The 56819-nt window shown below is 67.9% G+C and carries 54 protein-coding genes (1 of these 54 running past the window's edge); 7 read left to right on the plus strand and 47 right to left on the minus strand.

All coding sequences use genetic code 11. From position 1 onward, the window contains the following. Positions 1-544: electron transfer flavoprotein subunit beta/FixA family protein (locus tag QC821_RS09045; RefSeq protein ID WP_309719947.1), on the minus strand; the 544-nt coding region annotated here is incomplete at its 3' end. 234 nt (positions 545-778) lie between these two features. On the opposite strand from QC821_RS09045, the gene QC821_RS09050 reads away from it, so the two are divergent. Continuing rightward, positions 779-2443, plus strand: coding sequence for an electron transfer flavoprotein-ubiquinone oxidoreductase (locus QC821_RS09050; RefSeq protein ID WP_309719950.1), 1665 nt, complete (start codon positions 779-781; stop codon positions 2441-2443). A 76-nt stretch (positions 2444-2519) separates the two neighbouring features. On the opposite strand, the gene QC821_RS09055 is transcribed toward QC821_RS09050, so the two are convergent. From QC821_RS09055 to QC821_RS09140, 18 genes are all read right to left on the minus strand, one after another. Further along, complete coding sequence (locus QC821_RS09055; RefSeq protein ID WP_309719953.1) at positions 2520-3617, minus strand: DegT/DnrJ/EryC1/StrS family aminotransferase; 1098 nt, start codon at positions 3615-3617, stop codon at positions 2520-2522. A 2-nt stretch (positions 3618-3619) separates the two neighbouring features. Continuing rightward, the gene (locus tag QC821_RS09060; protein ID WP_309719956.1) at positions 3620-4588 is read right to left on the minus strand and encodes a Gfo/Idh/MocA family oxidoreductase; all 969 of its coding nucleotides are present in this window, start codon (positions 4586-4588) and stop codon (positions 3620-3622) included. A 50-nt stretch (positions 4589-4638) separates the two neighbouring features. Further along, complete coding sequence (locus QC821_RS09065) at positions 4639-5460, minus strand: sulfurtransferase (protein WP_309719959.1); 822 nt, start codon at positions 5458-5460, stop codon at positions 4639-4641. Then, a complete protein-coding gene (locus QC821_RS09070) occupies positions 5457-7676 on the minus strand; it encodes an ATP-dependent helicase (protein ID WP_309719961.1) in 2220 nt (739 codons plus the stop codon). Before QC821_RS09070 ends, QC821_RS09065 begins: the two co-directional genes overlap by 4 nt. Beyond that, positions 7673-8215, minus strand: a complete 543-nt coding sequence (locus QC821_RS09075; protein WP_309719964.1) for a DUF1285 domain-containing protein — start codon at positions 8213-8215, stop codon at positions 7673-7675. Before QC821_RS09075 ends, QC821_RS09070 begins: the two co-directional genes overlap by 4 nt. A 26-nt stretch (positions 8216-8241) precedes the next feature. Next, positions 8242-9087 carry a TatD family hydrolase gene (locus QC821_RS09080; protein WP_309719966.1) on the minus strand — a complete coding sequence of 282 codons (846 nt, stop codon included), beginning with the start codon at positions 9085-9087 and terminating at the stop codon, positions 8242-8244. Between the two features lie 39 nt (positions 9088-9126). Next, a complete protein-coding gene (locus QC821_RS09085; protein WP_309719969.1) occupies positions 9127-9462 on the minus strand; it encodes a PilZ domain-containing protein in 336 nt (111 codons plus the stop codon). Positions 9463-9491: 29 nt separating this feature from the next. Next, positions 9492-10478 (minus strand): DNA polymerase III subunit delta', encoded by a 987-nt coding sequence (locus QC821_RS09090; RefSeq protein ID WP_309719972.1) that lies wholly within the window; start codon positions 10476-10478, stop codon positions 9492-9494. Next, on the minus strand, positions 10475-11200 hold the full coding sequence (gene tmk / locus QC821_RS09095; RefSeq protein ID WP_309719974.1) for a dTMP kinase: 726 nt from the start codon (positions 11198-11200) through the stop codon (positions 10475-10477). The genes QC821_RS09090 and tmk overlap by 4 nt, the downstream gene beginning before the upstream one ends. Positions 11201-11280: 80 nt before the next feature. Then, entirely contained in the window at positions 11281-12282 is a 1002-nt protein-coding gene (gene mltG / locus QC821_RS09100; protein WP_309719976.1) for an endolytic transglycosylase MltG, read from the minus strand. A gap of 24 nt (positions 12283-12306) precedes the next feature. After that, entirely contained in the window at positions 12307-13104 is a 798-nt protein-coding gene (gene pabC, locus QC821_RS09105) for an aminodeoxychorismate lyase (protein ID WP_309719980.1), read from the minus strand. A 9-nt stretch (positions 13105-13113) separates the two neighbouring features. Continuing rightward, a complete protein-coding gene (gene fabF, locus QC821_RS09110) occupies positions 13114-14352 on the minus strand; it encodes a beta-ketoacyl-ACP synthase II (protein WP_309719982.1) in 1239 nt (412 codons plus the stop codon). A 245-nt stretch (positions 14353-14597) separates the two neighbouring features. Then, positions 14598-14831 carry an acyl carrier protein gene (gene acpP / locus QC821_RS09115; protein ID WP_016414620.1) on the minus strand — a complete coding sequence of 78 codons (234 nt, stop codon included), beginning with the start codon at positions 14829-14831 and terminating at the stop codon, positions 14598-14600. A 139-nt stretch (positions 14832-14970) separates the two neighbouring features. After that, entirely contained in the window at positions 14971-15711 is a 741-nt protein-coding gene (gene fabG / locus QC821_RS09120; RefSeq protein WP_309719990.1) for a 3-oxoacyl-ACP reductase FabG, read from the minus strand. Positions 15712-15757: 46 nt separating this feature from the next. After that, a complete protein-coding gene (fabD, locus tag QC821_RS09125; RefSeq protein ID WP_095622125.1) occupies positions 15758-16714 on the minus strand; it encodes an ACP S-malonyltransferase in 957 nt (318 codons plus the stop codon). 5 nt (positions 16715-16719) lie between these two features. Then, positions 16720-17814 (minus strand): phosphate acyltransferase PlsX, encoded by a 1095-nt coding sequence (gene plsX / locus QC821_RS09130; RefSeq protein WP_309719999.1) that lies wholly within the window; start codon positions 17812-17814, stop codon positions 16720-16722. A 36-nt stretch (positions 17815-17850) separates the two neighbouring features. Beyond that, positions 17851-18021, minus strand: coding sequence for a 50S ribosomal protein L32 (gene rpmF, locus QC821_RS09135; protein WP_010627954.1), 171 nt, complete (start codon positions 18019-18021; stop codon positions 17851-17853). A 32-nt stretch (positions 18022-18053) separates the two neighbouring features. Beyond that, entirely contained in the window at positions 18054-18581 is a 528-nt protein-coding gene (locus QC821_RS09140) for a YceD family protein (protein WP_095622123.1), read from the minus strand. A gap of 149 nt (positions 18582-18730) precedes the next feature. Between QC821_RS09140 and QC821_RS09145 the strand changes: the two genes are divergently transcribed. Continuing rightward, complete coding sequence (locus tag QC821_RS09145) at positions 18731-19327, plus strand: Maf family protein (protein WP_309720011.1); 597 nt, start codon at positions 18731-18733, stop codon at positions 19325-19327. A gap of 235 nt (positions 19328-19562) precedes the next feature. On the opposite strand, the gene sppA is transcribed toward QC821_RS09145, so the two are convergent. From sppA to rluC, 3 genes are read right to left on the minus strand one after another with little or no spacing between them, the layout of a single operon-like run. After that, positions 19563-20660: a signal peptide peptidase SppA gene (gene sppA, locus QC821_RS09150; RefSeq protein WP_309720014.1), complete on the minus strand. Its 1098-nt coding sequence runs from the start codon at positions 20658-20660 to the stop codon at positions 19563-19565. Between the two features lie 42 nt (positions 20661-20702). After that, positions 20703-21353, minus strand: a complete 651-nt coding sequence (locus QC821_RS09155; RefSeq protein ID WP_309720016.1) for an HAD-IA family hydrolase — start codon at positions 21351-21353, stop codon at positions 20703-20705. 41 nt (positions 21354-21394) lie between these two features. Further along, positions 21395-22354: a 23S rRNA pseudouridine(955/2504/2580) synthase RluC gene (gene rluC, locus QC821_RS09160; protein ID WP_095622119.1), complete on the minus strand. Its 960-nt coding sequence runs from the start codon at positions 22352-22354 to the stop codon at positions 21395-21397. A 625-nt stretch (positions 22355-22979) separates the two neighbouring features. Here rluC and rne point away from each other — a divergent pair. Continuing rightward, positions 22980-26213, plus strand: coding sequence for a ribonuclease E (gene rne / locus QC821_RS09165; protein WP_309720022.1), 3234 nt, complete (start codon positions 22980-22982; stop codon positions 26211-26213). 104 nt (positions 26214-26317) lie between these two features. Here rne and murB read toward each other — a convergent pair whose 3' ends face one another. From murB to QC821_RS09210, 9 genes are read right to left on the minus strand one after another with little or no spacing between them, the layout of a single operon-like run. Continuing rightward, complete coding sequence (gene murB / locus QC821_RS09170; RefSeq protein ID WP_422720100.1) at positions 26318-27331, minus strand: UDP-N-acetylmuramate dehydrogenase; 1014 nt, start codon at positions 27329-27331, stop codon at positions 26318-26320. Then, positions 27328-27804, minus strand: a complete 477-nt coding sequence (locus tag QC821_RS09175; protein ID WP_309720027.1) for a low molecular weight protein-tyrosine-phosphatase — start codon at positions 27802-27804, stop codon at positions 27328-27330. The genes murB and QC821_RS09175 overlap by 4 nt, the downstream gene beginning before the upstream one ends. A gap of 14 nt (positions 27805-27818) precedes the next feature. After that, positions 27819-28586 carry a 3-deoxy-manno-octulosonate cytidylyltransferase gene (gene kdsB / locus QC821_RS09180; RefSeq protein WP_095622115.1) on the minus strand — a complete coding sequence of 256 codons (768 nt, stop codon included), beginning with the start codon at positions 28584-28586 and terminating at the stop codon, positions 27819-27821. Continuing rightward, a complete protein-coding gene (locus tag QC821_RS09185) occupies positions 28583-28798 on the minus strand; it encodes a Trm112 family protein (protein WP_309720031.1) in 216 nt (71 codons plus the stop codon). The genes kdsB and QC821_RS09185 overlap by 4 nt, the downstream gene beginning before the upstream one ends. Further along, a complete protein-coding gene (gene lpxK, locus QC821_RS09190) occupies positions 28795-29829 on the minus strand; it encodes a tetraacyldisaccharide 4'-kinase (protein WP_309720034.1) in 1035 nt (344 codons plus the stop codon). Before lpxK ends, QC821_RS09185 begins: the two co-directional genes overlap by 4 nt. Next, the gene (gene msbA, locus QC821_RS09195; protein ID WP_309720037.1) at positions 29826-31571 is read right to left on the minus strand and encodes a lipid A export permease/ATP-binding protein MsbA; all 1746 of its coding nucleotides are present in this window, start codon (positions 31569-31571) and stop codon (positions 29826-29828) included. Before msbA ends, lpxK begins: the two co-directional genes overlap by 4 nt. Further along, positions 31568-31996 carry an ExbD/TolR family protein gene (locus QC821_RS09200; protein WP_309720040.1) on the minus strand — a complete coding sequence of 143 codons (429 nt, stop codon included), beginning with the start codon at positions 31994-31996 and terminating at the stop codon, positions 31568-31570. The genes msbA and QC821_RS09200 overlap by 4 nt, the downstream gene beginning before the upstream one ends. Then, positions 31993-32661: a MotA/TolQ/ExbB proton channel family protein gene (locus QC821_RS09205; RefSeq protein WP_309720042.1), complete on the minus strand. Its 669-nt coding sequence runs from the start codon at positions 32659-32661 to the stop codon at positions 31993-31995. The genes QC821_RS09200 and QC821_RS09205 overlap by 4 nt, the downstream gene beginning before the upstream one ends. 10 nt (positions 32662-32671) lie before the next feature. Further along, on the minus strand, positions 32672-34975 hold the full coding sequence (locus QC821_RS09210; RefSeq protein WP_309720045.1) for a DNA internalization-related competence protein ComEC/Rec2: 2304 nt from the start codon (positions 34973-34975) through the stop codon (positions 32672-32674). Positions 34976-35103: 128 nt separating this feature from the next. Between QC821_RS09210 and QC821_RS09215 the strand changes: the two genes are divergently transcribed. Next, on the plus strand, positions 35104-35646 hold the full coding sequence (locus tag QC821_RS09215) for a DUF2062 domain-containing protein (protein ID WP_309720048.1): 543 nt from the start codon (positions 35104-35106) through the stop codon (positions 35644-35646). On the opposite strand, the gene QC821_RS09220 is transcribed toward QC821_RS09215, so the two are convergent. Both QC821_RS09220 and QC821_RS09225 read right to left on the minus strand, forming a co-directional pair. Next, the gene (locus tag QC821_RS09220) at positions 35647-36363 is read right to left on the minus strand and encodes an ABC transporter ATP-binding protein (protein ID WP_309720050.1); all 717 of its coding nucleotides are present in this window, start codon (positions 36361-36363) and stop codon (positions 35647-35649) included. Beyond that, positions 36356-37597, minus strand: coding sequence for a lipoprotein-releasing ABC transporter permease subunit (locus QC821_RS09225; protein WP_309720053.1), 1242 nt, complete (start codon positions 37595-37597; stop codon positions 36356-36358). Before QC821_RS09225 ends, QC821_RS09220 begins: the two co-directional genes overlap by 8 nt. A 190-nt stretch (positions 37598-37787) precedes the next feature. Here QC821_RS09225 and QC821_RS09230 point away from each other — a divergent pair, with 190 nt between their 5' ends. Beyond that, a complete protein-coding gene (locus QC821_RS09230; protein WP_309720055.1) occupies positions 37788-38852 on the plus strand; it encodes an agmatine deiminase family protein in 1065 nt (354 codons plus the stop codon). Further along, positions 38849-39745, plus strand: a complete 897-nt coding sequence (locus QC821_RS09235; RefSeq protein WP_309720058.1) for a carbon-nitrogen hydrolase — start codon at positions 38849-38851, stop codon at positions 39743-39745. Before QC821_RS09230 ends, QC821_RS09235 begins: the two co-directional genes overlap by 4 nt. Before the next feature lie 229 nt (positions 39746-39974). Here the strand turns inward: QC821_RS09235 and QC821_RS09240 are convergent, their stop codons facing one another. From QC821_RS09240 to QC821_RS09255, 4 genes are all read right to left on the minus strand, one after another. Next, positions 39975-40922 carry a Nudix family hydrolase gene (locus QC821_RS09240; RefSeq protein WP_309720061.1) on the minus strand — a complete coding sequence of 316 codons (948 nt, stop codon included), beginning with the start codon at positions 40920-40922 and terminating at the stop codon, positions 39975-39977. 58 nt (positions 40923-40980) lie between these two features. After that, positions 40981-42189: a bifunctional glutamate N-acetyltransferase/amino-acid acetyltransferase ArgJ gene (argJ, locus tag QC821_RS09245; protein WP_309720064.1), complete on the minus strand. Its 1209-nt coding sequence runs from the start codon at positions 42187-42189 to the stop codon at positions 40981-40983. Positions 42190-42206: 17 nt separating this feature from the next. Next, entirely contained in the window at positions 42207-44939 is a 2733-nt protein-coding gene (secA, locus tag QC821_RS09250) for a preprotein translocase subunit SecA (protein WP_309720067.1), read from the minus strand. 84 nt (positions 44940-45023) lie between these two features. Further along, positions 45024-45410, minus strand: a complete 387-nt coding sequence (locus tag QC821_RS09255) for a hypothetical protein (RefSeq protein ID WP_309720070.1) — start codon at positions 45408-45410, stop codon at positions 45024-45026. A gap of 65 nt (positions 45411-45475) precedes the next feature. On the opposite strand from QC821_RS09255, the gene QC821_RS09260 reads away from it, so the two are divergent. Further along, positions 45476-45943: a DUF721 domain-containing protein gene (locus QC821_RS09260; RefSeq protein ID WP_309720072.1), complete on the plus strand. Its 468-nt coding sequence runs from the start codon at positions 45476-45478 to the stop codon at positions 45941-45943. 110 nt (positions 45944-46053) lie between these two features. Here the strand turns inward: QC821_RS09260 and lpxC are convergent, their stop codons facing one another. The 10 genes from lpxC to mraY form a co-directional block, all read right to left on the minus strand. Continuing rightward, positions 46054-46965 carry a UDP-3-O-acyl-N-acetylglucosamine deacetylase gene (lpxC, locus tag QC821_RS09265; protein ID WP_095622101.1) on the minus strand — a complete coding sequence of 304 codons (912 nt, stop codon included), beginning with the start codon at positions 46963-46965 and terminating at the stop codon, positions 46054-46056. 111 nt (positions 46966-47076) lie between these two features. Continuing rightward, positions 47077-48246 carry a cell division protein FtsZ gene (gene ftsZ / locus QC821_RS09270; protein WP_309720076.1) on the minus strand — a complete coding sequence of 390 codons (1170 nt, stop codon included), beginning with the start codon at positions 48244-48246 and terminating at the stop codon, positions 47077-47079. A gap of 33 nt (positions 48247-48279) precedes the next feature. After that, the gene (ftsA, locus tag QC821_RS09275) at positions 48280-49569 is read right to left on the minus strand and encodes a cell division protein FtsA (protein ID WP_095622099.1); all 1290 of its coding nucleotides are present in this window, start codon (positions 49567-49569) and stop codon (positions 48280-48282) included. Positions 49570-49768: 199 nt separating this feature from the next. Continuing rightward, on the minus strand, positions 49769-50497 hold the full coding sequence (locus tag QC821_RS09280; RefSeq protein WP_309720083.1) for a cell division protein FtsQ/DivIB: 729 nt from the start codon (positions 50495-50497) through the stop codon (positions 49769-49771). A 6-nt stretch (positions 50498-50503) separates the two neighbouring features. After that, complete coding sequence (locus QC821_RS09285; protein ID WP_309720086.1) at positions 50504-51445, minus strand: D-alanine--D-alanine ligase; 942 nt, start codon at positions 51443-51445, stop codon at positions 50504-50506. Continuing rightward, positions 51442-52854, minus strand: coding sequence for a UDP-N-acetylmuramate--L-alanine ligase (murC, locus tag QC821_RS09290; protein ID WP_309720764.1), 1413 nt, complete (start codon positions 52852-52854; stop codon positions 51442-51444). Before murC ends, QC821_RS09285 begins: the two co-directional genes overlap by 4 nt. A gap of 37 nt (positions 52855-52891) precedes the next feature. Then, on the minus strand, positions 52892-53944 hold the full coding sequence (murG, locus tag QC821_RS09295) for an undecaprenyldiphospho-muramoylpentapeptide beta-N-acetylglucosaminyltransferase (protein WP_309720766.1): 1053 nt from the start codon (positions 53942-53944) through the stop codon (positions 52892-52894). A 29-nt stretch (positions 53945-53973) separates the two neighbouring features. Beyond that, positions 53974-55197 carry a putative lipid II flippase FtsW gene (gene ftsW, locus QC821_RS09300; protein ID WP_309720088.1) on the minus strand — a complete coding sequence of 408 codons (1224 nt, stop codon included), beginning with the start codon at positions 55195-55197 and terminating at the stop codon, positions 53974-53976. Continuing rightward, on the minus strand, positions 55194-56567 hold the full coding sequence (murD, locus tag QC821_RS09305; RefSeq protein WP_309720768.1) for a UDP-N-acetylmuramoyl-L-alanine--D-glutamate ligase: 1374 nt from the start codon (positions 56565-56567) through the stop codon (positions 55194-55196). The genes ftsW and murD overlap by 4 nt, the downstream gene beginning before the upstream one ends. A 40-nt stretch (positions 56568-56607) precedes the next feature. Further along, positions 56608-56819: the 3' end of a phospho-N-acetylmuramoyl-pentapeptide-transferase gene (gene mraY / locus QC821_RS09310; protein WP_309720093.1), read on the minus strand. Its footprint extends 871 nt past the window's final position; the window shows 212 of its 1083 coding nt (coding positions 872-1083); its start codon lies off the right edge, out of view; the stop codon is at positions 56608-56610.

Genomic DNA, 56819 nt, shown 5'->3' on the forward strand with positions numbered 1-56819 from the left:
CGTTCAAGCGCAGGTCGGTGGTGACGATGGCCGGCAGCGTGAGCTCGACGGTCTGCAGGCCGCCGTCGATCTCGCGGGTCACCGCGACCTTGTCGCCGTCGACCGCCACCTCGGAGGCGAAGGTGCCCTGGGGCAGGCCGCTAAGCGCGGCGAGCATCTGGCCGGTCTGGTTGTTGTCGGTGTCGATGGCCTGCTTGCCGAGGATGACCAGCCCCGGCTGCTCGTCTTCCACCACCTTGGCCAGCAGCTTGGCCACCGCCAGCGACTCGACCCGTTCGTCGGTCTCGAGGTGAATGGCGCGGTCGGCGCCCAGCGCCAGCGCGGTGCGCAGCTGCTCCTGGGCGGCCTTGGGGCCGACGGTCACCGCGACCACCTCGGTGGCCACGCCCTTCTCCTTGAGCCGTACGGCTTCTTCCACGGCGATCTCGCAGAAGGGGTTCATGGCCATCTTGACGTTGGTGAGGTCGACGTCGGAGTGATCCGGCTTGACGCGGATCTTGACGTTGTAGTCGATGACGCGTTTGACCGCGACCAGTACCTTCATAGTGTCCTCGCTTGGTTCACTCGCTGAAGTCGTGGATCGGCAGCGACTGGCATGCACCTGGCCGAGCGTCGCTTACCGCCCTAAGTAGGGGTGTTGCAGTGCGTCTATTATGCATATCATGGCCAACAACTAGAAGCAAACGACCGTTTTAATCGGAAACCGATATAACCTGTTATGCAGACAGCGATTCAAGCACAATGGCAGGTAGCGACCAGACCGTGAAGGAGACAGCAGGTGGAACACGTAGAACGCGATTCGATGGAGGTCGACGTAGTCATCGTCGGCGCCGGGCCCGCGGGGCTGTCGGCGGCCTGCCGCCTGATGCAGCAGGCCAATGAGGCCGGCCAGGAACTCACCGTGTGCGTGGTGGAGAAAGGCTCCGAGGTGGGCGCGCATATTCTCTCCGGCGCAGTCTTCGAGCCCCGCGCCCTGGCAGAGCTGTTCCCCGACTGGGAGGAGCGCGGTGCCCCGCTGACCACACCGGCGATTCGCGACGAGCTGTATCTGCTCAAGGACGCCGACAAGGCCCAGAAGCTGCCCAATGCGCTGGTGCCCAAGAGCATGCACAACACCGGCGGCGACATCCAGCGCTACGTGATCAGCGCCGGCAACCTGTGCCGTTGGCTGGCCGAACAGGCCGAGAGCCTCGGCGTGGAGATCTTTCCCGGCTTCGCCGCCCAGGAGACCATCGTCGAGGATGGCGCGGTCAAGGGCATCCTGATCGGCGACATGGGCGTGGCCGCCGACGGCCAGCCCAAGGACGGCCATATGCCCGGCATGGAGCTGCGCGCCAAGTACACCCTGTTCGCCGAAGGCGCCCGCGGCCATCTCGGCAAGCGGCTGATCGAGCAGTACGACCTCGCCGCGGGCCGCGACCCCCAGCACTACGGCATCGGCCTCAAGGAGCTGTGGGACGTGTCCGCCGACAAGCACGAGCCGGGCCTGGTGCTGCACGGTTCCGGCTGGCCACTGGCCAAGGATACCCACGGCGGCTGGTTCCTCTACCACGCCGAGAACAGCCAGGTAGTGGTGGGCCTGATCATGGATCTCTCCTACCAGAATCCCTGGCTGTCGCCGTTCGACGAATTCCAGCGCATGAAGCACCACCCGCAGCTCAAGCAGTACCTGGACGGCGGCTCGCGAGTCGCCTACGGCGCCCGGGCGATCACCAAGGGCGGGCTCAACTGCCTACCCAAGATGACTTTCCCCGGCGGGCTGCTGATCGGCTGCGACGCCGGCACCCTCAACTTCGCCAAGATCAAGGGCCTGCACACCGCCATGAAGTCGGGCCTGGTGGCCGCCGAGAGCGTTTACGAGGCGCTTGCCGCGGGCGACGAAGGCGGCCAGGAGCTGACCGCCTTCACCACCAAATGGGAAGCCAGCTGGGCCTACGCCGAACTCAAGGAGAGCGCCAGCTTCGGCCCGGCGATCCACAAGTACGGCACCGTTGGCGGCGGCGCCTACAACTTCCTCGACCAGCTGCTGGGCGGCAAGCTGCCGACTGTCCACGACACTACCCCGGACCATGCGGCGCTCAAGCCGGCCAGCGAGTTCGAGAAGATCGACTACCCCAAGCCCGACGGCAAGCTCTCCTTCGACAAGGCCTCCTCGGTGTTCCTCTCCAACACCAACCACGAGGAGGACCAGCCCTGTCATCTCAAGCTCGCCGACCCGGAACTGCCGATCCGCGACAACCTGCCCAAGTACGCCGAGCCGGCCAGCCGCTACTGCCCGGCGGGGGTCTACGAGGTCGTCGAGGACGACGCCGGCCAGCCGCGCTTCCAGATCAACTTCCAGAACTGCGTGCACTGCAAGACCTGCGACATCAAGGACCCGGCCCAGAACATCACCTGGGTGGCGCCGGAGGGCGGCGGCGGGCCCAACTATCCGAATATGTAACCCGCCGCTGGCCGGGTGTTCGAAGCGCTAAGAAGACCAATGCCACTGGCCCCAGGCCGGTGGCATTTTTTTCGGCTTACGCTCCGCGCAGGGCGTCGCCCAGGGCCTCGACTACCCTCTCCTGCTGCCCCTGTTCCAGGTAGGGGTGCATCGGCAGGCTGAGCACCCGCTCGCAGGCCGCTTCGCAGACGCTCAGCCGGCACGCCGGGTCGGCCACCGCCGGCTGGCGGTAGAGCGGCCGGGGATAGTGAATCGCCGTGGGAATCCCGGCATCATTCAGCCGCGCCGCCACCGCGTCGCGCCCCTCCAGCTGCAGGGTGTACTGGGCGTGGACGCTGACATTGCCGGGCAGCAACCGCGGGCGATCGAGCGGCAGCGCTGCCAGCAGCCGGTCATAGCGATCCGCCACCGCCTGGCGCTGCGCCACCTCCGCATCGAAGTCGTCGAGCTTGACCAGCAGGATCGCCGCCTGCAGCGTATCCAGACGACTGTTCATGCCCAGCTGCAGATGCCGGTAGCGCCCCGCGTCGCCGTGGTTGATCAGGCGCCGCAGGCACGTCGCCAGCGCCTCGTCGTCGGTGAACAGGGCGCCCCCGTCGCCGTAGCAGCCCAGCGGCTTGCTGGGAAAGAAGCTGGTGCAGGCCACCCGGCTAAGGCTGCAGGAGGCACGGCCATGGCGGCGGGCGCCAAAGCTCTGGGCGGCATCCTCTATCACCGCCAGCCCGTGGTGCTCGGCCAGCTTGGTGATCGCCTGCATATCGGCGCACTGGCCGAACAGCGAGACCGGCATGATCGCCCGGGTACGCGGGGTGATCAGCGCCTCCAACGCCAGGGGCTCGAGCAGCAGAGTGTCGGGGTCGATCTCGGCGTAGACGGGTTTCGCCCCGCACAGCGCCACGCTTTCGGCGCTGGCCACGAAACCGAATCCCGGCACGATGACCTCGTCGCCGGGGCCGATGCCGAGCCCCATCTGCGCCAGCTGAAGGGCCGCGGTGCCGCTGCCGCAGGCGATGCAGTGGGCTACCCCGACCCGCGCCGCGAGACGCTCCTCGAGCTCGGCCACCTCCGGACCCTGCACATAGCGTCCGTGGGCCAGCACGCCCTGGATGGCGGCGTCGAGGCGCGGCTTGAGACGCGCCTGCTGGGCGGCCAGGTCGACGAAGGCCATCGCCATGATCAGCCCCTACCGCGACCGGCATGCCGCGCCAAGCCCAGCGCACGCAGCCGCGGGTGCAGCTCGTCGTCCAGCGCCGGCGCCGGCGCTGCCTCGCGAATCGCCTGCACCGCCGCCAGACACGGGCGCACCGCCTCGATGCCAAAGCCGCGCCCGGCGAGGATCTCGCGATAGCTGACGGTATGCAGATCGGTGAACCCGGCGGAAAACTCGAACGCCTCGCCGTCGCAGGTCACCGAGCGGTAGGTAGGTTGCCGCCCGCGCACCTCCTCGGGGAGGTCCTCGGCATCGATGGACAGGAACCAGCGCACCCGTGCCCGGCGGTACTCCAGATAGCCGCTGGCCTTGTGCTCGTCGCGGTGGTGCAACACCAGTCGCCGCAAGTCGCCGAACACCATCTGCAGCATGTCGAAGAAATGGATGCCGATATCGGCCACCACCCCGAAGGAGCGCCGCGGATCGCCCTTCCAGCTCTCCAGGTACCACGGCCCGCGGGAGGTGATATAGGTGAGCTCCACCTGGTGGCAGTCGCGCCCGTCACGCTCGACCCGGTCGCGCAGTTCGTGGATCACCGGGTGGTGGCGCAGCTGCATGATCGAGTACACCCGCCTGCCACTGTCCACCTCTACCCGGCGCAGCTCGTCGAGTTGCTCGACACTGGCCGCCAGTGGCTTTTCGCAGATCACCTCGCAGCCAAGGTAGAGCCCGGCGGTGACGTGTGCGCTATGCAGATGATTGGGCGAGCAGACCACCAGATAGTCGAGGGCCTGCCCCTCGCGCTTGCGCCACCAGGCGTGCTCGAGAAAGCGCTCGAACTCGGTGAAGAAGGCGCAGTCGGTGGAGATCGAGTCGATCACGCCCACCGAATCGTTGATATCGTAGGCGGCCACCAGCCGATGGCCGGTCGCCTGGATCGCCTGCATATGGCGGGGGGCGATGTAGCCCGCCGCGCCGATCAGCGCAAAGTTCATCGCTGCCTCCCTGGCGTCCGGTGGGACGTCACAGGAGTAAAGGTAGCGGATCAGTCGCCGCGTGCCACCGGACGCGCCGGGTCTTCGATCCATCCGCTCCAGGAGCCGGCATATAGCCGCGGCAGCGGCAGGCCGGCCACCGCGTAGGCAAGGATAGTGTGGCAGGCGGTCACCCCGGAGCCGCAGTAGCTGACCAGCGCCTCGGCGCGTGGCAGCTCCGCTACCAGCTGCTCGGCGGGCTTGAAGCGGCCGCTTTCATCCAGGTTGGCAGCGCTCGGCCGGCAGCGGGCGCCGGGGATGTGCCCGGCCACCGGGTCGATGGGCTCCTCCTCGCCGCGAAAGCGCGCCAGGCTGCGCGCATCGAGCTTGAGCGCCCGCCCAGAGAACACCTCATCGGCATCGACCCAGGCCGCCTCATCGAATGCCGGCCGCCAGTCGCTGGCCCCGCGGGCGGCAGCACCTGGCACCAGCGCTCCGCCGACGGACTGCCAGGCTGCCAGGCCGCCGTCGAGCACGTAGACCTCCGGATGGCCGGCCCAGCAGGCCAGCATCCACCAGGCCCGCGCCGCGGCCAGCTGGCCGCCCATGTCGTCGAACACCACCAGCGGCCGGGACGGCGAGACGCCCAGGCGCTGCAGGGTGGCAGTGAAATCCTCGCGGCTCGGCAGTGGATGACGGCCGCCCTGCCCCGGCGCTGCCGCCAGGTCGCGATCGAGGTCAAGGTGCAGGCTGCCGGGTAGGCTCGCCTGCTGCCATAGCGCCGCGCCGGCGTCTGGCTGCTTGAGGCGTGCGCGGCAGTCGAACAGCTGCGGCGCGGAGCTGGATGCCAGGCGACATTGCAGCGTGGCGGCGTCAATCAGCGGTGATCTCATGCGGATTCTCCAAGCGGCTCCAGGGGCGCGCGCAGGGCGATCAGGCGGCGCTTGCCGGCGTGGGTGAAGCGTACTTCGATGACCGGATTGGCCGGGTCGCCCTCGACCACCTGAATCTCGCCCTCGCCGAACACCGCATGGCGTACGCGCTGGCCGACATCGAAGGCCGCCGCCGCGTAGTGGCCCGGCGGGCTGGCGACGCCGCTGGCGGCAGCGGTGACGTCCAGCGTTCGGCCGCTGGCCGTCAGGTAGCGCTCCACCAGCGCCGGCGAGACGACCGCCAACGGCGCCTGGGGCGGGTCGGCGGTGCCCAGCGCATCCGCTACCCGCTGGCAGTCATCCCAGGCACTCTCGGCAATGAAGCGGCTGGGCCGGTGCTCGCCGCCGTCGTGGACCATCAGCAGCTGCTCCCGGCCGCGCGTCATGGCGACGTAGAACAGCCGGCGCTCCTCCTCCAGGCGCTCCGGCGTCAGCGGATTGTCACGGCTATAATGGGGAAAGTCCTCCTCGTTGACGCCCCACAGTGCCACCAGCGGCCACTCCAGGCCCTTGGCGCCGTGCACGGTGGAGATCAGGATGCCGTCGGCATCGCCGGCGCTCGCCGCGGGATCGCGATCGGGCCGCTCGAGCAGCGCAATGAAGGCCTCCGGGTCATGGTCGAGCTCGGCGGCCTGCTCGATCAGCACGTCGAGCAGGCGCACATCCTCCTCGCCCTTCTCGCGCCGCGCCGCGGCGCGCTTGAGCACCTTCTCGGCATCGAGGCGTTCGACCACCTCGGCCAGCAGCCGCGACGGCGGCCAGGCAGCCAGCTTGGGCAGGTCGCAGAGCAGCGCCCAGCGGCGCTTGAGGTTGCGCCGCTGGATCGGCTTGAGGCTGGCCAGCAGCGGATCATCTCGGCTCGGCCACTGCTGCGACTCGGCGAGCCGCGTGGCCAGCGCCTGCAGCCGCTCGCGGGCCACGAAGGGCGTCGGTTGGGCGAGCAGCAGCAGCAGGTGCGCCGGGTCCTGGAGCAGCCGCGGCTGACGCGCCAGGCGCAGGTAGCCGGCCAGCGCCTGGACCAGCGGCAGCCGGAACACGAAACGGTCCTCGCGGGCCAGGCGGAAAGGCAGCCCGGCGCGCAGCAGCTGCAGCTGCACCGAGACCGACAGCGCCCAGCTGCGCACCAGGATACAGCCCTCGGCGAGACGCCGGCCGTCACGCTGCCAGGCGCCTAGCGCCTCGACCAATGCGCCGCCCCCCTGGGCCACGCTCAAGCGGGTATGCGGGTTGCCCGCCGCCGCCAGGCACAGCTGGTCGGGACGCCGCCGATTGGCGGCGATGGCATGGTTGGCCGACAGCGCCAGCGCATCACCGTGACGGAAGGTGGTCGACAGCGGGTAGTCGTGGGCGGCGCCGAAGGTGCGGGTGAAGTCCTCGAGCATGGTGTCGGGGCGCGCGCCGCGCCACTCGTAGATGCACTGGTTGGCATCGCCCACCGCCATCACCGCCGCACGCTCGCCGGCCAGCAGTGCCAGCAGCCGCTGCTGGGCTTCATTGATGTCCTGATACTCGTCGATGATGACATGGTCGAGAAAGCCCTCGACCCGCTGGCGTAGCGCGGCGTCTGCCTCCAGTGCCCGTAGCGGTCGATACAGCAGATCGGCATAAGTCATCAGGCGGTGCTGCTCGAGCAGCGCCTCGGCGGCGTCGAAGGCATCGACGAAGTGGCCGGTGTCGTCGCCAAAGTCGAGGCGCTCGTAGAGCGCCTGGGGCGCCTCCATCTCGGCCTTGACCAGCTCGCAGAAGTGGCCGAAGGCCTCGAGCCGGTCACCGTCCAGCGCCGACTCCAGCATTGCCTCGTCGCCGTGCAGACTCTGCTGCACGGCCTGGCGCAGCAGCCGCTCGCGCTGCCACTCCTGGGCCAGCAGCTCACGCGGCGCCAGCACCCCCCAGCGAGTCAGGGTGCCGGTCAGGCGATGGCCAATGGAGTGGAAGGTGCGCACGTCGGGCAGCGCCTGGCCGGCAGGCGCCCAGCGCGCCAGCTTGGCGGTGAAATCCTCCCGCGCGGCGCGGTTGAACATCAGCACCAGCAGCCGCGACGGCGCGGCCCCCTGGGCCAGCAGGTGCAGCACCCGCGCCACCATGGTGGTGGTCTTGCCGGCGCCGGCCACCGCCGCGACCCGGGCGTGGCCGCCGGTATGGCCGACCACCGCACGCTGCTCGTCGGTCAGCTTCACATTGCCTCCAGTTCGCCGAGCGGCTGCCAGTGGCCGGCACTGACCAGGCCAAGTTGCTCGCGGCCATCGATGACGCGGCTCTCGCCCTCCTCCACCAGGCGGTAGAAGACGTTGCGCCCCAGCCGTGCGGCCAGGCCAAAGCGCACCGTGACCTGCGGCACCGGCGTGCCATCCGGCGTGGCGGTGACCGTCAGCCGCTGCTGCTTACCCAGCGCCACGCGGTCGCCGACGTTGGTGGTCAGCCACCAGCTGTCGCCATCGCGCTCGGCATCGACGACCACGAAGGCGCAGTCCTCGACCGCGATTTGCCACTTCTCGGCCGGGCTGACCAGGTAGTGCTCGCCGTCCGCCTCGCGGCGCAGCAGCGTCGAGAGCAGCCTCACCAGCGCAGCGCGGCGCATCGGCGTGCCGTCATGGATCCAGTGTCCGTCGGCGCGGATGATCAGGTCCATGCGTCCGCTCAGCGCCGGGTGCCAGCGCTCGAGGGGCGGTATCGCCCCAGTGGCTTGGGTGGCGCTCAGCAGCGGCTCGAAGGACATGGCGCTCTCCCGGTGGTGCGACGCGCTCAGACCAGCCCGGCGGCGGCCAGGCTATCGCGCATCTCGGCCGGCGCATGGGGCGCCGCCTGGCGAAACAGCCGATAGAAGTTGGCGGTGGTCTGCATCGCCACTTCATCGACGCTGATGCCGCGCTCGGCGGCGATGCACTCGGCCACCTCGACCACCCAGGCCGGCTGGTTGGACGCACCGCGATGCGGCACCGGTGCCAGGTAGGGGCTGTCGGTCTCGATCAGCAGGCGATCGAGGGGGATCTGGCGCGCCAGTTCGCGCAGCGCGCCGGCATTGCGGAAGGTGATGATCCCCGACAGCGAGATATAGAAGCCGTGGCGCACCGCCTCCCGCGCCATGCCGAGGTCCTCGGTAAAGCAGTGCAGCACGCCGCCGACAGCCGGGTCGGTGTGCGCCTTGATCAGTTCCAGCGTCTCGTCCCGGGCATCGCGGGTGTGGATGATCACCGGCAGCTCGAGCTCGCTGGCGGCGATCAGCTGGCGGCGAAAGCGCTCGCGCTGGACCTCACGGCTGGGTACCGTCTCGGGCGAGCGCTGCAGGTAGTGATAGTCGAGGCCGCATTCGCCGATGGCTACCGCCGTGAAGCGCTCGGCCACCTCCTTGATGGCCTCGACGCTAGGCTCCTCATCCACCCGGTGCAGCGGGTGCACGCCGGCAGAGATCACCACGTCGTGGTGGTCACGGGCAATGGCGGCGACCGCGGGGACCTCCTCGAGGGTCACGCCGATAGCCAGAAACTGTCTTACCCCACGTTCTCGGGCAGCGTCCAGCGCGGCGCCGAGGTCGCCGTCGAAGGCGCTGAGGTCGAGTCGGTCGAGATGGCAGTGCGAGTCTACGAACATGCGCTGAGATACCAGATCGATGAGTGAAGAGCGGCGGCGCTAGAGGGTATAGGTCCCGGCACCCTTGTCCAGCTGCCCCGCCAGATGCGTTTCGATGCGATCGCGAACGGCCTTGTCGTCGGCGCTGAAGTGCACGCCGATCCCCGGCCGACGGCGCCCCGAGACCCCCGGCGGCGAGATCCACACCACCTGTCCGGTGACCGGCAGGCGATCGCTCTCGCCGGGCAGCGTGAGCAGCAGGAAGACCTCCTGGCCGAGCTCATAGCGGGCCTCGGTGGGCACGAAGATGCCGCCGCGTTCCAGCGACGGCATATAGGCCTGCAGCAGCGTCGGCACGTCGGGAATCGGCAGTGACAGGGCTTTCTGAGCGGCCATGGGCGATGCCTCTTGGGTATCCGGGGGAGTCACGAACGCAGCAGCGCCGACCAGCGCACCAGCCAGGCTTCCAGCACCAGCTGAGGATTGGGATTACCGCCCACCGCCAGCAGGTGGCGCTGCTCCTGAGCATAGTCGAGCAGCCGGAACCAGTCGTGGATGCGCGCGTTCTTGACCGCCTGGCGATAGAGCGGCAGCAGGTCGGGATTGCGCAGCTCGCGGCGGTCTCCCGACAGCCCCAGCCGAATCAGGTCCTCGAGCCAGGCGATACCGTACCACAGGATGCGCTCCACCGATTGCCCCGAGAGCCGCGAGGCCTCGGCCACCGGTTCGGCACCGCGCACCAGCGCATCGAACAGCTCGTGCAGGGTCTGGCGCAGCGCCCGCGCCTCGGGTTCGGCCATCTCGCGGGCCAGCAGCGGCAGCCCGCCCGCGGCCGTGAGCCAGAACGGCGCTTCATCGGCATCGCCGAGTTCCGCGCCGAGCCACTCCAGGCACGCCGCCGCCGGCGGTATCGCCAAGTTCCACTGCTGGCAGCGCGAGCGAATGGTGGGCAGCATGCGCGAGGGGATATCGGCCAGCAGCAGGAACAGGGTGCGCTCGCCGGGCTCCTCGAGGCTCTTGAGCAGGGCATTGGCCGCCGCCACGTTCATCGCTTCGGCCGGCTGCAGCACGATGACGCGATAGCCGCCCTGTTGGGCGGTCTGGTTGACGAAGCCGTTGACCTCGCGGATCGGGTCGATGCGGATCTGGCGACTCTTCTCCACCGGCGACACTCGCAGCAGGTCGGGGTGGTAACCCGAGGCCAGCATTGCGCAGCTGTGACAGCGGCCGCAGGCCAGCGCGCCGGGCGCCTGACACAGGCTGCGCGCCACCAGCGCCTCGGCCAGCTCCTGCTTGCCGACGCCGTGGGCACCGCTGAGCAGCAGCGCATGGGGCAGGCGCCCGGCGTCCTGCTGGGCGGTGAGTCGCTCCCACAGCGCCTGCTGCCAGGGATAAGGCGCGGGGACGCTCATGGCGAGGCCTCCAGCAGTGCTGCCAGGCGCTCACCGAGCTGGGCCTGAACGGCGTCGAGCGACCCGCCGGCATCGATCACCGCGATGCGCTCGGGCGCCTGGGCGGCGCGCGCCAGGTAGGCCTCTCGTACGCGGCTGAAGAACGCTTCGCGCTCCTGCTCGAAGCGGTCCGGCTGCGAGCCGCGCGTGGCCAGGCGCTGGCGGGCCGCGGCAACCGGCATATCCAGCAGCAGGGTCAGGTCGGGGCGCAGCTGGCCCTGCACGAAGTCTTCCAGGGCCGCGATGCGCGCCGCCGGCAGGCCGCGCCCGCCGCCCTGGTAGGCGAAGGTGGCATCGGTGAAGCGGTCGCACACCACCCAGGCGCCTCGCGACAGCGCCGGGCGGATCACCCGCGCCAGATGCTGGGCGCGGGCGGCGAACACCAGCAGCAGCTCGGCATCGTCGTCCAGCGGCTCGTCGCTGGCAGGGTCGAGCAGCAGTTCGCGGATCGCTTCGGCGCGCGGCGTGCCGCCCGGCTCGCGGCTGCGTACCACCTCGATGCCGCGGGCGCTGAGCCAGTCGCAGACCCAGGCCATGTTGGTGGTCTTGCCGACCCCTTCGCCGCCTTCGAGGGTGATAAAACGGCCTTTCTCTTGAGATCGACTCCGCTCCAGACTTTCTTGGGGACAAGCCTCCGAGGAGGCGCTATGAATACCTCCCTGTACGCTACCTACGCCATCCATGGCGTAGGACCTCCTTTCCGGCTTGTCCCCAGCGTCTGTCGCTAACCGATTTGAGTCGTTATGACGCATGCCCACTCCAATCAGCGATTCCGTATATACCGATTGACCGCGTTATTGTGCTCGCGCAGCGTACGGGAGAAGTGATGGGTGCCGTCGCCCCGGGAGACGAAATAGAGCGTCTCGCCGGGCAGCGGGTTGACCGCGGCCTCGAGCGAGGCTCGCCCGGGCATGGCGATGGGCGTCGGCGGCATGCCGTCGATCACATAGGTATTGTAGGGCGTGGCTTCCTGCAGGTCGGCGCGGGTGATGCGCCCATCATAGCGCTCGCCCATGCCGTAGATCACCGTGGGGTCGGTCTGCAGCCGCATGCCGGTCTGCATGCGTCGCTTGAACACCCCGGCGATCTCGCGGCGCTCTTCCGGCGCGCCGGTTTCGCGCTCGATCAGCGAGGCCATGATCAGCGCCTCATAGGGCGAGTCGATGGTCAGGTCGTCGTCGCGCGCCTCCCACACCTCTTCCAGCACCCGCTCCATACGGCTCAGTGCCTGCTGAAGGATCTCCAGGTCGCTGACGCCCTTGTGGTAGCGATAGGTATCGGGGAAGAACCAGCCCTCGGGATGCACGCCCTCGCGGTCGAGCAGCGCCATCACCTCGTCGTCGGAGAGGCCTTGGGTGCGATTGTCGAGCTTGGGGGCGTTGTCGAGCAGCTGGCGCATCTGGCGGAAGGTCCAGCCCTCGGGAATCGTCAGCGGATAGGTGACCACCCGGTCACTGCCCAGCAGCTCGATCAACTCGCGGCCGCTCATGTCCGGCTCGAGCATGTACTCACCGGCGCGCAGGCGCGGCACCGACTCGGGTTCGATCCGCGTCAGCAGGCGAAACGCCCAGTCGTCGGCAATGATCCCACGCGCCGCCAGGTCGGCCACCACGCGATTGTAGCCGGCACCGCGCGGCACCTCGTAGAGGGTGTTCTCGGCCACCGCCAGGGGCGCCTCGAGTCGCGATTCCCAATAACGATAGCCCCCATAGACGGCGGCTGCCGCCACCACGACCAGCAACAGCAGGCCCTTGACCACTCGCATCTCGTGTCCTCGATCAATTGCGTCTCAGCGTATCGCCGGATAGCCCAGCAGCGCGTGCCCGGCATCCTGCAATAGGCGGTGATGTGCGTCCAGCGTCCAGCGACGCAGGCAGGCTCCTTCGGCGTCGTCGAGCTGCACCAGCGGCCATACGCCCTGCAGCGAGTTGCCCAGCCATACCGCCTCGGCGTCGAGCAGCGCTTCCGGGTCGGCCTCGACCTCGCTGATGGCCAGTGTCGACAGCAGCGCATCACGCAGGGTCCCGGCCACACCGCAGTGCGCCAGCCGCGGGCTCTCGAGGCGTCCCTGGCGCGACCAGAACAGGTTCATGCAGGTCGCCTCGACCAGTTGCCCGTGGCTGTCGCTGAGCAGCCCCTCGGCGATGGCGTCGTCCTGCCACTCGCCTCGTGCCAGCACGTTCTCCAGGCGGTTGAGGTGCTTGATCCCGGCCAGTGCCGGCTGGCGCCCCAGGCGCAGCCGGCAGTGGCGCACCCGCACGCCGTCACGCCAGCGCTCGGGCTGCGGGGCAAAGGCGGCAAGCTGCCAGCGTAGCCGCGGTGACGGCGCAGCCGGCGGCCGGTACCCTCGCCCGCCGCTGCCACGGGTGACGATCAGCTTGAGCACGGCGAGCCCGGCTGGCGCTTCGGCACAGCAGGCGCGCAGGGTTTCGGCGTCGGGCGCGGTGAATCCCAAACGCTCGGCGCCTCGCTGCAGACGCGCCAGGTGCTCGCGCCACAGCAGCGGCTGGCCGTCACGCAGTAGCACGGTCTCGAACAGGCCGTCGCCATAGGCCAGGCCGCGATCGTCCAGGGGCAGCGGCTCCACGCGGCTGCCTCAGGCCCGGGTGAAGATCAGCGAGCCGTTGGTACCGCCAAATCCGAACGAGTTGGACAGCGCCACGTCGATCTTCATCTCGCGGGCGGTGTGCGGTACGTAGTCGAGGTCGCAGCCCTCCTGGGGGTTGTCCAGGTTGATGGTCGGTGGCGCGACCTGATCGCGGATCGCCAGCACGCTGAACACCGCCTCAACCGCCCCGGCGGCTCCCAGCAGATGACCGATCATCGACTTGGTGGAGCTTACCGCCACCGATTCGGCGCCACTGCCCATGACCTTTCTGACCGCGCGGCTTTCGGCGAGATCGCCGGCGGGCGTGGAGGTACCGTGGGCGTTGATGTAGTCGATGTTGGCGGCGTCGATGCCGGCGTCGCGCACCGCATTCTGCATCGCCAGCGCCGCACCGCGGCCATCTTCCGGCGGCGCGGTCATGTGGTAGGCGTCATCGCTCATGCCGAAGCCCTTGAGTTCGGCGTAGATGGTCGCCCCGCGCGCCTTGGCGTGCTCGTACTCTTCGAGCACCATCACACCGGCGCCGTCGGAGAGCACGAAACCGTCGCGGTCGCGATCCCAGGGGCGGCTGGCCGCGGCAGGATCGTCGTTGCGCGTCGACAGCGCACGCGCTGCCGAGAAACCGCCCAGACCGAGCGGCGTGGTGGCCATCTCGGCGCCGCCGCAGATCATCACGTCGGCATCGCCGTAGGCGATGGTGCGGGCGCTATAGCCGATATTGTGGGTGCCAGTGGTACAGGCAGTGGTAATCGCGATATTGGGGCCGCGAAAACCGTGCTGGATCGCCAGGTTGCCGGAGATCATGTTGATGATCGATCCGGGCACGAAGAATGGTGAGATGCGCCGTGCACCGCCCTTGTTGAGGGCGTTATGGTTGTGTTCGATCATCGGCAGCCCGCCGATCCCCGAACCGATTGCCACGCCGATGCGATCGGCGTTTTCCTCGGTGCACTCGAGGCCGGCGTCGCTGATAGCCTGCGCTCCAGCGGCCACGCCATACTGGATGAACAGGTCCATCTTGCGCGCGTCCTTGGGGTTCAGATAAGGACTGATATCGAAGTCCTTCACCGAGCCGCCGAAGCGCGTGTTGAAGCCGCTGACATCGAAATGCTCGATGGCGGCAATGCCGCTCTTGCCGGCCACAATATTCGCCCAACTCGCGTCGACGGTGTTACCCACCGGCGTTACCAGACCGAGCCCGGTCACCACGACCCTTTTCCGAGACATCAGCTCTCCTCCAAACACCCTTGATGGCACGGCCACGCCAAGCAGGCTGCGTGCCGTTTTGCGCGCATTATACCTGAACCTGAGCGGCCTGTGGCCGTCGCTGGAACATCCCCGCAACGGTCACGTCGAACCGGCTGTCAGCGGGCGTCAGCGCCATACGAAAACGGGAGCCGTCCTGCTGGCAGGACGGCTCCCGTAACGGCCACTGGCCGCGATCCGACAGCGCAATACGCTGACGTCACACCTTACTGGTGAGCGTTGACGTAGTCGATCGCTTCCTGAACGGTGGTGATCTTTTCGGCTTCTTCGTCGGGAATTTCAGTATCGAATTCCTCTTCGAGCGCCATCACCAGCTCGACGGTATCCAGCGAATCGGCGCCGAGATCTTCGGTGAAGGAGGAGGTGTTCTGGATGTCCTCTTCCTTGACGTTCAGGCGCTCGGCCACAACCTTCTTCACGCGCTCTTCGATAGTGCTCATTATGTGGTCACTCCAGTCGTTCAAAATAGCCGTTGAAAATCCAGCCGTTCGAAATCCGCTAGCCCAAAAAGCTGCGGGGTAGTGTATAGACCGCCCCAAGGCGACGCAACACGCGCGCCCCAAGGCGATCCGCGCGCAATCAGCGCATGTTCATGCCACCGTTGACGTGAAGCGTCTCGCCGGTGATGTAACCCGCTGTCTCGCCGGTCAGGAAACCCACCGCAGCGGCGATCTCCTCCGGCTGGCCGAGCCGCGACAGCGGGATCTGGCCAAGCAGCATCTCGTGCTGCGCCTCGGGCAAGGCATCGGTCATGTCGGTGGCGATAAAGCCCGGCGCCACATTGTTGACGGTAATGTTACGCGACGCCACCTCGCGCGCCAACGCGCGGGAAAAACCTTCCATGCCGGCCTTGGCCGCAGCATAGTTGCTCTGGCCAAGATTGCCCATGGTCGCCACCACCGAGCTGATGCTGACGATACGCCCGAAGCGTGCCTTGGTCATGCCGCGCAGGCAAGCCTTGCTGACGCGATAGACAGACTTGAGGTTGGTGTCCAGCACCGAGTCCCACTCGTCGTCCTTCATGCGCATCAGCAGATTGTCGCGGGTGATGCCGGCGTTGTTGACGAGGATGGTCGGTGCGCCGAACTCCTCGCCGATGGCCTTGATCAGCGCATCGACGCTGGCCTGGTCGGTGACATCCAGGCAGCGCCCGGCGCCCTGGATCCCCTGAGCCTTGAGATCGGCATCGATCTTCGCCGCCCCGCTTTCGCTGGTCGCCGTACCGATCACCACGCGCCCCTGGCGGCCCAGCTCATGGGCAATCGCGCGCCCGATACCGCGGCTGGCGCCGGTGACCAATGCAATTCTCGCTTCGCTCATAGCCTGTCCCGATTGAGTCATGATCCTGATCGACCGACGCCCTGCGTCAGCCCTGCTTGCCGGCCTCATGGGCCAGCTCGAGCGCCGCGCTCAGGCTGTCGGGGTCGTTGACCGCCAGCCCCTTGCTGCCGCGGGCGATACGCTTGTTGAGGCCGGTCAGCACCTTGCCCGGGCCGCACTCGATGAACACCTCGGCACCCTGGGCGGCCATCGCCTCGACGCAGGCGGTCCAGCGCACCGGACGATAGAGCTGCTCGATCAGCCGCGTGCGCAGGGTATCGACATCGGCATGCGCCAGCGCATCGACATTCTGCACCACGGTATAGCGCGGTGCACGCAGCTCGATCGCGTCCATCGCCGCTTCCAGCCGTTCGGCGGCGGGCCGCATCAGCGCACAGTGCGACGGCACCGACACCGGCAGCGGCAGCGCACGCTTGGCGCCGGCTTCCTGGCACGCCGCGATGGCGCGCTCCACTGCCGCCGCCGCGCCGGCGATCACCACCTGGCCGGGGGCATTATAGTTGACTGCCGAGACCACATCACCCTGGGCGGCCTGCTCGCAGGCCGCCTCCACGGCGGCGTCGTCGAGGCCCAGGATCGCCGCCATGGCGCCCTTGCCCGCCGGCACCGCCGCCTGCATCGCCTCGCCGCGCAGCTTGACCAGCCGTACGCCTTCGGCAAAGGTCATCACGCCGGCGCATACCATGGCGCTGTACTCGCCCAGGCTGTGACCGGCCATCGCCGCCGGGCGCGGCCCTTCGAGCTCCTGCCACACGCGCCAGATCGCCACGCTCGACGTCAACAGCGCCGGCTGAGTGCAGGCGGTGGCGTTGAGGTCCTCTTCAGGCCCCTCCTGCACCACGTGCCAGAGATCGTATCCCAGCGCGTCCGACGCCTCCTCGAAGGTCGTGCGCACTACGCTGTAGCGCTCCGCCAGCTCGCGCATCATGCCCATGTGCTGGGAGCCTTGTCCCGGGAACATGAGGGCCAGGGATTGAGTCATGGCTATCACCTCTGGGGGTTGTCTGCGTCCATTCCACGGGGATCGGCCCCGCTAACGCCTCGGCCGCACGCGACCGACGCGTTAGCACGCCGCCACTGGTCCAGCTCCCGCGCCAGGTGCTGCGGCAGCGCCTGGTCGACCTCTTGCATGGCACGCCCTACCGCATAGCCGAAACCTGCGGCATCGGCCCCGCCGTGGCTCTTGACCACGATTCCGTTCAGCCCCAGCAGGCTGGCGCCGTTGTAGCGCACCGGGTCGAGCTCACGCTTGAGGCGCCGCAGCGCCGGACGTGCCAGCAGCCCCACCAGCCGGCTACTCCAGTGGGCATCGAAGGTCGCCTGCACGCGCTCCATCAGCATTCTCGCCAGGCCTTCGCTGGCCTTGAGCACGGCGTTGCCGACGAAACCGTCGCACACTACCACATCGACCCGTCCGGAATAGATACCGTCGCCTTCGATGAAGCCGCGATAGTCGAGTCCTGACATGTCACGCAGCAGAGCATCCGCCTCGCGCACGCTGGCGCTGCCCTTGGTGCCCTCGACGCCGATATTGAGCAGTGCCACCCGGGGAGCCGCCAGGCCATCCACGCGCCGCGCCATCACCTCGCCCATCAGCGCGAAATCCACCAGCCGCGCCGCCGACGCCTCGACGTTGGCACCCAGGTCGAGCAGATAGCATCGGCCGCCCTCACGGGTCGGCACGGCGGTGCTGATCGCCGGTCGCGGGATGCTCGCCACGGTACCCAGGGCCCGCCGCGCCAAGGCCATCAGCGCGCCGGTATTGCCGGCGCTGACGCCGGCATCGGCGTGCCCGCTGGCCACGCCATCGAGCATCATCGCCATGCTGCTGTCATGCGGTGCACGCAGCGCCTGGGAGGGCTTCATGGCCTGATCGATGACGCGCGGCGCATCGCACAGCGTCAGCCGCTCTGCGACCACCTTCAGATCGGCAGGCAAGGCAGCGATTTCGGCCGCCAACAGCGGCCGAGGACCGAACAGACAGGCTGAGAGTCGTGGCTGCGAAAGCAGCGCACGCGCGGCGCCCTGCACGGTGGCGCGGGGACCGAGGTCCCCGCCCATCGCATCGATGGCGACGCGCATGATCAGCGGGCGAGATACGCCAGGTCGAACGTCGACTTAAACGTCGACGACCTTGCGGCCACGGTAGAAGCCGTCCGGAGAGACGTGGTGGCGCAGGTGGGTAGTGCCGGTTTCCTTGTCCTGGGACAGGGTCGGCGCGCTCAGGGCGTCGTGGCTACGACGCATGCCGCGCTTGGAACGGGTCTTGCGGTTCTGTTGAACTGCCATGAGATATCACTCCAGAGTGTATCGATGATGAATCAGGATTTGTCTTTCAAGGTGCGCAGCACCTCGAAAGGACTGACAGCGGACGTCTCCTCGACTGCGGACGCCTCACCGCTGGTCAGCTGGTCGCGAGAGACGCGGCACTGCGCCTCCTCGTGGTAAATCACCTGCGGCAGGCTGAGGAGCAATTCGTCCTCGAGCACGCTAAGGAGATTCAGCTGTTCGTTTTCCACCAGCACCGGCTCATGGGTGCTCGGCAGTTCGGCCGCCAGATCGTCGCTGCTGACCATGCCGAGCAGAAACCGGCTTTCGACACGCTGCGCCATTGGCGTCAGACAGCGGCGGCACGGCAGCTGCAGCTCGGCACTCAGCCAGCCGTCGATGATGCGTCGCCCCTGGGCATCGATGGCGAAGTCCAGGCGCACCTCGACATTGCCGTGCTGCTCGCCGCTCTCGGCGGCGAGACGTGCAAAGCCCTCGAGCGGCACCAGCCCCTCGAGACGTTCGCCATTGGCAGCGAGCCGGTAGGGCTCGACCTGCTGAGGAAGTCGTGTGGTCAACATAGGCGCGCAATGATAGGCACTCGCCCCGCCCCTGTCAAAGCCCTGATGCGCGGCATCGAGCGATGCTGTACAAGCCGACTCGCTGCGGGGCAGACTGACGCTCTATCATCGCGCAGATCGCGCCACTGCCCCATCTCAAGGAGAGACCTATGCCGGATCTGGTGCTTGCCTCCAGCTCGCGCTGGCGACGCCAACTGCTCGAACGCCTGGGCCTGCCGTTCAGCTGCGCCAGCCCCGACATCGACGAAACGCCACGCGCCGATGAAACACCCCAGGCGCTGGTCCACCGCCTGGCGCTGTCCAAGGCCAGCCGCCTGGCAGAGGCGTATCCCGCCCATCTCATCATCGGCTCCGACCAGGTCGCGGTCTTCGACGGCGAGATTCTCGGCAAGCCCGGCGATGCGGCCACCGCGCGCGCCAACCTGACGCGCTTTTCCGGGCAGCGGGTGCACTTCATTACCGGGCTGGCGCTGCTCGACAGCGCCCACGGCCGTCACCAGGTATCCCATGCCACCTACGACGTGGTATTTCGCCGGCTCAGCGAGGCCGAGATCGCCAACTATGTGGCCCGCGAACAGCCCTTCGACAGCGCCGGCAGCTTTCGCATGGAGGGGCTCGGCATCAGCCTGTTCGAGAAGCTCGAAGGCGACGACCCCAATACGCTGGTCGGGCTGCCGCTGATCCGCCTGTGCGCCATGCTGCGCGAGGCTGGCCTGGATCCACTGGGCGCGAGCCAAAACGACTAGGCAGCTTTTCGTTAGCGACGCGGCTTTTCCGGCGACAGGCCTACGCGGGGGCGCTGTAAACCCATCCCTGGGCGCTACCTTTTCCCTGCTACGCTTTCGCATCCCTGCTTCGCTTGCAGGACCAGGGTTGGCCATCCAGGCCAACCCGTTCGGCGAAAAGAACCCCCGCTTTGACCTGCCCCCGCCGCCGCTACCGAGTGACATCCATCGGCTCGGCGCTTTAAGCTCGGCGCTATCAGGGCAACTGATAGCGCAGCGGCGAGTGCGAGCTGGGCAGCCCCATCCACTCCGCGGCGACCCGCCCGAAGTGGCGCGAGAAGCGCTCGAAGGGATCGAGGCGCGGGGTGTAGTCGCGCAGCCGCGGCTCGTCGAGCAGCTCGCGGGCCAGGCCATCGAGGCTCTCAATGCCGTCGACCAGCCCCAGGCTCAGCGCCTGCTCGCCGCTCCATACCAGCCCCGAGAAGATCTCCTCGTCGTCGGCCAGGCGGTCGCCGCGCCCGGCACGCACGGCATCGACGAACTGGCGATGCGTGGTCTCCAGCACCTCCTGCCAGAACAGCCGCTGGCTGGGGTCGATCTCCGAGAAGGGGTCGAGAAACGCCTTGTTGTCGCCAGCGGTGAACACCCGACGCTCGACGCCGAGCCGATCAATCGCCTCTTCGAGGCCGAAGCTGGCCGACACCACCCCGATGGAGCCGACCAGGCTCGACGGCGCGACCAGGATCTCGTCTGCGGCGGCGGCGATATAGTAGGCGCCGCTGGCGCCGATGTCCTCGACCACCGCATAGATCGGCTTGTCGCCCTCGTCGCGCAGCCGCATGATCTCGTCGTAGATGCGCTGCGACTGCACCGGGCTGCCGCCGGGGCTGTTGATATGCAGCACCACCGCCGCCGCGCTGTCGCTCTCCCAGGCGCGCTGGAGCCCCTCGATGATGCGCTCGGCGTTGGCCGGCGATTCGCTGTCGATCACCCCCTTGACCTCGATCACGCCCAAATGGGATTCGCCCGGCGGCACTTCGCGGGCGGGCCAGAACAGGCCATACAGGGTAGCCGACAGCGACGCCAGGATCAGCGCGGCAAAGAAGAAGCGAAAGAACAGCTTCCAGCGTCGCGTACGACGCTGCTCGGTCAGCACGCCGCCCACCCAGCGGTCCATCATCTCGATCTGTGCCAGGCGCTGACGCTCGCGCAGGGTCTCGGCATCTTCACCCGGCGTGGCAGCCGGCTCGCCGGACCGGTCGGCGAGCGCCTCGCGCCGCTGCTCGGGGCTCAGCTCAGGCCCCTGGGTCCACTTGTCCTGGGCGGGGGGATCGTCTCGCTTGTCGTCACTCATCGGCGGTCCTGCTCATATAGTGGGTGAATCAAGACGGGCGGCTCAGGCGTGCAGCCAGTCGATCAATTCGGGGAAGGCATGGGCGGTAAAGCTTGGCTGGCAGGCGGCCAATCGCCGTGGCTCGTGGACGCCGTAGGTCACGGCGATACGATCCATGCCCAGCGCGCGGGCCATGTCGAGATCATATTCGGTATCGCCGACCATCACCGCATCCCCGACATCGACGCCGGTCTCGTCCAGGAGTTCCTCGAGCATCTGCGGGTGCGGCTTGGAGCGCGTCTCGTCGGCGGTGCGGCTGGCATCGAACCAGGCGCCGCTGCCGTTGGCGGCGAATACCCGATCGAGGCCGCGGCGGCTCTTGCCGGTCGCCACTGCCAGACGCGTGTCGCGCCCTTCGCGCAGACGTGCGATGCCCCGCTCGACGCCGGGAAAGAACTGCAGCGGCGTCTGGTCGGCGGCGCGAAAGCGCTGCGCATAGTGCTGACGAAGGGTCTCGGCGCGTGCCGCACTAATCCCCGGACACAGCTTGTCAATCGCTTCGGGCAGGCCCAGGCCGATGATGTCGCGCACCGCGGCACGGCTCAGTTCGGCGAGGCCGGTATCGCGTGCTGCGGCCTGCATGCAGTCGACGATGCGCGCCTCCGAATCCATCAGGGTGCCATCCCAGTCGAAGATGATCAGTCGATAGCGCATCGGCGCTCCTGTGTCGCAATAGAAGTAGATGTAGACGCCCGTCAGCGTGCCTTGCGGGCGCGAACCAGCACCGCCTCGAGCTCGTCGCCCAGCGGCGCCTTGATATGCACCGGTCGGCCGCTGGTGGGCTCGGGAAAGGTCAGTGCCGCGGCGTGCAGGAACAGCCGCGACAGCCCCAGCCGGCCGGCCAGATGCTGACCCTCGCGGGAGCCGTACTTGTCGTCACCGAGCAGCGGATGACCGGCATGCGCGGCATGCACGCGGATCTGGTGAGTCCGGCCGGTCACCGGCTCGGCCTCGATCAAGGTGGTGCCGGCGAAGGCTTCGCGCACCGCGAAGCGGGTCCGCGATACCTTGCCATCGGGGTCGACACGCACCCGACGCTCGCCGTTGCCGGCCTCGAAGCGGTCGAGCCGGGCACTGACGTAGTCGCGTCGCGCCGGCCAGCGACCGGCCACCAGGGCCAGATACTGCTTGTCCATCTGGCGCTGCTTCAAGGCGTTGTTGAGCGCCACCAGCGCCGGGCGCGACTTGGCCAGCAGCAGGCAGCCGGAGGTGTCACGGTCGAGGCGGTGCACCAGCTCCAGGAAGTCGAGGTCGTCACGCACCTGGCGTAGCGCCTCGATCAAGCCGATCTTGACCCCGCTGCCACCGTGCACCGCCAGTCCCGAGGGCTTGTTGATCACCAGCCAGTCGGGGCCCTCGACCAGCACGCTGCCGGCCAGCAGGTTGCGCAGGTTGTCGCTGACCTCGCGGGTCGCCTCCTCGGGGGCCAGCCGCAGCGGCGGGATACGCACCAGATCGCCGTCGACCAGGCGGTAGTCAACCTTGACGCGCTTCTTGTTGACGCGCACCTCGCCCTTGCGCACGATCCGATAGATCAGGGCCTTGGGCGCCCCCTTCAGGCGGGTTCGCAGGAAGTTATCGATGCGCTGCCCGGCCTGCGCCTGGGTCACCTCGACCCACTGTACTGCCCTGCCCACTTCTTGCCCGTCGGCCATGCCCACCTCGACTCGCTATGATGCTCGAAGGCGGCATTCTACCTTAGCCGTCGCCGCTCTGCGCCAATTGCTGGTGCCGGGCATTGCTGGTATATTTCAGGCTCGCTCAAATGGGCAACCAGCGCCCGGACGATGCGCCTGCACGACAAACACGCAGGCCAGAGCGACGATCAAGGCCGCAGTCATGACGGCAACGCCGCATGCCCTGCCGCCGGCAGCAAGTAGCAGTAGATCACCAAGCAGTTGATAACAGATTTTGAACGCCACGCCCGACCCTGGACTCCTCCCGCCCCTTACGGCGCGAGCAGTACCGGCCACGGGAATACCTAACAGCGTGCCGGGGGCCGGCGTTGGCGAATCGATGAATGCCAGGTGTCTGGCGGATGACCGCAGGGCCGGATGGGCACGACGCCCGCCGAAACATGTCCTGCCTCCGCCGCGTACTCAACATGATCATGCCGTGGCAGGCGCCACCAGCCCCTGCCATGGCCGGGCGCAACCGCATCCGCGACATGCGCTGAGCACAAGCACGCAGCACCCAGAGGTTCGCCTTCGTCGACGCTCTGGAGCTCCTTCGTTGGGGCTCCCTGGCCGCCATCCGGCGCGCCTAGAATAGCGAGACAACATGAAACGGATGCTCATCAACGCGACACAGCCGGAAGAGCTGCGCGTCGCCCTCGTCGATGGACAGCGCCTGTACGACCTGGATATCGAATCCGGCGCACGGGAGCAGAAGAAAGCCAACATCTATCGCGGCAAGATCACCCGCGTCGAACCCTCCCTGGAAGCCGCCTTCGTCGATTTCGGCGCCGACCGCCACGGTTTCCTGCCGCTCAAGGAGATCTCCCGCGAGTACTTCGTCAAGGAGCCCTCGGGGCGCCCCAACATCAAGGAAGTCCTCAAGGAAGGCCAGGAAGTCATCGTCCAGGTCGACAAGGAGGAGCGCGGCAACAAGGGCGCTGCCCTGACCACCTTCATCAGCCTGGCCGGGCGCTTCCTGGTGCTGATGCCCAACAATCCCCGTGCCGGCGGCATCTCGCGGCGCATCGAGGGGGACGAGCGCGCCCAGCTCAAGGACGCCATGGGTCAACTGACCCTGCCCGACAAGATGGGCGTGATCGTGCGCACCGCCGGCATCGGCCGCTCCACCGAAGAGCTGCAGTGGGACCTCGACTACCTGGTACAGGTGTGGGAGTCGATCACCGAAGAGGCCGGCAAGCGCCCTGCGCCCTTCCTGATCTACCGCGAGTCCAATGTCATCATTCGCGCCATGCGCGACTACCTGCGCCAGGATATCGGCGAGGTGCTGATCGATAGCCCCGAGGTGCACCAGGAGGCACTGGCCTTCATCCGTCAGGTGATGCCCTCCTACCAGCAGAAGATCAAGCTCTACGCCGACGAGGTGCCGCTGTTCTCGCGCTTCCAGATCGAGTCGCAGATCGAGACCGCCTACCAGCGTGAAGTGAAGCTGCCCTCCGGCGGCTCGATCGTCATCGATCACACCGAGGCGCTGGTCTCCATCGACATCAACTCGGCCCGCGCCACCCGCGGCAGCGACATCGAAGAGACCGCGCTGCAGACCAACTCCGAGGCCGCCGACGAGATTGCCCGCCAGCTGCGCCTGCGCGATATCGGCGGTCTGGTGGTGATCGACTTCATCGACATGAGCCCGGCGCGCAACCAGCGCGAGGTCGAGAACCGCATGCGCGACGCCCTCAAGCTCGACCGCGCCCGGGTGCAGATCGGCCGCATCTCGCGCTTCGGCTTGATGGAGATGTCGCGCCAGCGCCTGCGTCCCTCGCTGGGCGAGACCAGCGGCGTGGTCTGCCCGCGCTGCGACGGCCAGGGCACGATTCGCGACGTACGCTCGATGTCGCTGTCGATCATGCGCCTGATCGAAGAGGAGGCCATGAAGGAGCGCAGCGCCCAGATCCGCGCCATCCTGCCGGTGCCGGTGGCCACCTACCTGCTCAACGAGAAGCGTAGCGTGCTGGCCGAGATCGAGCGCCGCCAGGGCGTCCAGGTGGTGCTGCTGCCAAGCCCCGATATGGACACCCCGCACTACGACGTGCAGCGCCTGCGCGACGACCATATCAGCGACGAGGACGCCGACAAGTCGAGCTTCGAGCTGTCCACCGATACCGAGATCGGCCAGGAGCCGGACCTCAGCGACAGCAAGCCGATCCAGCGTGCCGAAGCGGCGGTCAAGAGCGTGGTCCACAACGCCCCGGCGCCAGCCTCCCTGCAGCAGGATGACGTCCCGGCCGCCGCGCCCGAGGCCGCCGCCCCCGCAGCCCAGCAGCCGGCAACACCGGCAGCGGCCAACGACGGCGTATTCTCGCGGCTGGTCAAGGGCCTCAGCAAACTGCTCGGCAGCGACGAGACGCAGCCGCGCCAGCAGCCGTCTCAGCAAACCGCGAGCGAGTCGCGCCAGGCGCGCCCGCAGCAGCGTAGCGACAGCGAGGGGCGTCAGGAGCGCGGCGGCCGCGGCGGTCGCAACAATAACCGTCGCGGCGGACGCAATGACGCTCGCCAGGACGGCGGGCGCAGTGAGGGACGCCAGGAGAGCGATCGTCAGCAGCAGAGCGAACCGCGCCAGGCACGCGGTGACGCCAAGCCCGACGCCGCCAGCAATAGCTCGCGCCCCAGCGACGACAACCGTAACGGCCGCGGGCGTGGACGCGGCCGCCAGGATGACGAACGGCGCAGCGCCAACCGCTCGAGCGATGCCCGAGGCAGCCGCGACACCAGCAAGCCCCAGGCCGCCGAGGGCGCCCCGGCCAAAGCCCAGGACGCCCCCGTCGAAGAGAACAAGCCCAAGGACGACGGCAAGCCCAAGCGCACGCGCAACAACCCGCGCAACCGCACCCGCAAGCATGCCGTGAATCCACAGGCCGAGGCCGAGCAGCAGCGCCTGCAGGCCCAAGCCCAGGAGGCACCCAAGGCCGAGGACGCCAAACCCGCCGCCGACGAGCCCAAGGCAGAGGCGCCTCAGAAAGCCGAGAAAGCCAAGGCCGAGGACGCCAAGCCCGCCGCCGATGAGCCCAAGGCAGAGGCGCCCCAGAAGACCGAGGACGCAAAGGCCGAGGACGCCAAGCCCGCCGCCGACGCGACCAAGGCAGAGTCGCCTCAGAAAGCCGAGAAAGCCAAGGCCGAGGACGCCAAGCCCGCCGCCGACGCGCCCAAGGCAGAGGCGCCCCAGAAGACCGAGGACGCAAAGGCCGAGGACGCCAAGCCCGCTGCCGATGAGCCCAAGGCAGAGGCGCCCAAGAAGGCCGCCGATGAGCCCAAGGCAGAGGACGCCAAGCCCGCTGCCGATGAGCCCAAGGCTGACAAGGCTGAAGGGCCCAAGGCTGACGCCAAGCCTGCCGCCGACGAACCCAAGGCAGAGGCGCCCCAAAAAGCCGAGAAAGCCAAGGCCGAGGACGCCAAGCCCGTCGCCGACGAGCCTAAGGCAAAGGCGCCCAAGAAAGCCGAGGAAGCCAAGGCCGAGGACGCCAAGCCGGTGACCGACGACCCCAAGGCTGAAGAGCCCAAGGCTGACGCCAAGCCCGCCGCCGACGAGCCTAAGGCAAAGGCGCCCAAGAAAGCCGAGGAAGCCAAGGCCGAGGACGCCAAGCCCGCCGCCGACGACCCCAAGGCTGACGCACCCAAGGCCGAGGACGTCAAGACGGCCGCCGAAGAGCCCAAGGCAGACGCACCCAAGGCCGAAGAGCCCAAGGCTGACGCCAAGCCGGCCGCCGCGGAAGGCAAGGCCGATGCGGCAGCGCGTCGCCGCCGCCGGCGTCGCGCCCACAACGACCCACGCGAGATCCGTCGCCGCGAGCAGCAGCCCAAGGCTGACGACAGCCAAGCGTGATGGACCCGGGCGCCGACGTCATGTCGGCGCCCTTCTTGCAACGCACAACGACAACGCCCGCAGGCACAGCCTGCGGGCGTTGTCGTTGATGGCCTGCGGATACCTCAGCGTGCCAGACGCGGCTCCCGCGACAGCATCACCCCGAAACGCGCCTCGACCGCTGCGGCAACCTCCTCGGCAAACGCCAGCAGCCCCTCGGCGTCGCCGCCGCCATGGTGTACCAGCACCAGCGCCTGGCGCTCATGCACGCCGAACGCGCCGCGTCGCATCCCCTTGAGTCCGCAGCGGTCGATCAGCCAGCCCGCGGCCAGCTTGACCCGCCCATCGGGCTGGGCGAAGTGCGGCATATCCGGGGCTTGTTCGAGCAGTCGCCGCGCCTGCTCGGCGCTCACCAGCGGGTTCTTGAAGAAGCTGCCGGCGTTGCCGAGCTGGGCCGGGTCGGGCAGTTTCTCACGACGAATCGCCGACACCGCCTCGGCAACCTCTAGCGGTGTCGGCTCGGCGCCCACCCGCGAGGCCAGGTCGCCGTAGGCTAACCGCGGCTGAGGGCTTTCGCTCAGCGTCAAGGTCAGGGCCGTGATCACCACGCGCCCTTCCAGCTCCCCCTTGAAAATGCTGTCACGATAGCCGAAGTGGCACGCGGAAGCGGGCAGCGTCTGCTGGCGCCCCGAGGCCAGATGCAGCAGCTCGACGCTTTCCAGCACCTCGGCCAGCTCCACGCCATAGGCGCCGATGTTCTGGATCGGCGCCGCACCGCAGTGGCCGGGAATCAGCGCCAGGTTCTCCAACCCCCACCAGCCGCGGGTGACGCTCTCCGTCACCAGCGTATGCCAATTCATGCCGGCCTCGACCCGCAGCGTGACTTGTCCATGCGCTTCGCGCCGATGGCGCCACTCGGCAAAGGTCGGCTGGACCACCAGGCCTTCCAGACGTCGCGGCAGGATCAGGTTGCTCCCTCCGCCCAGCACGGTCAGCGGCCATGCCTGCCGCCGCGCAGTCTCCAGCGCGGCGGCAAGCGTCGCCGGCGTCTCGGCGGCGATGAAGCGCTCGGCCACGCAGGGCAGGCCCAGGGTATTGGCGCGCTGCAGGTCATGATCAAGCGCAGGCGTCACCTTCACCGCGCGTGCCCCAGGCGCTGACGCAGGTGCTCGATCAGGCCATCGGCGGCGCGCTCCACCAGATCGAGCACCTCATCGAAGCCCTGCTCGCCACCGTAATAGGGGTCGGGCACGGCGCGACCCGGCTCGCCGGCGAAGTCGAGCAGCAGCCCGACATGCGCGGTGCAGTCGTCGGGCCGCATCGCCTCGAGGCTGGCCAGGTTGTCATCGTCCATGGCCAGCAGATAGTCGAAGCGGGCAAAGTCCGCGGCGTCGAGCTGCCGGGCGCGCAGCTGACTCACGTCGACCCCGCGCTGCCTCGCCGCCGCCTGCGCCCTGGCGTCCGGCGCCTTGCCGATGTGCCAGCCGCCGGTACCGCAGGAGTCCACCTCGACGGCCTCGCCCAGGCCGGCGTCGGCCAGGCGACGACGGAACACCCCCTCTGCGGTAGGGGAACGGCAGATATTGCCCAGACAGACGAATAGAATCCGCATATCACCTCCTTGCATCAGACTTGCTGCTCGGCCAGCCACTGGCGCACCCGGGCGAGATCCTCGGCGGTGTCGACGCCGGCCGGATGACGGTCACAGGCCAGCGCCACCTGGATGTGATGGCCATGCTGCAGCGCGCGCAGCTGCTCGAGCTGCTCGAGCTGCTCGAGGGGCGCCGGTGTCCAGCGACGATAGGCATTCAAGAAGCCGACCCGGTAGGCATAGAGGCCGATATGACGCAGCCAGCTGTCGCTGTCGAGCAGCCCGGGCCGCTCGGCAAAGGCCTCACGATCCCACGGGATCGGGGCACGCGAGAAGTACAGCGCTCGCCCGCGGAAGTCGCGCACCACCTTGACCACATTGGCATTGAACAGCGTCTCGACATCGCTGATCGGCTCGGCCAAGGTAGCGATCGAGGCCTCGTCGTCGGCGGCCAGTCGCGCCGCCACCTGGTCGATCAGCGATGCCGGCAGCAGCGGTTCGTCGCCCTGCACATTGACCACGATGGCGGTCTCGTCGAGCCCCAGCTGCTCGGCCACCTCGGCCAGCCGGTCGGTCCCCGAGGGGTGGTCGTCGCGGGTCATCAGCGCCTCGCCGCCCACCGCGCTGACCGCCTCGACGATGCGCGTGTCGTCGGTAGCCACCACCACCCGCAGCGCCGCACTGGCCAGCGCCTGGCGCCACACCCGCACCACCATCGGCTCGCCGCCGAGGTCGAGCAGCGGCTTGCCGGGCAGGCGCGACGACGCATAGCGCGCCGGCACTACCACCACGAAGTCGCTCATGCCGAGTCGCCCCCCGACGGCCCCTTGCCGAGCTTCTCATCGGTATCCATGACCCGCGCTTCCTCCTCCAACATCACCGGGATGCCGTCGCGGATCGGGAAGGCCAGGCCATCGAAGTGGCACTTGACCTCGGCGGCCTCACGGTCGTACTTGAGCTTGCCCTGGCATAGCGGGCAGACCAGCATGGCCAGCAGTTGCTTGTCTAACGTCATGATATTGAGCCCTTGGTGTCCTTGCAGTGGTTGGTAGCCCCGGCGAGACGCGCTTCGAGCCAGGTCACGAAGGCAGTGTCCGGCTGAGCCTCGACCTCCAGCGCCCAATGGCGTGGGTCGGCCATGGCCCGGCACTTGACCGCGTCCTTGGCGGTCATCACCACCGGGCGCGCGTCGTCGAATGCCAGCTCATCGGCCTGGTAGTGGTGATGATCGGCGAACGCATGCCGCTCCACCTCGAGCCCCAGCGCCGCCAGCGTGGCGAAGAAGCGCTGTGGGTGGCCGATGCCGGCAACGCCGTGTACCGCTGTCTCGAACGGCAACGGGCGCAGCGCGTAGCGCGCGCCGCTGGCCAGATGATGCCAGCGCTGCGGCGCAAGCTGCATGCGATATCCGGATGGCGTGGTGGGCGAGTCGTGCTCGCCATTGAGCAGCACCGCATCGACCCGCGCCAGCCGTTCGACGGGCTCGCGCAGCGGTCCGGCCGGCAGGCAACGCGCGTTGCCCAAGCCGCGCCGGGCGTCGACCACCACCAGCTCGATATCGCGCCCCAGCGCCAGGTGCTGTAGGCCGTCGTCGCTGATCACGATGTCGCAGCCGGCGTCGAGCAGCGCCCGGGCGCCACGCGGCCGGTCAGGGTCGACCACCACCGGCACGCCGCACTGCAGGGCCAGCATCAATGGCTCGTCACCGCAGGCGCTGGGCGGCGTATTGGCGTCGACCCGCAGCGGATAGCCCTCACTGCGCCCACCGTAGCCCCGCGATACGATGCCGGGCCGCCAGCCTTGTGCCGCCAGCCAGTCGGCGATCCAGGCGGTGAGCGGTGACTTGCCGGTGCCGCCGAGGGTGATGTTGCCGACCACGATGACCGGCACGGGTGCCCGCCACACCGGCTTGTCGCCGCGCTGGTAGGCACGCCTGCGGCGTTCGACCGCCCAGCGATAGAGTGCTTCCAGCGGCCGCAGCAGCGCGAGCCAGGCGTCACCGCGGTAGGCCGCCGCTAGCCAGCGTTCGCCGAGCCGCACGCTCATGGCAGCGCCGAGTCCTGGAACTGCAGCCGGTGCAGCGCCGCGTAGGCGCCGTCGCGGGCCAGCAGCTCGTGGTGGCTGCCCTGCTCGACCAGCCGGCCCTGCTCCATGACCAGGATGCGGTCGGCGCGCTCGATGGTCGACAAACGGTGGGCGATGACGAAGGTCGTGCGCCCCCGGCAAACCTCTTCCAGGGCACGCTGGATATAGCGCTCCGACTCGCTGTCCAGCGCCGAGGTGGCCTCGTCGAGGATCAGCAATGGTGCATCCTTGAAGATGGCGCGGGCGATCGCCAGCCGCTGGCGCTGGCCGCCGGAGAGCATCACGCCGTTATCGCCGATCACCGTGGCATAGCCGTTGGGCAGCTTGTCAATGAACTCATGAGCGTAGGCGGCCCGCGCGGCGGCCTCGATGGCGGCAGGGTCGGCATCCGGCACGCCGTAGGCGATATTGGCCGCCACCGTGGCATTGAACAGCGTGACCTGCTGGGACACGATGGCGATCTGGCGGCGCAGCGGCGAGAGCTGGTACTCCTGCACCGCCACGCCGTCGATCAGCACCTCGCCCTGACTGGGACGATAGAAACGCGGCAGCAGGCTGACCAGCGTCGACTTGCCGCTGCCCGAGCGTCCGACGATGGCGATCATCTCCCCCGCCTTGACCTCGAGATCGATGCCCTTGAGCACCTCCGGCTGGTCGTCGGCGTAGCGGAAATGCACGTCACGCAAGCTGACGTCACCCACCAGCCGCTGCGGCAGGCGCTCGCCGCGATCGTCCTCGAGGGGCTCATCGAGCAGTTGGAACAGCTCGCCGGAGGCGGCAATGCCCTTCTGAATCTCGCTGTTGATCTCGGTCAGCTGGCGCACCGGCTTGGCCATCAGCGAGGCCGCGGTGATGAAGGCCACGAACTCGCCGGCGGTCATGTCGTCGAGCAGCGCCGGCGACATCGCCAGCCACACCAGCAGCGCAAGCGACAGTGCGATCATCAGCTGGATCACCGGCGTGCTGATGGCCTTGGTCAGCGCCTCCTTCATGCTCTGCTGGCGGTTGTTCTCGCTGGCCTCGGCGAAGCGTGCCTTCTCGAAGGCCTCGGCGCAGTGGGTGCGCACCACGCGATAGCCGGATAGCGCCTCGGAGGCAACGTGGGTGACGTCACCCATGGAGTGCTGGATACGCTGCGAGATGCGCCGGAAACGCTTGCTGGCGTAGTTGACCACGCCACCGATCAGCGGGGTGACCGCCAGGAACAGCAGCGTCAGCATCCAGTTGGTCCACAGCAGGTAGCCGATCAGCCCGACCACGAACAGCCCCTCGCGGAGCAGGATGGTGATCGCATTGGTGGCCGCGCCAGTGACCTGCTCGACGTGGTAGGTCACTCGCGAAATCAAGTGGCCACTGGAGTGAGAATCGAAGAAGCGCCCCGGCAGATGCAGCATGTGGTTGAACACGTTGCAGCGCAGCGCGTGGACCACGTTGCGCGCCACGTTGCTCATGAAGTAGGTGCCCAGAAAGGTGCCCACGCCGCGGGCGGCGAACATACCGACCACGAACAGCGGCAGGAACAGCCGAAAGGCGGCGTCGGGGGTCTGGATGCCGTCGATCAGGCGCTTCATCATTTCCGCCAGCGCGGTGCTCGAGGCGGCATAGATCGCATAGCCGACCACCGCCACAGCGAACGACCGCCAATGCGGCTTTACGTAGCCAAGCAGCTGCTTGTAAAGGGCCCAGCCGGATTGTTGCGTCACGGTGTCTCCCCGTGTGTCGATGAATCTTGCCCATTGCGGGTTGCGATGCGGATCTGCTGGATGCCCAGCGCCCCGGCGCGATCGAGCGCGGTAACCACCGCGCCATGCGCGCTGTCACGATCGGCTTCGACGATCAGGCCGTGCTGGCGCGCCGCCTCGGCGACCTCGGAGAGCGCCGCCGCCAGGCCTGCGGCATCGAGACGCCGCTCACCGAGCCGATACTCACCCTCGCGGGTGATCACCAAGGTGACCGGCGAGGCTTCCAGCGGCGTGGTGCTGTCGCTGTGCGGCAGCTCGAGCTCCAGCGCCTGGCGAGTCTCGAAGGTGGTCGAGACCATGAAGAAGATCAGCAGCAGAAACACCACGTCGATCAGCGGCGTCAGGTTGACCTCCACCGGCAGGCGTCGGCGGCGCACGAACCTCATGAGGCGCGTCCGGCCACAGCCGGTGCGGCGCCAGCAGGCGGCTCGGCCAGCGAGACCGCGCCCTGGTGATGAGCCAGAAACTCCACCACCAGCCCGGCCTGCTCCTCCATGCGCACGGTGATGTCCTCGATCCGGCGCTGGAAGTAACGGTGGAACATCAGCGCCGGAATCGCTACCGTCAGGCCCGCCGCAGTGGTCACCAGCGCCTGGGAGATACCCCCGGCCAGGTCGGCGGTGCGCTCGGCACCGCCGGCGGTGACGATCACCGCAAACACCTCGATCATGCCCAGCACCGTGCCCAGCAGGCCGATCAGCGGCGTAATCGCCGCGATGGTGCCGAGCGGGCTGAGAAAGCGCTCCATGTCGTGGATCACTGCGGTAGCCGCTTCCTGCAGGCGACCGCACACCTGTTCATGGCCCAGCCGCACATTGCGCAGCCCCGCCGCCAGCACCCCGCCCAGCGGCGAGTGGCTCTCCAGCCAGTAGAGATTGACCGGCCCCTGGCGAATCAGGCTGCAGACCTCCTGCCCCAGCCCCAGCGGGGCGATGCGCCGCGCGCGCAGGGTCCACAGCCGCTCGATGACGATCACCATCGCCACCAGCGAGCAGCCCAGCAGCGGCAGCATCAGCCAGCCACCGGCAATCAGGGCGTCGAGCAGATCCATAGCGGCACTCCTAAAGCGCATCGAGTGGCGCCGATTCTACCCCATGACATCTGTCGCCGACACCGCCGCGCCACGCCGTCAGGTCGCGCATCGCCTCGCCGCGCGGCGCAGTCGCGTCGCCCAGCCGCCAGCTGAGCGCACCGTCGAGGGCGGTATTCCACAGGCAGCGGCCGCGCAGCCGCCGCACCACTCCATCGCCAGGGTGACCGAAGGGATTGTCGCGTCCGGCGCTGAACACCACCTGCCGGGGGTCGAGCAGCTCGACCAGCTGCGGCCCGGTACTGGTATGGCTACCGTGGTGGCCGGCCACCAGCAGGGTCAACGGGGCCTCCACGTCGAGCAGAAAGAAGCGCTCCACCCGGCGTCCCACGTCACCGGTGATCAGCAGCCGCTGGTCGCCGGCCTCGACCAGCAGCACGCAGGAGCGGTCGTTGCTCGACCACTCGGCGTTATCTCCGGGCGGCGGCCACAGCAGGCGAAACGTCACCTCGTCCCACTGCCACGACTGTCCGGCCTTACAGGGCGCGAAGGGGACCCCGATCTGCTCGCCACGCGGTGCCATGAACTGCCCCACCTCGTGTGCCGCCAGCGCCGCGACGCCACCCGCATGGTCGAGGTCGTCATGGCTGACGATGACCCGGTCGAAGCGCTGTGGCCGCGACCACAGGTCGGCCAGCGGCATGTAACCGGAGCGAAAACGCGGCCCGGTATCGTAGAGCAGACGGTGGTTGGCGGTGCGCAGATCGACCAACTGGCCCTGGCCGACATCGTGTACCCGCACCTCCAGTTGCCCCGGTGCCACCTCGGGCGGCGCCAGCGACAGGGGCACTAGCCCCAACCCGAGGCTCAGCGCCAGGCGCAGGCGTCGCGGTACCCCCGGCAGCGCCCAGCAGGCCGCCAACAGCATCAGGGCGAGAGCCAGCGGCGCGCGCTGCCAGGGAGCCGGCAACCACACCGGCAACCCGTTCATGGCCACGCCGAGCAGGCCATGCAGCGCCTCGGCCAGCACCCCGAACAGCCACCAGCACAGCGCCGACAGCGGCGGTATCCAGGCCAGCAGCCAACCGAGCAGCCCCAGCGGTACCATCAGCGAGCTGACCAGCGGCACCGCCAGCAGATTGACCAGCGGTGCCGCAGGCGCCAGCCGGTCGAAGGCCAACAGCACCGCCGCCGCCATCAGCGGCGCCAGCAGCAGCTGAGTGCGCAGCAGCGCCCATAGCCAGCCGCGCACCCCACGCGGGCGCTGCCGCCCCTGCCAGATCACGATCAGCAGCGCCACGGCAAGAAACGATAGCCACAGCCCCGGCCGCCACAGCGCAATCGGGTCGAACAGCAGTACCGCAGCCAGGGCCAGCCACCAGGCCTGCCACGGCCCCGGGGCGTGGCGCCCGCTGGCCACCCATAGGCCGACAAGGGTCATCAGCATGGCGCGCTGGGCCGGCGGCGCGAAACCGGCCAACAGCGCATAGCCCACCGCACTCGCGCCGGCCAGCCACCACGGCCAGGTCGACAGGCGCCAGCGTGTGGGCGTGGCGAGCCGCGCGACGCCGCGCCCCAGCAGCAGGGTGAAGGCCGCCACCAGCCCCACGTGCAGCCCGGAGATCACCACCAGGTGGGTGGTGCCGGTGGCATTGAGCCGCGCCCAGTCGTCGTCGCTGAGGCGCTCCGCGGCTCCCAGCGTCAATGCCGCCAGCCAACGCCGTGCCACCCCCTCCTCCAGGCGCCGGTCGAGATATGCAAGGCCCTGCCGGGCGGGCCGCGGCGGCGCCGACGACAGTCGCAGCGGCGCAGGCTCGCGGCGCACATAGCCGCTGGCATCGATGCGCTCGCGCCACAGCCAGGCGGCATAGTCGAAGGTGTGGGGATTGGCGAAACCGGTCGGCGGACGCAGTCTTACGGCAAACTGCCAGCGCTCGCCAGGTCGCATCTCGGGTGCCTGCCCCTCGGCGTCGAACAGCGTCAAGCGGACTCGCCGCAGGCGCTCGCAGGACGGCCGCGGCGCGGCCTCGGGGCGGCACCCCTCGACCGCGACCAGCAGGCGCGTCAGTTCACCCTGGGGTTCGACCTGCAGCAGCCGTCCTTGCAGCTGCAGGTCCTCGCGGGAGAGGCCCTGGGGCAGACTTGCTGAGCCCGCCTGCAGCACCGGCCAGGCAGTGAGGGCAGCCACCAGCAGCAACGCCATCCAGCGCCAGTGCCGCCAACCCAGCAGCCCCGCCACCAGCCCCGCTTCGACCAGCCCCGCCGGCGCCACATCGCCGACGAAAATTCCCAATAGTGCCGCCAGGGCCAGCGGCAGCGCCCATCCCATGCGCATCGTCGCTCCACGTCCATGTGTCGCCGCTCAGGGTGGCACGCTAAATAGGGTGCCAAATCATGGCGGGCGATAAGCCTAGTATGGATAATAGCTGACTTCGAGCCACCCCAGCGCCACACGAGCCCGCCATGCCGCGCCGACTGCTACAGCGCTATATGCCTCACCCCGAGACCCTCAAGCGCAACAGATCGCTGCGCTTCATGGGGCATCTGATCGGCGACCCCTCGCTGTGGGTGCTGTCGCGGCGCAGCGTGGCCAACGCCTTCATGGTGGGACTGTTCAGTGCGCTGCTGCCGATACCGTTCCAGATGGTGGTGGCGGCCTTCGGTGCCTGGCTGCTGCGCTGCAATCTGCCGCTCTCGGTGGGGCTGGTGTGGATCACCAATCCGCTGACCATGCCGCTGATCTTCTACGGCAACTACCGCATCGGCGCCTGGTTGCTGGACACCCCGGCCCGCGAGGCGCCCACCCGGCTGTCGACACGCTGGATCGCCGAACAGATGGTCGACATCATGCCGATCCTGGTGGTGGGGTCGCTGGTCTCGGCGGTGGTGGTGGGGCTAGCCGCCAACCTGGTGATTCGCCTGATCTGGCGCTGGCAGGTATCACGTAGCTGGCGCCGCCGACGCTTGCGTCGGCGGCGCTGTCGGCGCGACGGCGAGGAGTGCTGATCAGGCCGCGGTGAGACGGCCGCCGTCGAGACGCATCACGCGGTCCTGGTGGGCCGCCAGCGCCGTGTCGTGGGTCACCACCACGAAGGCGCAGGCGGTGGTCCGCGCCAGCTCGTCCATCAGCGCCAGGATGCTCGCCGCGGTGGTCTGGTCGAGGTTGCCGGTAGGCTCATCCATCAGCACCAGGCTGGGATCGGTGATCAGCGAGCGGGCAATCGCCACTCGCTGACGCTCACCGCCGGACAGCTCGCCGGGCTTGTGCTCTGCGCGCTCGGCCATCCCCACCCGGGCGAGGATCTCCCGCGCCCGAGCCTGGGCCTGCTTGCGCGACTGGCCGCGGATCATCAGCGGTAGCGCGGCATTTTCCAGCGCCGTCAGTTCGGCCAGCAGGTGATGGAACTGATAGACGAAACCGATATGGCGGTTGCGAAACTTGCCCAGCGCCGCCTCCTTGAACTGTGCCAGCGACTCTCCCGCCACCTTGACCTCGCCGGCGCTGGGGCTGTCGAGCCCGCCGAGCAGGTTGAGCAGCGTGGTCTTGCCCGAGCCTGAGCTGCCGACCACCGCGACCCGCTCGCCGGCGTGCACCTCGAGGTCCAGCTCGTGGAGCACGGTCAGATCCTGTGGCCCCTCGCGGTAGGTGCGGGTCAGGCCGCGGCACTCGAGCAGCACCTTGCCCGCCACCTGCGCGGCGGGATTATTGACGTCGTCACTCATAGCGCAGCACCTCGGCAGGTTGAATCCGTGCCGCACGCCAGGCCGGATAGAGCGTCGACAGGAAGGTCAGCACGAAGGCCGCACCAACGATGTTGCCGACATCGGCCCAGTCCAGGCGCGACGGCAGATGACTGATGAAGTAGACATTGGAATCGAGGAACTGGATGCCCAGCACCGATTCGAAGAAGTTGATGATGTCCGAGATACTGAGCGCCAGGATCACCCCGAGTATCACCCCGATCAATATCCCGATGATGCCGATCGCCAGGCCCTGGACGATAAAGATGCCCATGATCGAGCGCGGCGTGGCGCCGATGGTGCGCAGGATGGCGATATCGGCATGCTTGTCGGTGACCACCATCACCAGCGTCGAGACGATGTTGAAGGCCGCCACGGCGATGATCACCGTCAGCAGCAGGCCGATCATGCGCTTCTCCATCTGGATCGCCTGGAACAGGTTGCCGTGGGAGAAGGTCCAGTCGATGCCGCGGTAGCCGCTGCCCAGCTCATCGATGATCGCGCGGGTCTCGCTGTTGGCGACGAACAGGTCATCGAGCTGCAGGCGTAGCCCCTCGACGTTGTCGCCGAGACGCGCCAGGGTCTGCATGTCCTCGATATTGGCATATGCCAGGCCGGCATCGAGATCGGCGCCCACGCTGAAGATACCGCTGACCGTGAAGCGCTTGAGGCGTGGAAAGACCCCCGCCGGGGTGATCGAGGCCTCGGGTACCAGCAGCGTCACCCGGTCGCCGACGCTGACGCCCAGGCTGCGCGCCAGCATCGAGCCGAGCACCAGGTTCCACTCCCCGGGCTGCAGATCGTCGAGACTGCCCTGCTGCATGTGGCGGCCGATGATCGATACGCGATCCTCCCATTCGGGCTCGATACCGTTGACCATGGCGCCCTCGTTGCGCCCGCCCACCGAGAACATGCCCTGCTGCTGGATGTACGGCGCCGCGCCGATCACCCGCTCGCGCTGGGTCAACTCCTCGGCCAGCGACTGCCAGTCGCTGAGGCCTTCGCGCACCTCGATCTTGGTGTGTGGCACCATGCCCAGGATGCGATTGCGCAGCTCGTGGTCGAAACCGTTCATCACCGACAGCACCAGGATCAGCACGGCGACGCCGAGCATCAGCCCCAGCATCGAGGTCAGCGAGATAAACGAGATAAAATGATTGCGGCGCTTGGCCCGCACGTAGCGCAGACCAAGCATGATGGGCAAGCGGTCGAGCATCGCGATCGGTTCCTTGTCAGAAGGCGCACATGGTAAGGCTTTTTCGCCTCAGGTGCATCGTTGTCCGTGGCGGCATCCGGGCCACCCGCGCCACAGCATGACAGGCTTGCATCCACACCGACAGCGCCCTACATTGCGCGCTTTGGCCCCGGCCCCGCCGGCCACGATCCATCCAGCGTGAGAAGACCGCATGGCGTTACGTGTGTTCCCCGAATGGCACCCCCAGGATGCCGTCCAGTTGACCTGGCCCCACGCCGCAAGTGACTGGGCACCGACCCTGGCATGCATCGAGGCGACCCTGGAAGCCATGGTGGTGGCCATTGCCCGCTACCAGACGGTGCTGATTGCCGTCAATGCCGCGGCCACCCGCCAGCGCCTGGCGCAACGCTTCGCACGCCTCGGCGTCAGCGACGAGCGCCTGCGACTTGTGGTCGCAGCAGGCGACGACACCTGGGCCCGCGATCACGGACCGATCGGCGTCGAGCAGGACGGACAAGTGGTACTGCGCGACTTCACCTTCACCGGCTGGGGCGGCAAGTTCGCCGCCGAGCGCGACAATCTGCTGAGCCAGCGGCTGGCCGAACAGGACGTGTTCGCCGCCCCACTCGACACCCGCGACCTGGTGCTCGAGGGAGGCGCCATCGACAGCGACGGCCAGGGCACCCTGCTGACCACCGAGGCCTGCCTGCTCAACCCCAATCGCAACCCGCACCTCGATCGCCGCGGCGTGGAAGCCGAGCTGGCCGCGGCGCTCGGTGCCAGCCGTGTGCTGTGGCTGGCACACGGCCATCTCGAGGGCGACGACACCGACAGCCATATCGATACCCTGGCACGCTTCTGCGACCCGCAGACCATCGCCTATGTCCACTGCGACGACGAGCACGACGCCCACTACCCGGCACTCGCCGCCATGCGCGCCGAGCTCGAGGCGCTGCGCCAGGCCGACGGTGCGCCCTACCGGCTGGTGCCGCTGCCCTGGCCGCGGCCCTGCTTCGACCCCGACGACGGACACCGGCTGCCGGCCACCTACGCCAACTTCCTGATCATCAACGGCGCCGTCTTGGTGCCCACCTACGCCGACGCCGCCGACGCTCGCGCCCTGGCGGCCCTCGCCGGGGCCTTCCCCGGACGCGATATCATCCCCATCGACTGTCGCCAGGTGATTCGCCAACATGGCAGTCTGCACTGCCTGACCATGCAGCTGCCCCGCGGCAGCCTGGCAGGCGCATCCCACTCAGCGGAGGGAACCCCATGAAGCATACTCTGACGGTTGGCCTGGTCCAGCAGGCGGCCTGGCCGGACAAGGCCAGGAGCCTCGCCGAGAGTGAGCGCGGCGTGCGCGACCTGGCGGCCCAGGGCGCCCAGCTGGTGATGCTCCAGGAGCTGCACGCCACCCACTACTTCTGCCAGTACGAAGACCCGGCGCTGTTCGATCTCGCCGAACCGCTGGACGGCCCCACCGGCCAGCGGCTGGCGGCGCTGGCCGCCGAGCTCGACATCGTGCTGGTCGGCTCGCTGTTCGAACGCCGCGCTGCCGGCCTCTACCACAACACCGCGGTGGTCTACGACCGCCAGCAGGGGCGCGTCGGCCACTACCGCAAGATGCATATCCCCGACGACCCAGGCTTCTACGAGAAGTTCTACTTCACCCCCGGCGACGCCGACGCCGCGCAGGGCTTCCAGCCCATCGACACCTCGCTGGGTCGCCTGGGTCTGCTGGTGTGCTGGGACCAGTGGTATCCGGAGGCTGCGCGACTGATGGCGCTGGCCGGCGCCGAGCTGCTGCTCTACCCCACCGCCATCGGCTGGCATCCGCCGGATGACGATGCCGAGAAGCGCCGCCAGAAGGACGCCTGGACGCTGATCCAGCGCAGCCACGGGGTGGCCAACGGCCTGCCGGTGCTGGTTGCCAACCGCGTCGGCCACGAGCCGGACCACAGCGAGGTGAGCCCGGGCATCGACTTCTGGGGCGGCAGCTTCGTGTGCGGGCCCCAGGGCGAACTGCTGGCCCACGCCGGCGAGCAGAGCGAGACCCTGCTGGTCGAACTCGACATGGCCCGCGGCGAAGACACCCGGCGCATGTGGCCCTACCTGCGCGACCGGCGCATCGACGCATACGGGGATCTGACCCGGCGTTATCGGGACTAGGGAGAGATTTGCAGATACGCGGCTACCCCGGGGACAGGCTTTCGCGGAGGCGCTATGAACCATCCCTGGGCGCTACCGATGCCCTGCTGCGCTCTCGCATCCTGCTTCGCTTGCAGGACCGGAGCTGGCCATCCGTGGCCAGCTCGTTCGGAGCAGTGCTCCGAACCCCTGGCATCGAACCTCCGCTCCAGCCTGTCCCCGGGGCCGCTCTTGTGGCTAACGTTTCAGCTTACTTCCAGAAATCGCGGATCGAGGCGATGCCCTGGGCGCCGACCGCGCGGGCGTGGTCGGCGTCGAAGCGGGTCATGCCGCCCAGCGCAAACACCGGCGTGCCGGCGGTCTCCACCAGCTGCTGGAAGTCGTGCCAGCCCAATGGCGCGGCATCCGGGTGGGTAGGCGTGGTACGCAGCGGCGAGAGAGTGACGAAGTCGCAGCCGATCCGCGCCGCCTGCTCCAGCTGGGCGCGGTCGTGGGTCGAGGCGGCCAGCCACTTGCCCTCGGCGATGGGCCGCCGCTCGAGGCTCATCAGCCGCTCGCTGGTGAGATGGATGCCATCGGCGTCGACCTCATCGATCAGGCTCGGCTCGCCGTTGAGCAGCAGCCGCGCGCCGTGCTCGCGGCACAGCGCCAATGCCTGCTCGGCGCGCGCCACATAGGCCTCGCGCGCCAGAGACTTGGCGCGCAGCTGCACCAGGCGAATGCCGTCTTCGCGCAGCGCCCGCTCCAGCTTGGCCAGGAAGTCGGCGTCGGCCTCCTCCTCGGCGCTGATCAAATACTCGGTGGGCAGCATCACCGCGCGCAGGATCGGCAGGTTGGCCGCCGGGAACGGATAGTTGACCAGCTCCTCCATGGGCACCCAGCGCACCGCCTGGCCCTCGCGGCCAAACGGCTCACCGGCAAACTCATGGACCTGCCACACGTCGAGCAGGATATGCTTGTCCGGGTACTCATGATGCACGCGGATCAGCGGTTGGGCGCGCTGGATCTCGACCCCCAGCTCTTCATGCAGTTCGCGGCGCAGCGCCTCGAAGCCAGTTTCGTAGGGCGCCAGCTTGCCGCCCGGAAACTCCCACAGTCCGCCTTGATCGACGTTGGAGGGACGCCGCGCGATCAGCACCTCTTGTCGATCGCCGCTGACGATGGCGGCTGCTGCCACATGTACCCGTCTCTTGACCATTATCCTCGTACCCTTGTCTTCACGGGCGCACCCGTACTTCTCTCAGCGTTAACCACGCTCAACTGCGGTAGTCGGCGTTGATCGATACATACTCATGGGACAGATCCGAGGTCCACACCGTGGCGTCGGCCTCGCCGCGCCCCAGCCGGATGCGAATGGCGATCTCATCGCCGGCCATCACCGCACTGCCGGCCTCCTCGGTGTAGCTGGCAGCGCGTCCGCCGTGTTCGACCAGGCGTACGTCACCCAGGTCGATGACCACCCGGTCGACGTCGAAGTCGGCCACCGGGGCGCGCCCCACCGCCGCCAGGATCCGTCCCCAGTTGGCATCCGACGCGTAGAGCGCGGTCTTGACCAGCGGCGAATGCGCCACGGTAAAGGCTACGTCGAGCGCTTCCTGGCGCGAACGCGCCTGGCTCACGTCGAGGGTCACGAACTTGGTCGCGCCCTCGCCGTCGCGGATGATCGCCTGGGCCAGCTCGACCAGCACGCCGTCGAGCGCCGCGCGGAAACGCGCCACGTCATCCTCGGCGCTAACCGCCGCCCCCTGCCCGGTGGCGATCAGCATGCAGGCGTCGTTGGTGGAGGTGTCGCTGTCCACGGTGATGCAGTTGAACGAGCGTGCCACCCCCTCGCGCAGCCACTGCTCCAGGTCGGCCTGGGCGATGCTGGCATCGGTGGCGACGAAGCCGAGCATGGTCGCCATGTTGGGCTGAATCATCCCCGAGCCCTTACTGATGCCGCTGATGGTCACCGTCTGGCCGCCTATCTCGAGGCTGGCCGTGGCCCCCTTGGGGCGGGTATCGGTGGTCAGGATGCCCTCGGCGGCGGCAGCCCAGCCGTCGGCGGCGAGGCTGTCGAGCGCCGCGGGCAGGCCCGCCAGAAGCCGCTGCATGGGCAGCGGCTCGCCGATCACCCCGGTGGAGAACGGCAGCACGGCGGTGCCCGCCACCTCAGCCAGGCGACCCAGCTCGGCACAGCTGGCCTCGGCGTCGCGCATGCCCAGCTCACCAGTGCCGGCGTTGGCATTGCCGGTATTGATCAGCAGGTAGCGCGGGGTCTCCAAGGCCAGGTGGCGCTTGGCAACGTGCACCGGCGCCGCGCAGAAGGCATTGCGCGTGAAGGTCCCCGCCACCGTGGCGCCGGGGGCGATTTCGATCACTACCAGGTCGCGGCGGTCCGGCTTCTTGATCCCGGCCATGGCGGTACCCAGCCGCACCCCCTCGATTGCCGGCAGCGCCGGAAACGTGCCCTTGCCTACCGCCATGTGCTTCTCTCCTCGTATCAGCTCAGTTTGCCGCAGCACTGCTTGTACTTCTTGCCCGACCCACAGCTGCAGGGGTCGTTACGCCCTACCTTGGGGCCTGCACGGCGCACCGGGCGGCCGTCGGCGCCCGGTGCCGGCTGGGCGCGCTCGGCATCCGCCGCCGGATCGTCGTCGAGCGCCTCATGGCGCGTCGCGGCGCCCGCCTTCTGACGTTCCAGCTCCTCGCGACGCTTACGCTCCAGCTCCTCGACCTCGTCCGGACGGCGCACCTTGACGTGACTCAGGATGCGCGTGATATCGGACTTGATGTTGATCAGCAGATCCTGGAACAGGGTGAAGGATTCGCGCTTGTACTCCTGCTTGGGATTCTTCTGCGCATAGCCGCGCAGGTGAATGCCGCGGCGCAGGTGGTCCATGGCCTGCAGGTGCTCCTTCCAGCGTGAGTCGAGGACCTGCAGCATGACCTGTTTCTCGAAGCGCCGCATCAGCTCTTCGCCGACGGTCTCGACCTTGGCGGCATAAACCTCGCGATGCTGGGTCTGCAGCCGCTCACGCAGCTGCTCCTCGTGGAAGCGATCATCGTCCTTGGCCCACTGCACCACCGGCGCATCGATATTGAACTCGGTCCTGAGGTGCTCCTGGAGCCCCTCGAGGTCCCACTGCTCCTGCAGGCTCTGGGGCGGCACGAACTCGCTGATCGCCAGATCGAGGACCTCTTCGCGGATGCCCAGCACGTTTTCGGAGACATCGTCGGCGCCGAGGATCTCGTTGCGCTGCTCGTAGATCACCTTGCGCTGGGCATTGGCCACGTCGTCGTACTCGAGCAGCTGCTTGCGGATGTCGAAGTTGCGGCTCTCGACCTTCTTCTGCGCCCGCTCGACGGCATTCGAGACCATCTTGTGCTCGATCGCCTCGCCGCGCTCCAGGCCCAGGGCCTGCATCAGGCGCTGCACGCGGTCGGAGCCGAACAGCCGCATCAGGCTGTCCTCCAGCGACAGGAAGAAGCGCGTCGAGCCGGGGTCGCCCTGGCGCCCCGAGCGGCCGCGCAGCTGGTTGTCGATGCGCCGTGACTCGTGGCGCTCGGAGCCGATCACGTGCAGGCCGCCGGCCGCCAGCACCGCCTCGTGACGCGCCTGCCAGTCGGCCTTGGCGCGCTCGATGTCGGCGCTGCTGGGATCGTCAAGCTTGGCGACCTCGGCCTCCCAGTTGCCGCCCAGCACGATGTCGGTACCGCGACCGGCCATGTTAGTGGCGATGGTGATGGCGCCGGGACGCCCGGCCTGGGCGATGATCTCGGCCTCGCTCTGGTGCTGCTTGGCGTTGAGTACGTTGAAGTCGAGCTTGGCCTGGCGCATCAGGTCGGCGAGATACTCCGACGTCTCGATCGACGCGGTACCCACCAGCACCGGGCGGCCGGCCTCGGTCTCGGCCTGGACCTCCTTGATGATCGCCTCGAACTTCTCCTCGGCGGTGAGATAGACCAGGTCGTTGAGATCCTTGCGCGCCAGCGGCCGATTGGTGGGAATCACCATCACATCGAGGCCGTAGATCTGGCGGAACTCGAAGGCTTCGGTGTCGGCAGTACCGGTCATCCCGGCCAGCTTGTCGTAGAGGCGGAAGTAGTTCTGGAAGGTGGTCGAGGCCAGGGTCTGGCTCTCGCGCTGCACCGTCACGCCCTCCTTGGCCTCAACCGCCTGGTGCAGGCCCTCCGACCAGCGCCGGCCGGGCATGCTGCGCCCGGTGTGCTCGTCGACGATCACCACCTGGCCGTCGTTGACGATATAGTCGACGTCGCGCTGATAGAGGTGGCGTGCGCGCAGCGCCGAGTGCATGTGCTGCAGCAGGTTGAGATTCTGCGCCGCGTAGAGCGAGTCATGCTCGCCGAGCAGCCCCTCACCGCGCATCAGCTCCTCGACCCGGTTGTGGCCCTCTTCGGTCAGCTCGACCTGCTTCTGCTTCTCGTCGAGGAAAAAATCACCGCTGGTCGGATCCTCAGGGTCGCTGCACTTGGTCAGGCCCTGCGCCAGGCGATCGACGACCTTGTACATCTCGGTGTTCTCTTCCACCGGGCCGGAGATGATCAGCGGCGTGCGCGCCTCGTCGATCAGGATCGAGTCGACCTCGTCGACGATGGCGTAGTGCAGTCCCCGCTGGACCTTGTCCTCCAGCGAAAACGCCATGTTGTCACGCAGGTAGTCGAAGCCGAACTCGTTGTTGGTGCCATAGGTGATGTCGCAAGCGTAGGCGGCACGCTTCTCCTCGCCGTTCTGGCCGGAGTAGATGGTGCCCACCGACAGCCCCAGGAACTCGTACAGCGGGCGCATCCACTCGGCATCGCGGCGCGCCAGGTAGTCGTTGACGGTGACCACGTGGACACCCTTGCCGGGCAGCGAGTTGAGATATACCGCCAGGGTCGCCACCAGGGTCTTGCCCTCGCCGGTCTTCATCTCGGCGATGCGCCCGCGGTGCAGGGCGAGACCGCCGATCATCTGCACATCGAAGTGGCGCATCCCCATCACCCGCTTGCTCGCCTCGCGCACCGCGGCAAAGGCCTCGGGCAGCAGGCGGTCGAGGGTCTCGCCGCCGGCCAGGCGCTCGCGCAACTCGGAACTGACGTTACTCAACGCGGCATCATCGAGGGCTTCAAAGCGCGCCTCGAGCTGATTGATCTCGCCGACCGGCTTGGCCAGGCGTTTGACTTCACGGTCGTTCTTGGAGCCGACCATCTTGCGTAACATGGAATTCAACATTGCGTGTTCACTCGTAGCGTGTATCGATACGCGGCGCATCGACCGCCATTACGCGGTCGCCGCTGGTGCCCTTCGAGGGCGGCGTCAGGCGCGGGGAGCGAACATGAGAGGGGGACCACGGCGTGACAGAACATCGACGCCGGCGACCCTGCGCAGCATGGGCGACACGGCACTTGGGCGCCAGGTTCTACGCAGCACCCGGGGACGACGACGCAGCTGCGGTAGCCAGCGCCGTCGGCGCGCCTGGCGCTGGCGCTCGGCGCGAATGCTATCCGGCACCAGCCAGCAAATCTGCACCACGCGACTGACCAGGCGCACATCGCCCTGGGCCAGCCCCGCGGGCAGCAGGCAGCCAACCAGCAGGCCGGCCAGCCACCAGCGGCCGCGCAGCCGGCGTCGCGAACTGCTGGTTACGTCACGACCGCCATCCGGCGGCAGCGCCTCGCGTGAGGCAGGCTCGGCGTGACTCATGCTGTCGATGTACTCTCTGGCATGCTAGATTGCCCGTTATCGATTGGCGTCCTAAGTGCAAGCCCATGAGTATAAAGGTTAAGCGTTTCCGCGCCCAGCCCGTGGCCCGGCTACTCGGTGGCAAGGGCGAACTTGGCGGACTGATGCGCATGGCACAGCTGATCGGACGCGCCCAGGAACTGCTGCGCGAGCAGCTGCCCGACGAGGTAGCCGAGCACGTCTTCGTCGGCGGCTACCGTGAGGGCAAGTTGACCCTGATCACCGACCGCGCGGTATGGCTGACCTGGCTGCGCTACGAGCAGCCGCGCCTGCTGGCACTGCTGCACCAGCATCGCGAGTTCGAGGCAGTGCTCGGCTTCACCCTCAAGGTACGCCCGGTACGGCCGCCCAAGGCACCGCCGCGCCAGGCCCGCGAGCTCTCGGCCAGCGCCGCCGACGAACTGTCGAGCTGTGCCGCCGATACCGACGACCCGCGCCTCAAGCGCGCCCTGGAACGACTCGCCGGCCACGCCGAACGCGGCAATTCGCACTAACCCGCCGACACGGCATACAAAAAGCGCCGCTTCCGTGAAGAAGCGGCGCGTACATCAGCCCTGGTACCCAGCAAATCTAGTTTTCCGCCGACGCCGGCCGGCGGCAGCGCTTACGCCATCGCCGGCGCAGCGTAGGAGATCGGCGCGCGCTGCGCCGCGTCCTCGAAGGTGACGATTTCGAACGAGTCGGGGTTCGCCAGCATCTCGCGGCACAGCTGGTTGTTCAGCGCATGCCCCGACTTGATGCCGCGGAACTCGCCGATCAGGCTGTAGCCGAGCTGGTAGAGATCGCCGATAGCGTCCAGCACCTTGTGCTTGACGAATTCATCGTCGTAGCGCAGCCCGCCTTCATTGACGATGCGGTAGTCGTCGACAACGATGGCATTGTCGAGGCTGCCGCCCAGCGCCAGGTTATGGGAGCGCAGGAATTCCAGATCGCGCATGAAACCGAACGTGCGCGCCCGCGACACCTCCTTGACGAACGACGTGGTCGAAAAGTCCACCGAGGTGGTCTGTTCACGCAGCTCGCTGACGGGGTGATCGAAATCGATGGCGAAGGCCACCTTGAAGCCGTTGTGCGGCAGGAAGCGGGCTTCCTTGTCATCGTCGCGCACCACGATCTCGCGCTTGATGCGGATGAACTTCTTGGCCGCCTGCTGCTCCTCGATGCCCGCCGACTGGATCAGGAACACGAAGGGGCCGGCACTACCGTCCATGATCGGCACTTCAGGCGCGCTGACATCGACGAAGGCGTTATCGATGCCGAGACCGGCAAAGGCCGACATCAGATGCTCGACGGTGGCCACCTTGACACCGTCCTGGGACAGCGCCGTGCACATGGTGGTATCGGTGACGTTCTCGGCGCGGGCCGGAATCATCACCTGGGGCTCGAGGTCGGTGCGCACGAAAATGATGCCGGTATTGGCCGGCGCCGGGCGCAGCGTCAGGTATACCTTTTCACCAGAGTGCAGGCCGACACCGGTCGCACGAATGGTGTTCTTGAGGGTTCGTTGTCTAATCATGGGCAGTAGCCAGGCTGATATTAGTTATCAAACACTGTTCACTATAACAGCGAACGAGCGTTTCAACAAAAAAAACATCCCTGACCCCACCTATGCCGTCGATAGCACGCCTCAATCGGCCTGGCGGCGCAGGAACGCCGGGATGTCCAGGTAGTCATCGAGCTCCTGGGACTTGCGCTTCTCGGCCCGCGCCTTGACCGCCGCTTCCTGCTCGGACTTGGCCGCCTGCTGGCGCATTACCGCCGGCTGCTGCTGCAGGGTGCGGTAGTCGGTCGACTCGGGACGCGCCGCCACGTTCTCGCGCGGTGCGGCCTTCTGCTGGCGGCCTTCGAGGCCCGCCGCGACCACGGTGACGCGCAGCTCATCGGTCATGTCCATGTCGATGGAAGTACCCACGACGATGGTGGCGTCCTGGGAGGCGAACTCCTGGACGGTGGCACCCACGTCGTTGAACTCGCCGATCGACAGATCCGGCCCGGCGGTGATATTGACCAGAATGCCGCGTGCGCCGTGCAGATCGATATCTTCCAGCAGCGGGCTCTTGATGGCCTTCTCGGCAGCCTCGCGGGCGCGGTTCTCGCCGGTGGCGCCGCCAGTGCCCATCATCGCCATACCCATCTCGGACATCACGGTGCGCACGTCGGCAAAGTCGACGTTGATGATGCCGGGGCTAGTGATCAGCTCGGCGATGCCCTGCACCGCGCCCAGCAGCACGTCGTTGGCAGCGCTGAAGGCGGTCAACAGGCTGGCGTTCTTGCCCAGCACCGCGAGCAGCTTTTCATTGGGAATGGTGATCAGCGAGTCGACGTGCTCGGAGAGCTCCTTCATGCCCTCCTCGGCGGCACGCATGCGCTTGGGCCCCTCGAAGGGGAACGGCCGGGTCACCACCGCCACGGTGAGGATACCCAGCTCCTTGGCCACCTGAGCGACCACCGGCGCACCACCGGTGCCGGTGCCGCCGCCCATGCCGGCGGTGATGAAGACCATGTCGGCCCCACCGAGCAGCTCGGCGATGCGCTCGCGATCTTCCATCGCTGCCTGGCGGCCAACATCGGGACTGGCTCCAGCCCCCAGCCCCTTGGTGATCTCGCTGCCGAGCTGGAGCACGGTCTTGGCGGCCACGCGCTTGAGCGCCTGGGCGTCGGTGTTGGCGCAGATGAACTCGACGCCTTCGATGTTGCTCTCGACCATGTGATTGACAGCATTGCCGCCGCCGCCGCCGACGCCGATCACCTTGATGACCGCGCTGCTTGAGGGTGCGTTATCTACCAGTTCGAACATAAGCCCCGTCTCCTGGACCGCTCGCGGCCCGTATCAGAAATTTCCTTTGAACCAGCCCTTGATCTTGTCCAGTGCCGGAAAACCGTCCTTGAGTCCCCGCCGGGAGACGTCCTCCCTCTTCGGCTGTGCCGATAGTACTCGTCCGTGGCCGTGGAGGCCATGCCCCTGCCTGGCGTCACGCATGCCGTAATGTAGCAAACCGACCCCGGTGGAATAAATCGGATTGCGCACCACATCGGCCAGACCGCGGACATTCTGCGGACTGGCGATACGCACCGGCATGTGGAATATCTCCTCGGCCAGCTCGACCACGCCTTCCATCCGCGAGGTGCCGCCGGTGAGTACCACCCCCGCCGCCACCAGATCTTCGTAGCCGCTGCGCCGCAGTTCCTCGCGCACCAGCGTGAACAACTCTTCATAGCGCGGCTCGACCACCTCGGCCAGGGCCTGACGCGACAGGTCCCGGGCAGGGCGCTCGCCGACGCTCGGCACCTTGATCATCTCATCGCTTGAAGCCAGCTGGGTCAGCGCGCAGGCGTACTTGACCTTGATGTCTTCAGCGTATTGGGTCGGCGTGCGCAGCGCCATGGCAATGTCATTGGTGACCTGGTCGCCGGCAATGGGAATCACCGCGGTGTGCCGAATGGCACCCTCGGTGAACACCGCGATATCGGTAGTACCGCCACCGATGTCGACCATGCACACACCCAGCTCACGCTCATCCTCGGTCAACACCGCATGGCTCGAGGCCAGCTGCTCGAGGATGATGGCGTCGACCTCGAGGCCGCAGCGCCGCACGCACTTCTCGATATTCTGCACCGCATTGAGTGCCGCAGTGACCAGGTGTACCTGCGCCTCGAGGCGCACCCCGGACATGCCCAGCGGCTCGCGAATGCCGCCCTGCTTGTCGATGGAGAACTCCTGGGGCAGCACATGCAGTACCCGCTGCCCTTCGGAGATAGCCCGCGCCCGCGCCGAATCGATTACCCGTTCGATATCGTAGGTGCTGACCTCGCGCTCCTTGATCGCCACCACGCCGTCGGAATTCATCGAGCTGATATGGCTGCCGGCGATGCCGACATAGACCGAATGAATATCGCAACCGGCCATCAGTTCGGCCTCTTCCACGGCGCGCTGAATCGACTGCACCGTGGATTCGATATTGATCACCACGCCCTTCTTCATGCCCCGCGACGGATGCGAACCGATGCCGGCAATTTCAATACCGCCATCGTCGGTGGGTTGCCCCACGATCGCCACGACCTTGGATGTTCCGATATCCAGCCCGACTACCATATTGGAAGCGTTGGGTTGTCCTGCCATGGGTCGCGGTCACTCCTCAAACTTGTCGGTATTAAGTGTCCATTAAAGTGCGTCATTAGACATAGGCACAATTATAGGAACAACTTGTGTTGTTTCACCAGTAGTCGATGAAAAACATACGTCAGAATACGGGGCTTTTTAAATAAAAGGAACACCCCATAGCGAGACCTGGCGGGAAGTCAGCGAAAAAAAGCGGTTATCAGCCCTGCTCTTCGTCGTCACTCCCAGTCTCGGTTTCTCCATGCCAGGCAACCGCCACGCCGTTGGGATAACGCAAATCGATGTAGCGTATATGCGACGCCTGGGCACCCAGCTGGCGCTGCCAAGCGGCGCTCAAACGTGCCAGACGTGCGTCGCGGTCATTACGCCCAAGCATCACCCAGGCGCCATCGTCGAGCTGCAGACGCCACGCGCCGCGCGCCTCGAGTCGCAGCTGGGTGATGGTCAAGCCAAGGGTATCGAGCCGCGCCGACAGGTCATGGTAATAGGCCAGCACTTCGGGCCCACTGCCCGCCGGGCCGGCAAGATCGGCGAGGTCGCCGGGCGGCGACACTGGCCCGAAAGCGAAGGGCTCGCCCTCGGGGTTGAGCAGGAAATCGTCGTTCCAACGCGCCACCGGCACCTGCTCGACCAGCTCGAAGGTCAGCGCATTGGGCCACTCCCGGGAGACGCGCACTTCCGCCAGCCACTCCACGTCGCGGGCCTCGCGGCGCAGCTCGCCGAGGTCCACCGACAGCCAGGTACGCCCCTGGATCAGCGGCGCCAGCTCCTCGCGCAGGTAGCCGGCACTGACATGGCTCAGCTCGCCGCTGATGGAGACCCGCTCCACCGGGCGGTCGAGCCACAGCCACAGCGCACGGCCACCCGCCACCATCAGCACCACAAACAGCATCAGCCCGACCAGGGACCCCCTCGCGGCTTGACTCATGAGGCCTCAGCGCTCCCTGGGGTGGTCGAGGGTGGTGGCCAGGATGCGCCGCACCAGGGCGTCGAAGTCGTAGCCGGCGTGGGCCGCCGACTGCGGCACCAGGCTGTGATCGGTCATGCCGGGGACGGTATTGACCTCGAGCAGCCAGAAGCGACTCTCGGCATCGCGCATCACGTCGACCCTGCCCCAGCCCTCACCGCCGATGGCCGCAAAGGCGCGCCGGCACAGCTCACCGAGTTCGGCTTCTTCGGCGGCAGCAAGTCCACACGGCAGGTGATAGCGAGTGTCGTTGGAGATGTACTTGGCTTCGTAATCATAGAAGCCGCTGGGCACTTCGACGCGAATCGGCGGCAGCGTCTCGTCGCCGAGCAGAGACACCGTATATTCGGGCCCCTGGATAAAGCGCTCGGCCATCACCTGGGCATCGAAACGCGCCGCTTCGTGATAGGCCGCAACCAGCGCCTCACGGCTGTCGACGATGCTGATGCCAAGCGTCGAGCCCTCGTGCACCGGCTTGACGATCAGCGGCAGGCCGAGCCGCTCGCAGACCCGATCCCAGTCGGCATCCTCAGCGAGAATCACGCTCTCGGGGGTAGGCAGGCCCAGCGCCTGCCACACCTGCTTGGTGCGCTGCTTGTCCATGCCCAGCGACGAGGCCAGCACGCCGCTACCAGTGTAGGGAATCCCGAGCAGTTCCAGCGCGCCCTGCAGGGTGCCATCTTCGCCGCCGCGCCCGTGCATGGCGATGAAGACCCGGTCAGGGGCCAGCGCCTCGAGACCGGCGAGTCCACCGTCGGCCAGATCATAGCCGCTCACCTCGATGCCACTGCGCTGCAGCGAGGCAAGCACCGCGGCACCGCTCATCAGCGACACCTCGCGTTCGGCGGAGTGACCGCCAAACAGCACCACCACACGGCCGCAGGCGTCACGCAAGGATGCATCCGTCATAGTGCCACCTCGTCGAGATTCAACTGCGCTTCGGCCAGCGCCTGGGCGATACCGCCCACGTCGCCGGCGCCCTGGGTGATCAGGATATCGCCGGGGCGCAGCACATTGGCGAGCAGCCCCGGCAGTTCGGCCTTGCTGGCAACGAACAGCGGATCGACCTTGCCCCGCTGACGGATCGAGCCGGCCAGGCTACGCCCCTCGGCGCCGGGTAGCGGCGCCTCACCGGCGCTGTAGACATCCAGTAGCAGCAGCGTATCGACCCCGGACAGTACCCGCACGAAGTCCTCGTAGAGATCGCGGGTCCGCGAATAGCGGTGCGGCTGGTAGACCATCACCAGCCGCCGCTCGGGCCAGCCGGCGCGCACCGCGCGGATCACCATCTCCACCTCGCGGGGGTGGTGGCCATAGTCGTCGACCAGCATCACCTCGCCGTCGCCACCCGGCGAGGCGAAATTGCCGTGCACCTGAAAGCGCCGCCCGACGCCGGCGAATCCGGCCAGGCCGCGCTGGATCGCCGCATCGCTGACGCCGGCATCGCTGGCCACGGCGATCGCCGCCAACGCATTGAGGGCGTTGTGCTCACCGGGCATCGCCAGCCGCACCGCGAGCGGCGCCAGTCCGCCGGGACGGTGCGCCGTGAAGTGCACCTCGCCGGCTTGCTGCACGAAGTCGGTGATACGGTAGTCGGCGTCGGCGCTGAAGCCGTAGGTAACGAACTGGCGATGTACGTCGTCGAGCAGCCCGCGCACGTGGTCGTCGTCGATGCACAGGATCGCCAGGCCGTAGAACGGCAGGTTGTGCAGAAACTCGATGAAGGTGCCCTTGAGCCGCTCGAAGTCGCCGCCGTAGGTGGCCATGTGGTCGGCATCGATATTGGTGACGACCGACACCATCGGCTGCAGATGCAGGAAGGAGGCGTCCGACTCGTCGGCCTCGGCGACCAGGTAGTCGCCCTCGCCGAGGCGCGCATTGGTGCCGGCGCTGGTCAACTTGCCGCCGATCACGAAGGTCGGGTCGAGGCCGTCTTCGGCCAGCAGGGTGGCGGTCATGCTGGTGGTGGTGGTCTTGCCGTGGGTGCCGGCCACCGCGATGCCGTGGCGAAAGCGCATCAGCTCGGCGAGCATCTCGGCGCGCCGCACCACCGGCACGCGGTGCTCGTGGGCCCAGCGAATCTCGGGATTGCTGGCATCCACCGCGGTCGACACCACCACCACGTCGGCGCCTTCGGCATGGCGCTGGTGATGGCCGATCCAGACGTCGACGCCACAGCCGCGCAGATGCTCGACCACGCTCGAGGCCTTGAGGTCGCTACCACTCACCCGATAACCCTGGTTGGCGAGCACCTCGGCGATGCCGCACATGCCGGCACCGCCAATGCCCACGAAGTGAATGCGCCGGATGCGCCGCATGCCGAGGCCGGCGCGGCTGGCTTGTGAAGCGTTGATATCAGTCAAAAGCAGTCTCCATGCAGCCGGCCACCAGGCGTTCGATGGCGTCGAGGCGCGCTTCGCCTCGCGCCTGCACGGCCATGGCGGCAAGCGTCTCGGGGGCCAGCAGCGCCTGCAGGCGCGCGGCCAGGGAATCTGGGGTCAGGGTCGCCTGGGGCATCAGCTCGGCGGCCCCGGCATCCACCAGCGCCTGTGCGTTGGCGGTCTGATGATCGTCTACCGCATGCGGAAAGGGCACGAACAGCGACGGCTTGGCGGCGGCGGCCAGCTCGGCCACGGTCAGCGCACCGGCGCGGCACACCACCAGGTCGGCCCAGTCGTAGGCCGCCGCCATGTCGTCGATGAATTCGCTGACCTCGGCGCTGACCCCGGCAGCGGCGTAGGCCTGGCGGGTCGCCTCGGCCTTGTCGCGCCCGGCCTGGTGATGCATCACCGGGCGCTGCTCCTCCGGCAGCCGGGCAAGCGCCGCCGGCAGGCACTGGTTGAGCGCCTGGGCGCCCAGCGAGCCGCCCACCACCAGCAGGCGCAGCGGCCGCTGGGCCATCGCCGCGGCGCTACGCGGCTGGGCTCCCAGGGCGGCGATCTCTTCGCGCACCGGGTTACCCACCGCCTCGGCACGCCCGCCGAAGGCCTGGGGAAAGGCGGCGTAGACGCGCCGCGCCAGGCGCGACAGCGCCTTGTTGGTCAGCCCGGCCACGGCGTTCTGTTCGTGGATGATCAGCGGCCGGCGCATCAGCCACGCCGCCAGCCCGCCGGGGCCGCTGGCGAAGCCGCCGAGGCCCACCACCAGCTGCGGGTCGAGCTCGCGGATCACCCCACGCGCCTGAGCTACGGCACGCAGCAGCCGCCACGGCGCCTTCAACCAGCCGGCGGCGCCGTTACCGCGCAGGCCGGCGATGTCGATGTGGTGCAGCGGGATACCGGCATCCGGCACCAGGCGATTCTCGATGCCACGCGGGCTGCCCAGCCACTCGACGTGGACATCCTTGGCGGCCAGGCCGCGTGCCAGCGATAGCGCAGGAATCACATGTCCGCCGGTACCACCGGCCATGATCAATACGCGCCGCGGAAAGCGCTGACTCACTTGGCGTCTCCTGTCGAACGTGCAGCGCCGGCGCTGCGCGCCCGCGGTGCGGTGGGTTGGGCACGCCGCATGGCGCGCCGCGTCTCGGCATCGGCGCGAATCAGCAGGCCAATCATCGCCGCGCTGACCAGCAGGCTCGACCCGCCGTAGCTGAGCAGCGGCAGCGTCAGTCCCTTGGTCGGCAGCATACCGGTGCTCACCGCGATATTGATGAACGCCTGGGAGCCGATCACCAGCGCGATACCGTAGCTGAGATAGGCGGCGAACGGCAGCCGGGCAAGCTCCGCGCGACGGCCGATGGTCAGCGCACGAAACACCAGCAGCGCAAAGAGTCCAACCACCGCGATGGCACCGAACAGGCCGAGCTCCTCGGCGATCACGGCAAACACGAAGTCGGTATGCGCCTCGGGCAGGTAGAAGAGTTTCTGCACGCTGTTGCCCAGCCCCAGCCCCAGCCAGTGCCCACGGCCAAAGGCGATCAGCGCCTGGGTCAGCTGGTAGCCGCTGGCGAACTGATCGGCCCAGGGGTCGGCGAAACTGGTCAGGCGTGCCAGGCGATAGGGTTCGGCAATGGCGACATAAAACCCCAGCAGCCCCACCACGATCAGCAGCAGCCCGAAACGCCACAGCGGCGCACCGGCCATCAGCAGCATGCCCATCACGCAGCCGGTCATCACTACTACCGCGCCGTAGTCGGGCGCCAGGATCAACAGCAGTGCAATCACGGCGACCACCAGCAGCGGGCGCAGGAAGGCGCCCCAGTGCTGGCGCACCTCGGCCAGGAAGCGCTCCAGGTAGCCGGCCATGTAGGCGATCAGGCACAGCTTGGTGACCTCGGAGGCCTGCAGGTTGAAAGGCACGCCGGGCAGTGACAGCCAGCGCTTGCTGCCGTTGATCTCGCGACCGAAGATCAGCACCAGCGCCAGCAGCACGATCCCGACCAGCAGCAGCAGCGGGCCGTTGACCTTCCACCACACCAGCGGTACCCGCGACACGCCGATCCCCACGCCCAGCGCCATCACCACGAAGATGCCGTGGCGGATGCTGAAGTAATAGGGATTGCCGGTGAGGCTCGAGGCCACCTCGGTGGAGGCCGAGGTAACCATCACCCAGCCGATCAACAGCAGCGACATAGCCGCCAGCAGCAGCCAGGCGTCGAACGGCTGATCCGCGGTAGAGAAGCGCGCCCCCCAGGAGCGCCGTCGGGTCCCAGCCTTCATGCGTCAACCTCCCTCTGCCGGGCCAATACCCAGCGGCGGAAATGTTCGCCACGCTCCTGGTAGTTGGCGAACTGATCGAAACTCGCGCAGGCCGGCGACAGCAGCACGCAGTCGCCGGGGCTCGCCAGGGTTTGCGCCAGCGCCATGGCGGCGTCGAGGTCGGCTACCGGATGCACCGGCAGCGCCCCCTCAAGGCTGCGCGCCAGGCGCTCGCCGTCGAGGCCGAAGACCACCACGGCGCGGGCGTGCGCGGCGAGCGGGGCACTCAGCGGGCTGAAATCCGCGCCCTTGCCGACTCCGCCGGCCAGCAGGATCAGCTTGCCGTCGAGGGTCGGCCCGAGCCCGGCGATCGCCGCCAGGGTGGCACCGACGTTGGTACCCTTGGAGTCGTTGATCCAGGCCACGCCCTGCCACTCGGCGATCAGTTCGCCGCGATGCGCCAGGCCGGCAAAGCGCATCAGGACCTCGTGCATGGCGTCCAGCGGCAGGTCGAGGCGCGCGCCCATGGCCAGGGCTGCCAGCGCATTGGCCTGATTGTGCCGCCCGCGCAGGCGCACGTCACGAGCGGCCAGCAGCGGGCGGCTGCCGCACATCAGCCAGGGCTCGGCCCCGTCGCCGGCATCGTGGTTGGCGATGCCCCACTCCTGCTCGGCCGGGGCCGTCACGGTGAAACGCTCGAGCTGCGCCGGCGGCGCCTCGAGGGGCCAGGTCAGGGGATCGTCGGCATTGACCACCGCATGGCGGGCGCCGCGGAAGATACCCTGCTTGGCCCGGCGATAGCCGTCGAGGTCGCCGTGGCGGTCGAGGTGATCCTCGCAGAGGTTGAGAAAGGCGACGGTCTCGGCGCCCAGCCGCGGTGTGGTCTCGAGCTGGAAGCTCGACAGCTCGAGCACGTAGAAGTCGGCGTCCGGCGCGTCGTGGAGCAGGTCGAGAGCCGGCGTGCCGAGGTTGCCGCCGACCGCCACCCGGCGCCCCGCCTGCTGGGCCATCTCGCCGAGCAGGGTGGTCACGGTGGACTTGGCGTTGGAGCCGGTGATGGCGGCGATCGGCGCCCGCGCGGCGCGCACGAACAGCGCGATCTCGCCCACCACCAGCGGCTCGCCGGTGGCCGCCCGGGTGCGTCCGGCCAGTTCGGCGAGCCCCGGTGTGGCGGGGTCGACCCCGGGGCTCAGCACCACCTCCTCGACCTCGCTCAAGTCGAGACCGGTGAGCGGCCCGCAGTAGATCTCGACGCCCGGGTGGGCGGCGTGGAAGTCGTCGAGCCCGGGCGGCGCCGAGCGGGTATCGGCGACCATGTAAGGCACCTTGCGGCGGCTCAGGTGGCGACATATCGCCCGCCCCGAGATACCCAGCCCCACTACCAGCGTCATGCCCGCCGGTACGCTGACCCGTGTCGCTGCCTGAGCCACGTCAGCGCACCTTCAGGGTGGCCAGGCCGACCAGCACCAGCACCACCGTGATGATCCAGAAACGCACGATGACCCGCGGCTCAGGCCAGCCCTTGAGCTCAAAGTGGTGATGCAGCGGCGCCATGCGAAAGATCCGCCGGCCAGTCAACTTGTAGGAGCCGACCTGCAGGATCACCGACACCGTCTCCATCACGAACACCCCGCCCATGATGA

This window comes from Franzmannia qiaohouensis (genome assembly GCF_031451695.1).
GTDB lineage: Bacteria > Pseudomonadota > Gammaproteobacteria > Pseudomonadales > Halomonadaceae > Franzmannia > Franzmannia qiaohouensis.

Coding starts and splice junctions, on each gene's coding strand:
- QC821_RS09055 (WP_309719953.1), bottom strand. CDS start 3,617: ATGGCGATGGCCTTCGTCGACCTGGCCGCCCAGCAGGCGCGTCTCAAG.
- QC821_RS09060 (WP_309719956.1), bottom strand. CDS start 4,588: ATGAACTTTGCGCTGATCGGCGCGGCGGGCTACATCGCCCCCCGCCAT.
- QC821_RS09065 (WP_309719959.1), bottom strand. CDS start 5,460: ATGAGATCACCGCTGATTGACGCCGCCACGCTGCAATGTCGCCTGGCA.
- QC821_RS09075 (WP_309719964.1), bottom strand. CDS start 8,215: ATGTCCTTCGAGCCGCTGCTGAGCGCCACCCAAGCCACTGGGGCGATA.
- QC821_RS09080 (WP_309719966.1), bottom strand. CDS start 9,087: ATGTTCGTAGACTCGCACTGCCATCTCGACCGACTCGACCTCAGCGCC.
- QC821_RS09085 (WP_309719969.1), bottom strand. CDS start 9,462: ATGGCCGCTCAGAAAGCCCTGTCACTGCCGATTCCCGACGTGCCGACG.
- QC821_RS09090 (WP_309719972.1), bottom strand. CDS start 10,478: ATGAGCGTCCCCGCGCCTTATCCCTGGCAGCAGGCGCTGTGGGAGCGA.
- tmk (WP_309719974.1), bottom strand. CDS start 11,200: ATGGATGGCGTAGGTAGCGTACAGGGAGGTATTCATAGCGCCTCCTCG.
- mltG (WP_309719976.1), bottom strand. CDS start 12,282: ATGCGAGTGGTCAAGGGCCTGCTGTTGCTGGTCGTGGTGGCGGCAGCC.
- fabF (WP_309719982.1), bottom strand. CDS start 14,352: ATGTCTCGGAAAAGGGTCGTGGTGACCGGGCTCGGTCTGGTAACGCCG.
- acpP (WP_016414620.1), bottom strand. CDS start 14,831: ATGAGCACTATCGAAGAGCGCGTGAAGAAGGTTGTGGCCGAGCGCCTG.
- fabG (WP_309719990.1), bottom strand. CDS start 15,711: ATGAGCGAAGCGAGAATTGCATTGGTCACCGGCGCCAGCCGCGGTATC.
- fabD (WP_095622125.1), bottom strand. CDS start 16,714: ATGACTCAATCCCTGGCCCTCATGTTCCCGGGACAAGGCTCCCAGCAC.
- plsX (WP_309719999.1), bottom strand. CDS start 17,814: ATGCGCGTCGCCATCGATGCGATGGGCGGGGACCTCGGTCCCCGCGCC.
- rpmF (WP_010627954.1), bottom strand. CDS start 18,021: ATGGCAGTTCAACAGAACCGCAAGACCCGTTCCAAGCGCGGCATGCGT.
- QC821_RS09140 (WP_095622123.1), bottom strand. CDS start 18,581: ATGTTGACCACACGACTTCCTCAGCAGGTCGAGCCCTACCGGCTCGCT.
- QC821_RS09145 (WP_309720011.1), top strand. CDS start 18,731: ATGCCGGATCTGGTGCTTGCCTCCAGCTCGCGCTGGCGACGCCAACTG.
- sppA (WP_309720014.1), bottom strand. CDS start 20,660: ATGAGTGACGACAAGCGAGACGATCCCCCCGCCCAGGACAAGTGGACC.
- QC821_RS09155 (WP_309720016.1), bottom strand. CDS start 21,353: ATGCGCTATCGACTGATCATCTTCGACTGGGATGGCACCCTGATGGAT.
- rluC (WP_095622119.1), bottom strand. CDS start 22,354: ATGGCCGACGGGCAAGAAGTGGGCAGGGCAGTACAGTGGGTCGAGGTG.
- rne (WP_309720022.1), top strand. CDS start 22,980: ATGAAACGGATGCTCATCAACGCGACACAGCCGGAAGAGCTGCGCGTC.
- QC821_RS09175 (WP_309720027.1), bottom strand. CDS start 27,804: ATGCGGATTCTATTCGTCTGTCTGGGCAATATCTGCCGTTCCCCTACC.
- kdsB (WP_095622115.1), bottom strand. CDS start 28,586: ATGAGCGACTTCGTGGTGGTAGTGCCGGCGCGCTATGCGTCGTCGCGC.
- QC821_RS09185 (WP_309720031.1), bottom strand. CDS start 28,798: ATGACGTTAGACAAGCAACTGCTGGCCATGCTGGTCTGCCCGCTATGC.
- lpxK (WP_309720034.1), bottom strand. CDS start 29,829: ATGAGCGTGCGGCTCGGCGAACGCTGGCTAGCGGCGGCCTACCGCGGT.
- QC821_RS09200 (WP_309720040.1), bottom strand. CDS start 31,996: ATGAGGTTCGTGCGCCGCCGACGCCTGCCGGTGGAGGTCAACCTGACG.
- QC821_RS09205 (WP_309720042.1), bottom strand. CDS start 32,661: ATGGATCTGCTCGACGCCCTGATTGCCGGTGGCTGGCTGATGCTGCCG.
- QC821_RS09210 (WP_309720045.1), bottom strand. CDS start 34,975: ATGCGCATGGGATGGGCGCTGCCGCTGGCCCTGGCGGCACTATTGGGA.
- QC821_RS09215 (WP_309720048.1), top strand. CDS start 35,104: ATGCCGCGCCGACTGCTACAGCGCTATATGCCTCACCCCGAGACCCTC.
- QC821_RS09220 (WP_309720050.1), bottom strand. CDS start 36,363: ATGAGTGACGACGTCAATAATCCCGCCGCGCAGGTGGCGGGCAAGGTG.
- QC821_RS09225 (WP_309720053.1), bottom strand. CDS start 37,597: ATGCTCGACCGCTTGCCCATCATGCTTGGTCTGCGCTACGTGCGGGCC.
- QC821_RS09230 (WP_309720055.1), top strand. CDS start 37,788: ATGGCGTTACGTGTGTTCCCCGAATGGCACCCCCAGGATGCCGTCCAG.
- QC821_RS09235 (WP_309720058.1), top strand. CDS start 38,849: ATGAAGCATACTCTGACGGTTGGCCTGGTCCAGCAGGCGGCCTGGCCG.
- QC821_RS09240 (WP_309720061.1), bottom strand. CDS start 40,922: ATGGTCAAGAGACGGGTACATGTGGCAGCAGCCGCCATCGTCAGCGGC.
- argJ (WP_309720064.1), bottom strand. CDS start 42,189: ATGGCGGTAGGCAAGGGCACGTTTCCGGCGCTGCCGGCAATCGAGGGG.
- secA (WP_309720067.1), bottom strand. CDS start 44,939: ATGTTGAATTCCATGTTACGCAAGATGGTCGGCTCCAAGAACGACCGT.
- QC821_RS09255 (WP_309720070.1), bottom strand. CDS start 45,410: ATGAGTCACGCCGAGCCTGCCTCACGCGAGGCGCTGCCGCCGGATGGC.
- QC821_RS09260 (WP_309720072.1), top strand. CDS start 45,476: ATGAGTATAAAGGTTAAGCGTTTCCGCGCCCAGCCCGTGGCCCGGCTA.
- lpxC (WP_095622101.1), bottom strand. CDS start 46,965: ATGATTAGACAACGAACCCTCAAGAACACCATTCGTGCGACCGGTGTC.
- ftsZ (WP_309720076.1), bottom strand. CDS start 48,246: ATGTTCGAACTGGTAGATAACGCACCCTCAAGCAGCGCGGTCATCAAG.
- ftsA (WP_095622099.1), bottom strand. CDS start 49,569: ATGGCAGGACAACCCAACGCTTCCAATATGGTAGTCGGGCTGGATATC.
- QC821_RS09280 (WP_309720083.1), bottom strand. CDS start 50,497: ATGAGTCAAGCCGCGAGGGGGTCCCTGGTCGGGCTGATGCTGTTTGTG.
- QC821_RS09285 (WP_309720086.1), bottom strand. CDS start 51,445: ATGACGGATGCATCCTTGCGTGACGCCTGCGGCCGTGTGGTGGTGCTG.
- murC (WP_309720764.1), bottom strand. CDS start 52,854: ATGCGGCGCATCCGGCGCATTCACTTCGTGGGCATTGGCGGTGCCGGC.
- murG (WP_309720766.1), bottom strand. CDS start 53,944: ATGGCCGGTGGTACCGGCGGACATGTGATTCCTGCGCTATCGCTGGCA.
- ftsW (WP_309720088.1), bottom strand. CDS start 55,197: ATGAAGGCTGGGACCCGACGGCGCTCCTGGGGGGCGCGCTTCTCTACC.
- murD (WP_309720768.1), bottom strand. CDS start 56,567: ATGACGCTGGTAGTGGGGCTGGGTATCTCGGGGCGGGCGATATGTCGC.